At 73.4% G+C, this 56,743-nt stretch carries 48 protein-coding genes (2 of these 48 running past the window's edge); 31 read left to right on the top strand and 17 right to left on the bottom strand.

Features of this window, described 5'->3' with window-relative positions; translation table 11 throughout:
* The 4 genes from rsgA to ACFY3I_RS03595 all read left to right on the top strand — a co-directional run.
* Positions 1–855, top strand: the 3' portion of a protein-coding gene (gene rsgA / locus ACFY3I_RS03610; RefSeq protein WP_365291906.1) for a ribosome small subunit-dependent GTPase A. 243 nt of this gene lie to the left of the window's left edge; 855 of the gene's 1,098 nt are visible here — the last part of the coding sequence; its start codon lies off the left edge, out of view; it ends in the stop codon at positions 853–855.
* 71 nt (positions 856–926) lie between these two features.
* Positions 927–2,315: a bifunctional transcriptional activator/DNA repair enzyme AdaA gene (locus tag ACFY3I_RS03605; RefSeq protein ID WP_390859425.1), complete on the top strand. Its 1,389-nt coding sequence runs from the start codon at positions 927–929 to the stop codon at positions 2,313–2,315.
* Positions 2,315–2,809, top strand: coding sequence for a methylated-DNA--[protein]-cysteine S-methyltransferase (locus ACFY3I_RS03600; RefSeq protein ID WP_390859155.1), 495 nt, complete (start codon positions 2,315–2,317; stop codon positions 2,807–2,809). Before ACFY3I_RS03605 ends, ACFY3I_RS03600 begins: the two co-directional genes overlap by 1 nt.
* Before the next feature lie 383 nt (positions 2,810–3,192).
* Positions 3,193–4,374 (top strand): SGNH/GDSL hydrolase family protein, encoded by a 1,182-nt coding sequence (locus ACFY3I_RS03595; protein ID WP_390859154.1) that lies wholly within the window; start codon positions 3,193–3,195, stop codon positions 4,372–4,374.
* Between the two features lie 4 nt (positions 4,375–4,378).
* Here ACFY3I_RS03595 and ACFY3I_RS03590 read toward each other — a convergent pair whose 3' ends face one another.
* On the bottom strand, positions 4,379–4,864 hold the full coding sequence (locus ACFY3I_RS03590; RefSeq protein ID WP_390859153.1) for a DUF456 domain-containing protein: 486 nt from the start codon (positions 4,862–4,864) through the stop codon (positions 4,379–4,381).
* A 21-nt stretch (positions 4,865–4,885) separates the two neighbouring features.
* The gene (locus ACFY3I_RS03585; protein ID WP_390859152.1) at positions 4,886–5,866 is read right to left on the bottom strand and encodes a helix-turn-helix domain-containing protein; all 981 of its coding nucleotides are present in this window, start codon (positions 5,864–5,866) and stop codon (positions 4,886–4,888) included.
* A gap of 1,462 nt (positions 5,867–7,328) precedes the next feature.
* On the opposite strand from ACFY3I_RS03585, the gene ACFY3I_RS03580 reads away from it, so the two are divergent.
* The gene (locus ACFY3I_RS03580; protein ID WP_390859151.1) at positions 7,329–8,540 is read left to right on the top strand and encodes a protein phosphatase 2C domain-containing protein; all 1,212 of its coding nucleotides are present in this window, start codon (positions 7,329–7,331) and stop codon (positions 8,538–8,540) included.
* Positions 8,541–8,614: 74 nt separating this feature from the next.
* The gene (locus ACFY3I_RS03575; RefSeq protein WP_390859150.1) at positions 8,615–10,357 is read left to right on the top strand and encodes a pyruvate dehydrogenase; all 1,743 of its coding nucleotides are present in this window, start codon (positions 8,615–8,617) and stop codon (positions 10,355–10,357) included.
* A 15-nt stretch (positions 10,358–10,372) separates the two neighbouring features.
* Here ACFY3I_RS03575 and ACFY3I_RS03570 read toward each other — a convergent pair whose 3' ends face one another.
* Positions 10,373–11,821 carry a helix-turn-helix domain-containing protein gene (locus ACFY3I_RS03570; RefSeq protein WP_390859149.1) on the bottom strand — a complete coding sequence of 483 codons (1,449 nt, stop codon included), beginning with the start codon at positions 11,819–11,821 and terminating at the stop codon, positions 10,373–10,375.
* Between the two features lie 178 nt (positions 11,822–11,999).
* Between ACFY3I_RS03570 and ACFY3I_RS03565 the strand changes: the two genes are divergently transcribed.
* The 3 genes from ACFY3I_RS03565 to ACFY3I_RS03555 all read left to right on the top strand — a co-directional run bounded on the left by ACFY3I_RS03565 (position 12,000) and on the right by ACFY3I_RS03555 (position 13,947).
* Positions 12,000–12,620: a hypothetical protein gene (locus ACFY3I_RS03565; protein ID WP_390859148.1), complete on the top strand. Its 621-nt coding sequence runs from the start codon at positions 12,000–12,002 to the stop codon at positions 12,618–12,620.
* 105 nt (positions 12,621–12,725) lie between these two features.
* On the top strand, positions 12,726–13,190 hold the full coding sequence (locus tag ACFY3I_RS03560) for a hypothetical protein (RefSeq protein WP_390859147.1): 465 nt from the start codon (positions 12,726–12,728) through the stop codon (positions 13,188–13,190).
* 307 nt (positions 13,191–13,497) lie between these two features.
* A complete protein-coding gene (locus ACFY3I_RS03555) occupies positions 13,498–13,947 on the top strand; it encodes an ATP-binding protein (protein ID WP_390859146.1) in 450 nt (149 codons plus the stop codon).
* A gap of 81 nt (positions 13,948–14,028) precedes the next feature.
* On the opposite strand, the gene ACFY3I_RS03550 is transcribed toward ACFY3I_RS03555, so the two are convergent.
* Both ACFY3I_RS03550 and ACFY3I_RS03545 read right to left on the bottom strand, forming a co-directional pair.
* Positions 14,029–15,066 (bottom strand): DUF2637 domain-containing protein, encoded by a 1,038-nt coding sequence (locus ACFY3I_RS03550; RefSeq protein WP_365291885.1) that lies wholly within the window; start codon positions 15,064–15,066, stop codon positions 14,029–14,031.
* A gap of 335 nt (positions 15,067–15,401) precedes the next feature.
* Complete coding sequence (locus tag ACFY3I_RS03545; protein ID WP_390859145.1) at positions 15,402–16,226, bottom strand: (2Fe-2S)-binding protein; 825 nt, start codon at positions 16,224–16,226, stop codon at positions 15,402–15,404.
* Positions 16,227–16,389: 163 nt separating this feature from the next.
* Between ACFY3I_RS03545 and ACFY3I_RS03540 the strand changes: the two genes are divergently transcribed.
* On the top strand, positions 16,390–17,157 hold the full coding sequence (locus ACFY3I_RS03540) for a GntR family transcriptional regulator (protein WP_390859144.1): 768 nt from the start codon (positions 16,390–16,392) through the stop codon (positions 17,155–17,157).
* 217 nt (positions 17,158–17,374) lie between these two features.
* Here ACFY3I_RS03540 and ACFY3I_RS03535 read toward each other — a convergent pair whose 3' ends face one another.
* Entirely contained in the window at positions 17,375–18,157 is a 783-nt protein-coding gene (locus ACFY3I_RS03535; protein ID WP_390859143.1) for a hypothetical protein, read from the bottom strand.
* A gap of 337 nt (positions 18,158–18,494) precedes the next feature.
* Complete coding sequence (locus tag ACFY3I_RS03530; RefSeq protein WP_390859424.1) at positions 18,495–20,195, bottom strand: PucR family transcriptional regulator; 1,701 nt, start codon at positions 20,193–20,195, stop codon at positions 18,495–18,497.
* A 352-nt stretch (positions 20,196–20,547) separates the two neighbouring features.
* Here ACFY3I_RS03530 and ACFY3I_RS03525 point away from each other — a divergent pair, with 352 nt between their 5' ends.
* From ACFY3I_RS03525 to ACFY3I_RS03505, 5 genes are all read left to right on the top strand, one after another.
* Positions 20,548–21,438 carry an FAD binding domain-containing protein gene (locus ACFY3I_RS03525; protein WP_390859142.1) on the top strand — a complete coding sequence of 297 codons (891 nt, stop codon included), beginning with the start codon at positions 20,548–20,550 and terminating at the stop codon, positions 21,436–21,438.
* Entirely contained in the window at positions 21,438–21,998 is a 561-nt protein-coding gene (locus ACFY3I_RS03520; protein WP_390859141.1) for a (2Fe-2S)-binding protein, read from the top strand. Before ACFY3I_RS03525 ends, ACFY3I_RS03520 begins: the two co-directional genes overlap by 1 nt.
* Positions 21,999–22,003: 5 nt before the next feature.
* Complete coding sequence (locus ACFY3I_RS03515) at positions 22,004–24,403, top strand: xanthine dehydrogenase family protein molybdopterin-binding subunit (RefSeq protein WP_390859140.1); 2,400 nt, start codon at positions 22,004–22,006, stop codon at positions 24,401–24,403.
* A 149-nt stretch (positions 24,404–24,552) separates the two neighbouring features.
* Positions 24,553–26,010: an NCS2 family permease gene (locus ACFY3I_RS03510; RefSeq protein WP_390859139.1), complete on the top strand. Its 1,458-nt coding sequence runs from the start codon at positions 24,553–24,555 to the stop codon at positions 26,008–26,010.
* Positions 26,011–26,160: 150 nt separating this feature from the next.
* Positions 26,161–27,312 carry an XdhC family protein gene (locus ACFY3I_RS03505; protein ID WP_390859138.1) on the top strand — a complete coding sequence of 384 codons (1,152 nt, stop codon included), beginning with the start codon at positions 26,161–26,163 and terminating at the stop codon, positions 27,310–27,312.
* A 108-nt stretch (positions 27,313–27,420) separates the two neighbouring features.
* Here the strand turns inward: ACFY3I_RS03505 and ACFY3I_RS03500 are convergent, their stop codons facing one another.
* Positions 27,421–28,332, bottom strand: coding sequence for a LysR family transcriptional regulator (locus tag ACFY3I_RS03500; protein ID WP_390859137.1), 912 nt, complete (start codon positions 28,330–28,332; stop codon positions 27,421–27,423).
* A gap of 137 nt (positions 28,333–28,469) precedes the next feature.
* On the opposite strand from ACFY3I_RS03500, the gene ACFY3I_RS03495 reads away from it, so the two are divergent.
* The 3 genes from ACFY3I_RS03495 to ACFY3I_RS03485 all read left to right on the top strand — a co-directional run bounded on the left by ACFY3I_RS03495 (position 28,470) and on the right by ACFY3I_RS03485 (position 30,562).
* Complete coding sequence (locus ACFY3I_RS03495; RefSeq protein WP_390859136.1) at positions 28,470–29,303, top strand: inositol monophosphatase family protein; 834 nt, start codon at positions 28,470–28,472, stop codon at positions 29,301–29,303.
* A gap of 40 nt (positions 29,304–29,343) precedes the next feature.
* Positions 29,344–29,940 (top strand): NADPH-dependent F420 reductase, encoded by a 597-nt coding sequence (locus ACFY3I_RS03490; protein ID WP_390859135.1) that lies wholly within the window; start codon positions 29,344–29,346, stop codon positions 29,938–29,940.
* 202 nt (positions 29,941–30,142) lie between these two features.
* Positions 30,143–30,562, top strand: coding sequence for a hypothetical protein (locus tag ACFY3I_RS03485; RefSeq protein ID WP_390859134.1), 420 nt, complete (start codon positions 30,143–30,145; stop codon positions 30,560–30,562).
* A gap of 29 nt (positions 30,563–30,591) precedes the next feature.
* Here the strand turns inward: ACFY3I_RS03485 and ACFY3I_RS03480 are convergent, their stop codons facing one another.
* Together ACFY3I_RS03480 and ACFY3I_RS03475 are read right to left on the bottom strand one after the other, a co-directional pair.
* A complete protein-coding gene (locus tag ACFY3I_RS03480; RefSeq protein WP_390859133.1) occupies positions 30,592–31,086 on the bottom strand; it encodes a hypothetical protein in 495 nt (164 codons plus the stop codon).
* Between the two features lie 188 nt (positions 31,087–31,274).
* The gene (locus ACFY3I_RS03475) at positions 31,275–31,865 is read right to left on the bottom strand and encodes a TetR/AcrR family transcriptional regulator (RefSeq protein ID WP_390859132.1); all 591 of its coding nucleotides are present in this window, start codon (positions 31,863–31,865) and stop codon (positions 31,275–31,277) included.
* A gap of 568 nt (positions 31,866–32,433) precedes the next feature.
* Here ACFY3I_RS03475 and ACFY3I_RS03470 point away from each other — a divergent pair.
* From ACFY3I_RS03470 to ACFY3I_RS03455, 4 genes are all read left to right on the top strand, one after another.
* Positions 32,434–35,958 carry a phosphodiester glycosidase family protein gene (locus ACFY3I_RS03470; RefSeq protein WP_390859131.1) on the top strand — a complete coding sequence of 1,175 codons (3,525 nt, stop codon included), beginning with the start codon at positions 32,434–32,436 and terminating at the stop codon, positions 35,956–35,958.
* A gap of 680 nt (positions 35,959–36,638) precedes the next feature.
* Positions 36,639–37,733, top strand: coding sequence for a DUF1996 domain-containing protein (locus tag ACFY3I_RS03465; protein ID WP_390859130.1), 1,095 nt, complete (start codon positions 36,639–36,641; stop codon positions 37,731–37,733).
* A 13-nt stretch (positions 37,734–37,746) separates the two neighbouring features.
* Positions 37,747–39,510: a discoidin domain-containing protein gene (locus tag ACFY3I_RS03460; protein ID WP_390859129.1), complete on the top strand. Its 1,764-nt coding sequence runs from the start codon at positions 37,747–37,749 to the stop codon at positions 39,508–39,510.
* A gap of 81 nt (positions 39,511–39,591) precedes the next feature.
* Positions 39,592–40,635 (top strand): LacI family DNA-binding transcriptional regulator, encoded by a 1,044-nt coding sequence (locus ACFY3I_RS03455; RefSeq protein WP_390859128.1) that lies wholly within the window; start codon positions 39,592–39,594, stop codon positions 40,633–40,635.
* A 187-nt stretch (positions 40,636–40,822) separates the two neighbouring features.
* On the opposite strand, the gene ACFY3I_RS03450 is transcribed toward ACFY3I_RS03455, so the two are convergent.
* Positions 40,823–41,263, bottom strand: coding sequence for an SRPBCC family protein (locus tag ACFY3I_RS03450; protein WP_390859127.1), 441 nt, complete (start codon positions 41,261–41,263; stop codon positions 40,823–40,825).
* Positions 41,264–41,421: 158 nt separating this feature from the next.
* Here ACFY3I_RS03450 and ACFY3I_RS03445 point away from each other — a divergent pair, with 158 nt between their 5' ends.
* The 4 genes from ACFY3I_RS03445 (at position 41,422) to ACFY3I_RS03430 (ending at position 44,715) form a co-directional block, all read left to right on the top strand.
* Entirely contained in the window at positions 41,422–42,444 is a 1,023-nt protein-coding gene (locus tag ACFY3I_RS03445) for a DUF2278 family protein (RefSeq protein WP_390859423.1), read from the top strand.
* A gap of 150 nt (positions 42,445–42,594) precedes the next feature.
* Positions 42,595–43,236, top strand: a complete 642-nt coding sequence (locus tag ACFY3I_RS03440; RefSeq protein ID WP_390859126.1) for a phosphoribosyltransferase — start codon at positions 42,595–42,597, stop codon at positions 43,234–43,236.
* Positions 43,237–43,252: 16 nt separating this feature from the next.
* Positions 43,253–43,675, top strand: a complete 423-nt coding sequence (locus tag ACFY3I_RS03435) for a TIGR03668 family PPOX class F420-dependent oxidoreductase (RefSeq protein ID WP_390859125.1) — start codon at positions 43,253–43,255, stop codon at positions 43,673–43,675.
* Positions 43,676–43,764: 89 nt separating this feature from the next.
* Positions 43,765–44,715: a serine/threonine-protein kinase gene (locus tag ACFY3I_RS03430; RefSeq protein ID WP_390859124.1), complete on the top strand. Its 951-nt coding sequence runs from the start codon at positions 43,765–43,767 to the stop codon at positions 44,713–44,715.
* Between the two features lie 71 nt (positions 44,716–44,786).
* Here the strand turns inward: ACFY3I_RS03430 and ACFY3I_RS03425 are convergent, their stop codons facing one another.
* Positions 44,787–47,195 carry a SpoIIE family protein phosphatase gene (locus tag ACFY3I_RS03425; protein WP_390859123.1) on the bottom strand — a complete coding sequence of 803 codons (2,409 nt, stop codon included), beginning with the start codon at positions 47,193–47,195 and terminating at the stop codon, positions 44,787–44,789.
* Positions 47,196–47,434: 239 nt separating this feature from the next.
* On the opposite strand from ACFY3I_RS03425, the gene ACFY3I_RS03420 reads away from it, so the two are divergent.
* Both ACFY3I_RS03420 and ACFY3I_RS03415 read left to right on the top strand, forming a co-directional pair.
* Positions 47,435–47,665: a response regulator transcription factor gene (locus ACFY3I_RS03420; RefSeq protein WP_390859122.1), complete on the top strand. Its 231-nt coding sequence runs from the start codon at positions 47,435–47,437 to the stop codon at positions 47,663–47,665.
* Positions 47,666–47,725: 60 nt separating this feature from the next.
* A complete protein-coding gene (locus ACFY3I_RS03415) occupies positions 47,726–48,862 on the top strand; it encodes an NAD(+)/NADH kinase (RefSeq protein ID WP_390859121.1) in 1,137 nt (378 codons plus the stop codon).
* A gap of 102 nt (positions 48,863–48,964) precedes the next feature.
* On the opposite strand, the gene ACFY3I_RS03410 is transcribed toward ACFY3I_RS03415, so the two are convergent.
* Entirely contained in the window at positions 48,965–50,308 is a 1,344-nt protein-coding gene (locus ACFY3I_RS03410; protein ID WP_390859120.1) for a hypothetical protein, read from the bottom strand.
* Between the two features lie 65 nt (positions 50,309–50,373).
* On the opposite strand from ACFY3I_RS03410, the gene ACFY3I_RS03405 reads away from it, so the two are divergent.
* Complete coding sequence (locus ACFY3I_RS03405; RefSeq protein WP_390859119.1) at positions 50,374–51,660, top strand: molybdopterin-dependent oxidoreductase; 1,287 nt, start codon at positions 50,374–50,376, stop codon at positions 51,658–51,660.
* Positions 51,661–51,973: 313 nt separating this feature from the next.
* On the opposite strand, the gene ACFY3I_RS03400 is transcribed toward ACFY3I_RS03405, so the two are convergent.
* The 3 genes from ACFY3I_RS03400 to ACFY3I_RS03390 all read right to left on the bottom strand — a co-directional run bounded on the left by ACFY3I_RS03400 (position 51,974) and on the right by ACFY3I_RS03390 (position 54,282).
* A complete protein-coding gene (locus tag ACFY3I_RS03400) occupies positions 51,974–52,717 on the bottom strand; it encodes a class I SAM-dependent methyltransferase (RefSeq protein WP_390859118.1) in 744 nt (247 codons plus the stop codon).
* Positions 52,714–53,340, bottom strand: a complete 627-nt coding sequence (locus ACFY3I_RS03395) for a DUF2064 domain-containing protein (protein WP_390859117.1) — start codon at positions 53,338–53,340, stop codon at positions 52,714–52,716. Before ACFY3I_RS03395 ends, ACFY3I_RS03400 begins: the two co-directional genes overlap by 4 nt.
* 213 nt (positions 53,341–53,553) lie before the next feature.
* Entirely contained in the window at positions 53,554–54,282 is a 729-nt protein-coding gene (locus tag ACFY3I_RS03390; protein WP_365291826.1) for a glycosyltransferase family 2 protein, read from the bottom strand.
* 122 nt (positions 54,283–54,404) lie between these two features.
* On the opposite strand from ACFY3I_RS03390, the gene ACFY3I_RS03385 reads away from it, so the two are divergent.
* Both ACFY3I_RS03385 and ACFY3I_RS03380 read left to right on the top strand, forming a co-directional pair.
* Positions 54,405–55,151, top strand: a complete 747-nt coding sequence (locus ACFY3I_RS03385; protein WP_365291824.1) for a response regulator transcription factor — start codon at positions 54,405–54,407, stop codon at positions 55,149–55,151.
* 1 nt (position 55,152) lies between these two features.
* Positions 55,153–56,265 (top strand): sensor histidine kinase, encoded by a 1,113-nt coding sequence (locus tag ACFY3I_RS03380; RefSeq protein ID WP_390859116.1) that lies wholly within the window; start codon positions 55,153–55,155, stop codon positions 56,263–56,265.
* A gap of 56 nt (positions 56,266–56,321) precedes the next feature.
* Here ACFY3I_RS03380 and ACFY3I_RS03375 read toward each other — a convergent pair whose 3' ends face one another.
* Positions 56,322–56,743: the end of an NAD-dependent epimerase/dehydratase family protein gene (locus ACFY3I_RS03375; protein ID WP_390859115.1), read on the bottom strand. Its footprint extends 580 nt past the window's final position; 422 of the gene's 1,002 nt are visible here — the last part of the coding sequence; the start codon falls outside the window, past its right edge — the gene reads right to left on this strand; the stop codon is at positions 56,322–56,324.

Here is a 56,743-nt window from a genome sequence, read left to right as displayed (position 1 = left end):
GGCGGCAACCCCCGTTACGTACGCGCGTATCTGCCGCGCCGTACCGCCTTCGTGCGCTCCACCTCCTCCAAGCGCTCCGAGGGGCAGATCCTCGCGGCCAACGTCGACCACGCGATCGTCGCGGTGTCCCTCGCCGTCGAACTCGACCTCGGCCGGATCGAACGGTTCCTGGCGCTCGCCTGGGAGTCCGGGGCCCAGCCGGTCGTGGTCCTCACCAAGGCGGACCTCGTCCCCGACCCGGTGACCCTCGCGCACCTGGTCCAGGACGTCGAGACCAGCGCCCCCGGCGTCCCGGTCCTCACCGTCAGCGCGATGGCGGGGGACGGCCTGGACCTCCTCGTCGCGCTCGTCGGCTCCGGGACGTCCGTCCTGCTCGGCCAGTCCGGCGCGGGCAAGTCCACCCTCGCCAACGCGCTGGTCGGCGAGGACGTGATGGACGTCCGGGCCGCCCGCGACGTCGACGGCAAGGGCCGGCACACCACGACCACCCGCAACCTGCTGGCGCTGCCCGGCGGGGGAGTCCTGATCGACACACCGGGGCTGCGCGGCGTGGGCCTGTTCGACGCCGGTACCGGGGTCGGCCAGGTGTTCTCCGAGATCGAGGAACTGGCCGAGGGGTGCCGGTTCTCCGACTGCGGGCACGAGAGCGAGCCGGGCTGCGCGGTGCGCCTCGCCGTGGAGACCGGTGAGCTGCCCGTACGCCGGCTGGAGAGCTACCGCAAGCTGATGCGGGAGAACCAGTGGATCGTCGCCAAGACGGACGCCCGGCTCCGGTCCGAGATCAAGAAGGACTGGAAGAAGCGGGGGGCGGAAGGCAAGGCGGCGATGGAGGCGAAGCGGGGACGCCTGCGGTAGCGACGCCCGCGGGCACCGTGTCCGATTTCCGCCGGACCTGACGCGTCCGGTCGTCCACACTTGAGTACGTGATGGACGAAGACACCAGGTACGAGGCGGTGCGCAGCCGGGACGGACGGTTCGACGGCGCGTTCTTCTTCGCCGTACGGACCACCGGTATCTACTGCCGTCCCAGCTGCCCCGCCGTCACCCCCAAGCGGCAGAACGTCCGTTTCTTCCGTACCGCCGCCGCCGCGCAGGGCTCGGGGTTCCGGGCCTGCCGACGGTGCCGGCCGGACGCCGTCCCGGGGTCCGCCGAGTGGAACGCCCGCGCCGACGTCGTCGGCCGGGCCATGCGGCTGATCGGTGACGGCGTCGTGGACCGGGAGGGCGTCGGCGGTCTCGCCGGCCGGCTCGGCTACAGCGCCCGCCAGGTGCAGCGGCAGCTCACCGCCGAACTCGGCGCCGGCCCGGTCGCCCTCGCCAGGGCCCAGCGGGCCCACACCGCACGCGTGCTGCTCCAGACCACCGAGCTGCCGGTCACGGAGATCGCGTTCGCGAGCGGATTCGCCAGCGTCCGGCAGTTCAACGACACCGTACGGGCCGTGTACGCCACGACCCCCAGCCGGCTGCGCGAGGCCGCGCCCGGCGGCCGGGGCGCCCGGCGCGGCTCGGCCACCGCCGGGATCCCGCTGCGGCTCGCCCACCGCGGCCCGTACCAGGCCGGCCCCGTCTTCGACCTGCTCGAACACGAGGCCGTGCCCGGCGTCGAGGAGGTCACCGGCACCCCCGGTGCCCGCACCTACCGCCGTACCCTGCGCCTGCCGTACGGTCACGCCCTCGTCGCCGTGGAGGAGGCCACCGGTGCCGCGGCCGGCGGTGCCCGGCCCGGCGGCTGGCTCGACGCCCGGCTGCGGCTGACCGACCCGCGCGACCTGACCACCGCCGTGCAGCGGCTGCGCCGGCTCTTCGACCTCGACGCCGACCCGTACGCCGTCGACGAGCGGCTCGCCGAGGACCCGCGGCTCGCTCCGCTGGTCGCCGCGCGGCCCGGGCTGCGCTCGCCCGGCACGGCCGACCCGGCCGAGGCCGCGGTACGGGCGCTGGTCGGCACCGGCGGCGCCGAGCGGCTGGTCCAGCGGTACGGCAAGGCGCTGGACGCGCCCGCCGGCGGCCTCACCCACCTCTTCCCGGAGCCCGCCGTGCTGGCCGGGGCCGAGCCGGACGGCGGCCTCGGCGCGCTCGCCGCCGCGCTCGCGGACGGCGCCGTACGGCTGGATCCGGGCGTCGACCGGGACGACGCGGAGGCGGCCCTGCGGGCCCTGCCCGGCATGGGACCGGCGGTGGTCGCGGAGATCCGCGTCCGCGCGCTCGGCGACCCCGACGTGGCCGCACCCGGCCTGGACATACCCGAGGACTGGCGGCCCTGGCGGTCGTACGCCGTCCGGCACCTGCTGGTCGAAGGAGAGCTGAGGAACTGATGGGTGACACGTACTGGACACGGATCGCCTCGCCGGTGGGGGAGTTGCTCCTGACGGCGGACCGGGACGGAGCGCTGACCTCGCTGTCCGTCCCCGGGCAGAAGGGCGGTCGTGCCGTCGAGGCGGACTGGCTCGCCGACGCGGGCCCCTTCCGGGCGGCCGAGGAACAGCTCGCCGCCTACTTCGCCGGTGAACTCAAGGAGTTCCGGCTGGAGTCGAGGACCAGCGGCACCGAGTTCCGGGAGCGGGTGTGGAGTGCCCTGGACGATGTTCCGTACGGCGGGACCACGACGTACGGGGAGATCGCCGCGCGGATCGGGGCGTCCAGGATGGCGGTACGGGCGGTCGGCGGCGCGATCGGGGCCAACCCGTTGCTGATCGTGCGGCCCTGCCACCGGGTGATCGGCGCGGACGGGTCGATGACCGGGTACGCGGGCGGACTCGACCGGAAGGTACGGCTGCTGACCATGGAGGGAGCGGTGGGCCTGGGGTGAGGCGCGCCCGTCGGGGCCCGGCCCCCGCGTGAGCGACCGCGCGCGGCCTCCCGCGTGAGCGTCCACGCGCGGGGGCGGCGTGAGCGTCCACGCGCTGAGGCCGCGTGTGCCACCGCGGGGGAGCGCGTGAGTGACCGCGTACTGCCCGCGGCCCGGACGGTCGCGGGGGAGCGCTTGAGCGACCCGGTACTGCCCGCGGCCCGGACGCGTACCGACCGCGTACTGACCGCGGACCGGACGCGCTCCGCGCTACGCGTTCCGCGGCGCAGCTCCGTCGGGCCCGCGCTGCGCCACCCGGGTGGTCCACCGGTCGGGTCGCCGCCGCCGTTCCCCCCGCGTGTGCCACCTTCCCCTCCAGTGGGCCTCACGAAGGGCGGGTGCGGATGCGCAAGGTCGGGCGGGTCCTCGGCGCGGCGCTGCTGATCGCGGTGGGTACGTCGGGGCGGGCCGGTGCGGACACCGGCCCGTCGCCGTGGACGGGGAGCTGGGAGGCCGCGCCCTCCGGTACGGCCCCCGCGGTGCCGGGCGCCGCCTACCGCAACGTGGTCCACCTCAGCGTCGGCGGCGGCGCGGTACGGGTCCGCGTCAGCAACCGGCTGGGCAGCGCGCCGCTACGGCTCGGCGCGGTCACCGTCGCGCTGCGCCGTGGCACCGGCCCGGACGCCGTGCCCGGGTCCATGCGCGCCGCCACCTTCGACGGCGCCCGCACCGCGGTCGTACCGGCCGGGCAGGACCTGGTGAGCGATCCGGTGCCGCTCGCCGTGCCGGCCGCCGCCGATCTCCTGATCACGGTCGAGACCCCGGGCCGCCCCGGCCCCGCCACCTACCACCGGGTCGCGCTCCAGACCGGCTACCTCGCCGCGCACGGTGCCGGCCGGGCCGCCGACGAGCACGGGGACGCGTACACCGGGACCACCGGGAACTGGTACTACGTCACCGGTGTCGACGTGCGCGGTGTGACCCTCGGCAGCGTGGTCGCCTTCGGCGACTCCCTGACCGACGGCAACGGCTCCAGCTTCGGCACCAACCACCGCTGGCCCGACCGTCTCGCGGAGCGGCTGCGCCCCTACCGGATCGGCGTCCTCAACGCCGGGATCTCCGGCAACCGGCTGCTGCTCGACAGCACGGGCGGACCCGGCGCCCTGAGCCGGCTGGACGCCGACGGGCTGGCCCGGGCGGGGGTCAGGACCCTGGTCCTGCTCGAAGGCATCAACGACATCAAGGGCACCCCGGAGGCCACCGACCCCGCCGAGTTCGTGCGGGCGTACCGGACGGTCGTGTCCCGCGCCCATGCCCGCGGGATCCGGGTGGTGGGCGCGACGCTCACCCCCTACGAGGGGTTCAGCGGCTACACCGGGGCCCGGGAGTCCGTACGGCAGCGGGTCAACGCGCTGATCCGCACCGGGCACGTCTTCGACGCCTACGCCGACTTCGACGCCGTCGTCCGCGACCCGGACCGGCCGACGCGGATCAGGCCCGGCTACGACCCCGGCGACCACCTGCACTTCAACGACGCGGGCATGCACGCCCTGGCCGCGGCCGTGCGCCTCGTCGATCTGCTCTGACCCCTCAGCCGCCCCAGACCACCGCCACCAGCCAGCCGGCCGTGATCAGCAGGCAGGCGAACAGCTCCGCCAGCACGCTGGAGCCGCCCGCGTCCATGGTCGTGCGCAGCGCGGCCAGTGCCTCGGCGCGGCGGCCGAGACGGAGGCGTTCGTGCAGGTAGATCCCGGCCATGAAGCCGGGAATCGCGCCGACCACGGGAAGCAGCACGAAGCCGACGACGGCGCCGGTCCCCGCGTACGCGCCCATGCGAGGGGTGGCACCGCTCGCCCGCAGCCGGCGCGGCGGCAGGGTCCAGCGGACCACCTGGGTGAGGAGCAGTACGACCGAGGCGCCGACCAGGACGGCCCAGGCCAGCGGGCGCGGGTCGTACAGTGCCCACCACAGCACCGCGGCCCAGACCAGCCACGAACCCGGTACGCCGGGCACCAGCACTCCGCACAGGCCGAGCACCAGCACGAGGCCGACCAGCAGGAGTTCCCCTGCTCCCATCTGCCCAGAGTGCCGCGCGCGTCAGTCCCGGGCCACCCAGCCCCGCTCGTGGCAGTGCCAGCCCAGTTGCAGCCGGGTCGTCGCCCCGGCCAGCTCCATCAGCCGTTTCACCCGGCGCTGCACGGTCCGCAGGCCGAGGCCGAGCTGTTTGGCCACGCTCTCGTCGGTCAGCCCGGCCAGCAGCAGCGACAGCACCTCCAGATCGGTGCCGTCGGGGGCGTGAGGCCGCTCCTCGGCCACCCCGGAGCCGCCCAGCCGGAGCGGCAGGGCCGTCCGCCACACCGACTCGAACAACTCGGACAGCAGCTCCAGCAGGCCGCTCTCGTGCACCACCAGCGCGGCCGGCTCCGAGGTGTGCGAGGTGAGCGGGACCATCGCGAGGGAGCGGTCCGCCACGACCAGCTTCGTCGGGACCCGGTCCACCACCCGCACCTGTTCGCCGCGGTGCAGCGCGGCGGTCGACTCCGCGGTCCCGCCCGGCAGATCGAGCACCGCGCGCTCCACCACCACCCGGTAGCGCACGCCACGGCCGGCCGCCTGCTCCTCCGCCTCGTTCTCCGTGCCGGAGACCACCACCGGGTTGCCGGTGACCAGTGCGCACACCTCGTCGGCGGCGCCCAGCTGCAGCTGGAGGAAGCGCTGGGCGACGGCCGGGGCGCCGGTCACCACCTCCACCAGGTCGTGCGCCGCCGGTTCGACGGCCGCCGCCCGGTACTCCTCGGCCAGCAGCGCCGCCGCCAGTTCCGCCTTCTCCAGCTCGTGCCGCTGCTGGGCGAGCAGCGCGCCCAGCGCCACCCCGGGCGGCGCCGCCACCCAGCGGCCCGGCCGGGCCGACGACTGTGCCGCGAGGCCGTGCCGCTCCAGGCGGCGCAGCGCCCGCCCGGTGTCCGGTTCGGACAGCGCGAGGCGCCGTGCCAGATCGGGAGCGTCGGCCGCGCCCACCGAGACCAGCGTCCGGTACGCCGACTCGTCCTTCTCGTCCAGACCGAGCGCCGTCAGCATCGACCCGTGTCCCTCCCTCGAAGCCGGGTGCCGTGGCGGGAACCGGCCATGGCGTGAACCCGCCGCGGCATATCATCGCCGAACCGGCGGTCACTCTGCCAAGATCGCGTCACCGCGGCACCCTTCCACGGCATCCGGATCCGCTATCCACGGCCGTTCGCACGGAAGACCCGCCACGGTCGGCTCGCGGCCGACGCCGCCGCGTCCGGCCGCGGAGCGGTGACCCGGGCCCGTGACGCGCGCGGGCGCAGGGGATCCGGGGCCGGGTCACTCAGCTGTCGCCGGGTGGTTCTCCCGTGGGGGGTGGGACCACCCGGCGACTCACACGTGTCACGAGCACCGCCCCTTCCCCGTACGGGTGTTCGGGTTGTCCCCCGCCAGGCCGTTCGACGGCGGCTCGGGTACGGGATTTTCCCGATGCCCCGTTTTCATCCGGCCCCGGCGGTGGACAATTAGGGGCATGAGCCAGCCAGGGGGTAGGCCCACCCGTCATGAGGACGACTGGTGGGGGCAGTTGTACGACAGCTCCACCGAGGACACCGGCTCCACGGCCGCGCCCGATTCCCTGGACGACCGCTTCGCCTCGGCGAAGAACACGGTGACGGGCCAGGACCGCCGAGGAACCCCGGACGACCCGGCCACCACCACGTCCGCACCGCCACCGAACCCGCGCGACGCCGCACCGCCACCGAACCCGCGCGACGCCGCACCGCCACCGAACCCGCGCGACGCCGCACCGCCACCGAACCCGCGCGACCCCTCACGGCCACCGAACCCGCGCGACCCCTCACGGCCACCCAGCCCGCCCGACGCCTCACGGCCACAGAGCCCGCCCGACGCCTCGGACGCACCGGCCCCGCCGTTCCCTTCGGCCGCCCCGCGCCCACCCGGGTCGCCGGCCCAGCCGGGCCCGTCGGCACCTCTGCCGGGCGCGTCGGCATCTCCGCGGGGTTCGTCGGCACCTCCGGCGGCTGGGAGCCCGGGCGGGCCCCCGCCGATGCCGAGCGCCCCGCCCGCGCCGCCCGCTGCGGGAGCGGCGGCCGCTTCCGGCCCGACCGCCCGTTCGGGTGCACCGGCCGGGCCGATCCCGCCGGCCCCGCCCGCGCCCCCGGCCTCGTCCGCGCCCCCGGCCTCGTCCATGCCCCCCGCCCCGTCCGCGCCCCCGGCGCCGCCGGGCCCACCGGCCGATGGCGGACCGTCCGCACCGCTGGCGCGGCCGGGCCCGCTGGTCGCTCCCGGCTCGTCCGCACCTCCGACCCCGTCCGCACCTCCGACCCCGTCCGCACCTCCGACCCCGTCCGCACCTCCGACCCCGTCCGCACCTCCGGCCTCGTCCGTGCCCCCGGCGCCGTCGGGCTCACCGGTCGCTTCCGGTGCGGCGGTGCCGCCGGGCGCGCTTCCGGCTCCGCCCGACGCCGGCGCCGCCGGGGCACCCGCGGTCGCGGGGCCGCCGACCCTGCCGGTGGCACCGAGGCCGCTCGGGGCGGCGACAGCAGCCGGGTGGGGGCCGGCGGGCGGTTCCGTCGTCCCGCCGGGCGTGGTGGCACCGCCGAGCGTGCCGGTGCAGCGCACACCGGGTGAGGACACCGCCGGCGCCCGCAAACCCTGGCCGTGGGACGTGGCGGATCCGGAGTTCCCGGACACCGGGGACGACGCCTGGGCCGCCAGGCCCCCCGCCACCCGCGGCGACCCGGTCGTCCCGGACTCCGCCGTGGAGTACGTCGGTTCCGGCCCGCCCACCTACGACCCCGAACCGACCGCCCTGCCCGCCGCCGACCCCGACGGGCTGGACGACCTGGTCGCCGACACCGTCCTGGACGGCGCCCGCTACGGCACCTGCACCCTGCGGGCCGTCTCCCAGCGCGGCGACTCCGCCCGCTACCGCGGCGAACCGCGCCGCGACGCCCTCCTCACCGCCCGGTTCGGCTCGGGCGACCAGGCGCTGCTCCTGGTCGCGACGGCCACCGGCGCCCGGGCCACCCCCGGCGCCCACCGGGCCGCCGCCGAGGTCTGCGAGTGGATCGCCCGCGCGGTGGGCCGCAGCCACCAACGGCTCACCGAGGACATCCAGGCCGCCCGGCGCGGCGACCTCAAGTCCGGACTGCACCGGCTCACCGACCGCAGCCTCGGCAGGCTCCGCGCGAGCGCCGCCGAACAGGGCGTCCCCGCCGACGAGCACGCGGCCAGCCTGCGCTGCCTGCTCGTCCCGGCCCACCCCCAGTGCCGTACCCGGGTGTTCTTCGGCGTCGGCGACGGCGGGCTGTTCCGGCTCCGGGACGGCGAGTGGCAGGACATCGAACCGCAGGCCGGCACCGACACGGTCGGCGAGCCCGTGGTCGGCTACGGTTCGCCGCCCGCGGAGACCCCGGAGGGCGACCGGCTCACCATGGACCTCGGCATCCCCACCCCGCCGAGCCCCTACGAACCGGCGCCCGAACCACCCCGCGCGCCCTTCCTCTTCCGGGCCTCGGTAGCCCGCCCGGGTGATGCCCTGGTGATGTGCAGCGGCGGCCTCGCCGACCCGCTGCGCGGCGAACCCGCCCTGTGCGCCTATCTGGCCAGGCGCTGGTCCGGCCCCACCCCGCCGGGGCTCGCCGCGTTCCTCGCGGACACCCAGGTGCGGGTGAAGGGATACGCCGACGACCGTACGGCGGCCGTCGTCTGGGAGGCGTGACACCGGTCCCTGTGCGTGGATGGGAGGTATTCGCCGGGAGGCATCCGCGTACAGGGAAGGGGCACCCGTCCGTCATGGCCAAGCAGAACGTCGCCGAGCAGTTCGTCGACATCCTCGTCCGCGCCGGAGTCCGCCGCCTCTACGGCGTCGTCGGCGACAGCCTCAACCCGGTGGTCGACGCGGTCCGCCGCAACTCCGCCATCGACTGGATCCACGTCCGCCACGAGGAGACCGCCGCCTTCGCGGCCGGAGCGGAGGCCCAGGTCACCGGCAGGCTGGCGGCCTGCGCCGGCTCCTGCGGACCGGGCAACCTGCACCTCATCAACGGCCTGTACGACGCCCACCGTTCGATGGCACCGGTGCTCGCCCTCGCCTCGCAGATCCCCTCCAGCGAGATCGGTCTCGGCTACTTCCAGGAGACCCACCCCGACCGGCTCTTCCAGGAGTGCAGCCACTACAGCGAGCTGATCTCCAGCCCCAAGCAGATGCCCCGGCTGCTCCAGACCGCCATCCAGCACGCGGTCGGCCGCAGCGGGGTGAGTGTGGTGAGCCTGCCGGGCGACATCGCCGACGAGCCCGCGCCGGACCATCCGGTCGAGAACGCGATCGTCACCTCCCGGCCCACCGTCCGCCCCGGTGACGAGGAACTCGACAAGCTGGTCGCGATGATCGACGCGGCGGACAAGGTGACGCTGTTCTGCGGCAGCGGCACGGCCGGCGCGCACGCGGAGGTCATGGAACTCGCCGGGAAGATCAAGTCCCCGGTGGGACACGCCCTGCGCGGCAAGGAGCACATCCAGTACGACAACCCCTACGACGTGGGCATGAGCGGACTGCTCGGCTACGGCGCCGCCTACGAGGCCACCCACGAGTGCGACCTGCTGATCCTGCTCGGCACCGACTTCCCGTACAACGCCTTCCTCCCCGACGACGTGCAGATCGTCCAGGTCGACGTGCGCCCGGAGGTGCTGGGCCGCCGGTCCCGTCTCGACCTCGCCGTCTGGGGCGACGTGCGCGAGACCCTGCGCTGCCTGGTCCCGCGGGTGCGGGCCAAGGAGAACCGGCGGTTCCTCGACCGGATGCTCAAGAAGCACGCGGACGCGCTGGAGGGGGTGGTGAAGGCGTACACCCGCAAGGTGGAGAAGCACACCCCGATCCATCCCGAGTACGTGGCCTCCGTGCTCGACGAACTCGCCGACGAGGACGCGGTGTTCACGGTCGACACCGGTATGTGCAACGTCTGGGCGGCCCGGTACATCTCGCCCAACGGCCGCCGCCGGGTGATCGGTTCCTTCTCGCACGGCTCGATGGCCAACGCGCTGCCGATGGCCATCGGCGCCCAGTTCACCGACCGGCGGCGGCAGGTCGTGTCGATGTCAGGGGACGGCGGCTTCGCCATGCTGATGGGCGACTTCCTCACCCTCGTGCAGTACGACCTTCCGGTGAAGGTCGTCCTGTTCAACAACTCGGCGCTCAGCATGGTCGAGTTGGAGATGCTGGTCGCGGGGCTGCCCTCGTACGGCACCACCAACGTGAACCCCGACTTCGCCGCCGTCGCCCAGGCCTGCGGCGCCTACGGCGTGCGGGTCGAGAAACCCAAGCAGCTGGCCGGCGCGCTCAGGGACGCCTTCAAGCACAAGGGCCCGGCCCTGATCGACGTGGTCACCGACCCCAACGCGCTGTCCATCCCGCCGAAGATCAAGGCCGACATGGTCACCGGCTTCGCGCTCTCCGCGTCCAAGATGGTCCTCGACGGAGGCGTCGGCCGGATGGTCCAGTTGGCCCGCTCCAACCTGCGCAACGTGCCGAGGCCGTAGCGGACGCCGTCCGGCTCAGCCCTCGACCGGCACCCACCGGCGGACACCGTCCACGAAGCCGTACCAGTAGTGCGGCAGGCCCTTGATGGAACTGGTGCGGAACGGCCGGCCGTGGTCGTCGATCCGGAGCGTGCCGGAGCGGCCCTGCGAGGACCAGTCCAGCTCCAGGTACCAGCGGCAGTCGCAGCCCTCGGTGTGCGCCTGGACGCGGAGCACCTCCGGGTCGGTGGACGAGACCCGGTAGGGCAGCCGCATCGTGGAGACGGTCCGCCCGTCCGGGCCCTGGCCGGCCACCGGGCGGGCGAGCGGGCGGTCCTTGTCCAGGTCGACGTCGAAGTAGCGTGGGGTGAGCCCGCCGCCGCAGCCGTCCGCCATGGAGTAGGCGACGCCGGGCGCGGGCGTGGTCCGGCCGGCGACCCGCACCCGCAGGTCCTCCAGGACGACGGCCGTGGACGAGCGTCCCTGCACCGAGATCTGGACGATCGTGTCGTGGCCGTGCACCGCGTCCTGGGTGGCCGCCCAGGTGCCGGCGTCCTGCGGTACGGGCGGCGGCGGGACCTGGGCGGGCTGCTTGCCGATGACGTAGTCGTGGTCGCAGCCCAGTTCCCAGATCTGGGAATCGGCGGTCCAGGCGAGCGGGACGCCGGTGGGGGCGGGGGTGGTGTGCGTGCCCGGGGCGCCCGAGGCGGGGGCCTTGGTGCCGTCCGGCGCGGGGGAGGCCGAACGGCGGCCCGGCGAGGCGGAGACGTTCGGGGAATTGGCGGTGGAGGTGGAGGTGGAGGGAGAGGCGGGTCGGGGGTGGCGCGCGTCCCCGGCGGCGGTGGGGGAGGACGCGGCGGACCGGGCCGGGGCGCCGTTCGACGGCCGGTCGTCCGAGGGCGCGATCAGCGTGCCCAGGGTCACCAGCAGGACGAGGGCCACGGCCGAGCCGACCAGGGTGCGGCGCCGGCGGTACCAGGGGCGGGGCACGACGGCGGACACGGACTGTGGCACCGCGCCCGGTTCGCCGTCCGTACCGGCCTCGGTCTCGATTTCGGTCTCGGTCTCGGCCGAGATGCGATCCGGGGCCGACAGCTCCGCCGATTCAGTCGATTGAGCCGATTCCGCTGGTTCCACCGGTTCCACCGGTTCCGCCGGGCCCGGCTCCTCGGGGCTGGGGATCGCCGCCGCGCGTGGCCGCTGCCGGGCCGCCACCGCCCGTAACCAGCGTTCGTGGAGTTCGAGCCGTTCGTGCGGGCTCGCCCCGCAGAAGGCGGCCAGCCGTTCGACCGGTGCGAAGTCCAGCGGCACCGCCTCGCCCGCGCAGTACCGGTGCAGGGTGGAGGTGTTCATGTTCAGACGGCGGGCCAGCGAGCCGTAGCTCCGGTCCGTACGGTCCTTCAACCGCCGCAGCAGCGCCGCGAACTCCTCGACGTCCTCGCCCACGCGCACCCTCCCCCGTTCGCCCGTATCCCAGGCACTCATATACCTGCACGTCAACAGGGCTGGGATGGTTCCAGGGCGGCGGAACGGGCGGTGGTCGTTGCGATTGCCGCGAAGGACCGCCGATGCTTGTGGTGCCGCACCGACCAGGGCCGGACCGACCAGCCGGCGCCGTCGGCGGCATCCCACATCCACGCACCGATCCGACGGGGGACCACCCATGCCCAAGCGCACCCGAGCAGGCGCGCTCACCGTACTCGCAGGCGCCGCACTGGCCGTGGGCGGCACGCTCGCCGTCCCGGCGGCGGCCGCCCCGAAGCCTCCCGGCTTCCTCGCGGCGGCCGACCTGCCGCCGCACCCGAGTTCGTCCTGGACGGCCGGCAAGGTCACCGCGGGCGTGCCGGAGGCCGTGCAGCGGGACCTCTGCCTGGGCGTCGTCCTCGGCGGCGGTCAGAACACCTGGTACCGGGAGTTCCGGACCGATCTCGACACCCACGCCCGCCAGGTCAGCGTGGAACTGCCCAGTGCCGACGCGGCGAAGAGCCGGGTCAGGAAGCTGGACGAGGACATCGTGTCCTGCGCGGACCGCATCGAGATGGAGGACCCGGAGACCCGGGCCGCCTTCCAGGACCACGGCGACCTGCGTGTCGGGGACGGCGCCCACGTCTACGCCATCCGCACCGAGACCTCCTGGGGCGCCAGTGACATCCGGCTGCTCTCGCTCGGACGGGAGGGAAGCACCATGACGGTCGTGGACTGGGGGCAGTTGGGCGGCTTCCAGGACGCGCCGGTGAAGGCGTTCAAGAGGACGACCGTCACGGCCGTGCACAAGCTCCACTGAGGAACGGGGCCGTCCTCCCGCTCGGGGGAGGGGAGGACGGCCCCGGCACCGCCGCACACCCATCACCGATCATCACCGATCACCGCAGAAAACGGGGAATCAGACATGAGCACCAAGACCCGCACCGTCCTCACCGCCGGCGTCCTCGCCGTGGCCCTCGGGCTGGGCGTCACCGCCCAGGCCTCGGCCGGTGCTTCGCGCAGCGTCACCGGGGACCCGTCGGACAACCTCACCCGGGTCGCCGACTTCTACGGCGCCTACATCGACGCGGAGAGCGACCTGGACGGAAGCGGCGGCCTGCCCACCGCACTGCGCGCCTACTACATCGACCCGACCTACCTGAAGGCACTGAAGGCCTGGGAGAACCGGGAGCACGCCGACGGGGTGCTCCGGGCCCAGAACACCCCGCTCAAGTGGAAGGTCACCGGCAACGGCACGGCGAGGAACCACACCGAGGCCGTCGTCACCCTCACCTGGAGCCGGAACACGACCACGAAGCTGTACGTCGACATGAGCCGCGGCACCCACAAGATCATCCACATCGGCACCAAGGGTCTCGGGAACAAGTAGGCGGAACGGTAGGTTTCGGCCAGGTTCGGCGGTGCCGTGAACCGCGTGAAACAGCTTCGGCGGTCGTCCGAGGGGCTGTTTCACGCCGGGTCCGCGGCACCGTTGGCGCGTACGGGGCGGTCCGGGAGGCGACGTACGGGCCGGGACCGGTTCAGGACATGGCCGAACACCCGGCCGTCGGCGGCGTGACATGACTGGCGCGTGCCCGAACGGGCATGGATCCCCGTGAACGTGTTCGATCAGGAGGGGATCCGGCAACAGCGCGCGGGCGGGGGTCATGAACAGTCAGGCACGAGGGAGCGGTCCCGTGGCCATCGGGGCCTCCTCGGCTGGGACGGCGGGGGAAGACACCGACACGGCGGCACGGGAACACCCGTCACAGCTCAGGCGCCGACTGGGACGGTCGGATCTGCGGGCGGTGCCCGAGGCGCGCCGGGAGCTGCGGGAACTGCTACGGCACTGGGGGAAACCGGGCCGCTCGGAGATCGCGGAACTGCTCACCAGCGAACTGGTCACCAACGCTCTCGTCCACACCGACCACGAGGCCGTGCTGACGGCCGTCGTGGGACCCGGTCAACTGCGTGTGGAGGTCCGGGACTTCGTGGGCCGCCGGCCGCGCGTGTGCGCCCCGGACACCGGGGACGGCACCCACGGGCGGGGCATGGTGCTGGTCGACTCCCTCGCGGACGCCTGGGGAGTCCAGCCGCACGAGGTCGGCAAGTCGGTCTGGTTCGAACTGGACGCGGACGCCGCCTGAACGGCGTCCCCACGCAACGGGACGGGGGCGTGACCCCTGAGGTCACGCCCCCGTCCCGATGTGCCGTCCGGCGGCAGCCGGTCAGCCGAACTGCTGCTCCAGGTCCTTGAGCTTGCGCTCCAGGGAGTCGAGGCGCGGCAGCGCCATGGTGTCGTCCTCCGCGGTCAGGTCGACCGTGATCGGGTCAGACCCTTTGCGGACTGGCTGAAGGGAGGGCCGCTGGCGTACGGGCAGCTGCTCCGGCGCCGATATGGCAGGCTCCGCAGTGGGCTGGGAGGGCCCACGCTCGACCTGATGCACCTCGTCCTGCCGGCCGGGACGTCCGACGAAGCCCCGGTGGCCGCGGCTTATCGCCTTCAGCTGAGCCTTCTCCAGGCGGTTCTGCTCGCGGCGGCGCAGTCGGTTCTCCTCCTTCTGGCGCTTGTCGTCGCGCACCTCCTCGACCGCCTCGTCCAGGCTGCGCACGCCCTCCAGGAGCATCAGCGACCAGGCCCGGTACGTCTCGAGGGGGGCGCGCATCCAGCGCACTATGCGGATCTGCGGCAGCGGGCGCGGCACCAGACCCTGCTCACGCAGGGCGGCCCGGCGGGTCTGCTTCAGGGCGCGGTCGAAGAGGACGGCGGCCGAGAGCGACATGCCGGAGAAGAACTGCGGAGCGCCGTCGTGGCCGCCGCCCCTGGGCGCGTGCACCCAGTTGAACCAGGCGGACGCGCCCGCGAAGGTCCACACCAGTATCCGGGAGCCGAGCGCCGCGTCACCGTGGCTGGCCTCGCGCACCGCGAGGACGGAGCAGAACATCGCCGCGCCGTCCAGACCGAACGGCACCAGGTACTCCCAGCCGCCGGACAGGTTCAGGTTCTGCTGGCCGAAGCCGACCAGCCCGTGGAAGGAGAGCGCGGCGGCGACCGCCGCACAGCAGAACAGGAGTACATAGGAAGCGGTGGCGTATATGGCTTCCTTGCGCCTGCGCCGCTCTTCGCTGCGCTCCCACGAGTCGTCCTTCGCGTGCTCCCCGCCGGACCGCTTGGATCGCGTCAGCACCGCCACCGCGACCAGTATGCCCAGGAGCAGTACGGCGCCCGGAAGCAACCAGTTCAGCGATATGTCGGTCAGTCTCATCTGGGGTCCCTTGCATTGGGATAGGGCGTATCGCCCGCCATAGTGGCCCAATCCCGGCGGCCCTCAGGGGGTTTCGGGGCAAGAGACCGCCAACGAAGTGCAAGGGCTTGCCCCAGGGCGGCATTCTGCTCGAACTGCCGCGTGAGGGGCGGGAGTTGAGTTCGAGTAAGAGTACCCATACGGGTGGTTCCTCGGAAAGTTCCTGCGGCAAGTGAGGAAGTTGTGAATTCCCTGTAGGCGCACGGAGGATCCAGCCCTAGATGATCTTAGTGGACGCCGCGGGGTGCTCCGTACCCCGAGCTCCGCGCCCCGAGCTCCGTGCTCCTGAGGGGACCTCAGGCCGCAGCCTCCGCAACGGCCTTGGTGACCCGGCCGTCGTCGCGGGTGCGCGGGCAGGTGGCGCAGGTGTCCTCGGGGCGCAGCGTGTAGTACATGCAGCAGCTCGCCCGGTCCCTGGTCGGCTGCGACTCGCCCGCCGGCCCGGCCGGCATCCGGAAGGCGGCCGAGCCGACGTACGGCCTGGTGGCGCCCGGCAGCAGGCGTTCGAGCTCGCGTACGGCCCGCTCCTCGTCGCCGAGGAGTCCGGCGACGTACCAGAGCCCCTCGACGACCTCGTCCGTCGCCATGCCCCACAGGGCGCGCCCGCGCCGCCGCATCCGCGGCCCGAAGGCGCCGAGGACCGGTTCCAGGTGCTCGGCGACGGCCGCCCGCACCTCGGCCCGCAGCGCCTCCTCGTCGGCGACGACGGCCGCGCCGGGCAGTGCGGCCGCCGGGTCGTCGGGGAGGCAGGCGAAGGAGGAGACGCGCACCGCCATGCGGCCGGCCACCCGGTCGTAGGAGACGTCCGTCACGGGCAGCCGCGGGACCCGGCGGTCCAGGAACCAGGGGAGGGTGATCAGGAGGCAGGCGGCCCAGCCGTAGCGGTGCAGGCCGAAGCTGGCCACCACGTCGGGGCGCCCGGGCTGCCCGTAGTCCCGCAGGATCTGGTCCTCGTCCCAGGCCAGGAAGGTGTCCAGGCCGGTGCCGCCGTCCGCGAGCGCGGCGGCGCCGACCCAGTCGCCGCCCCGGGGCGCGTGCTCGCCCGGCTCCAGCACCGTGACCACCAGGTCCGGGCAGACCTCCGCGAGGCGGGCGTAGGCGGCGGAGACGGGGGAGGGCATGGGCTACCACCGATCTGGTGCGGGCCGACTGCTGGATAAGTAAGCCTTACCTTACCCATCCGTTCGGAAATTTGAACTATCGCCCCGGGCGCCTAAGGTGCTTGACGGACGAGTAACAACCCGCCGTTAATGACCCAAGCCCCGACGAGTCGGAGGAGGACCCGTGGACCATCGCGAGCACCCGGCTCCGGCCGCCACGGCCAGGGTGCCGGCGCAGACCCGGACCGGGGAGCCGGCCTGGGAGGCGGGCGCACACCCCGCCGGCACGCCGGCGGCACGCGGCGAGCACACGCACGGCGAGGGGCCCCTTCCGCAGCCCAGGGCCGCCGTGCAGCGGTCGTCGGTACGCGGGCAGATCCTGGACGCGTTGCGCACCGCGCTGGCGAGCGGGGAGCTGACGCCCGGCGAGGTGTACTCGGCGCCGGCGCTGGGAGAACGGTTCGGGGTCTCCGCGACTCCCGTGCGCGAGGCCATGCAGCAGCTGGCCCTGGAGGGCGCGGTCGAGGTCGTGCCCAACCGCGGGTTCCGGGTCGTGCGGCGCGGCGCGCGGGAACTGGCCGAACTGGCCGAGGTGCGGGCGCTGATCGAGGTGCCGGTGATGATGCGGCTGGCGCGCACCGTACCGGCCGAGCGGTGGGCCGCGTTGCGGCCGCTGGCCGAGGAGTCGGTGCGGGCGGCGGCACTGGGGTGCCGGGCGACGTACGCGGAGGCCGACCGGGCCTTCCACCGGGCGGTGCTGGCCCTCGCGGGCAACGAGCAACTGGTGCAGATCGCGGAGGACCTGCAGCGACGGGCGGTTCCGCTGCGGGGCGGCCGGGCCGACCTGATGGCGGACGCGGGTGAGCACGCGGCGCTGCTTGACGCGTTGGCGGCGGGCGAGCTGGACGCGGTGCGGAGGTTGGTGGCCGGGCATTTCGCCACCGCGGGTTGAGTGGCGGCGGGGTGCTTTCGCGGCGTCCCGCCGTGCGGGGTGGCGGCGCGTCGCCCGGGTGCGGGTGCGTCGTGGCCGATCGCGCAGTTCCCCGCGCCCCTTAAGGGGCGCTGACGGTCGCGCCTCTGAAGGGGCGGCGGGGAACTGCGCGACGAGCAGGCACCGGGCCGCGGACGCGTATCGCGTCGTCGCGGTCACCCGGATCTCGGATGCCGGGCTACGCGGTGGCCGCGCCCGGGGCCGGTGGGGTCAACTGGGCCGCCAGCCAGGTCGGGACGCCGCCCAGGAGGCGGAAGAGGCGGCCCGCCTCCTCCCGCAGCCGTGACGCCTCCGGCTCGGACTCCGTCTCCGCCAGGGACGCGAGCGCCGGAGCCGTGCCCACCAGATAGCCCAGCTCCTCCCTGATCCGCAGCGACTCCGCGAAGCCGTGCCGGGCCTCGGCCAACTCCCCGTCGCGCAGCGCCAGTCCGGCCAGATGGCGCCAGGTGAACGAGAGCAGCAGCGGGTCGGTGTGGGCCGTGGCGGCCGCGTGGGCCCGGCGGTAGGCCGCCCGCGCCGCCTGCGGGGAGCGGGTCAGGTTCTCCGCCAGCAGGCCCCGGCGGAAGTCCAGCAGGGCTCGTCCCGGCGCCCCCGGAGGGATCAGCGCCGCGGCCCTGCCGAGCGCGGCCCGCGCCTCGTCGGCCCGGTCCCGCACCCCGTGCAGGGTGGCCGCGTAGGCGAGTTGGCCGCGCTCGCACGCGGCGGCGCCCCGTTCCTCGTCGGTGCGGGCCACCGCCTCCGCCGTGCGCAGCGCGTCCTCCGCCTCGCCCCAGCCGCCCTCGGTGTAGAGACACCGCTCGACCATCAGCGCCGCCCGTTGCAGGGCGCACGCCGGCGTGTCCGTCGGCAGGAGTGCCGCCGCGTCGGCCCAGCAGGCCCGCGAGCGCAGCCGCCATACCGCGGTCTGGAGCGGATCGTCACCGGAGTTCGTTCCGTTCCCGGACACGGCGGAGTCCGCCACGTTGCCCTCCCCAGGGTCCTGCCCTTCGGCTCAGCCCGGGGTCGCGGGGCGGGGCGCGCACGGCCGCGGCGGCGCGCCGGTCGCCGACGCCCGGCGTCGACTCCCTCCGCCGCCGCGCGGCCGCACGCACCCCGCCCCGGTCATCGGCGTCGGAAGGCGACATGCCCCGACACCGACCTGATCCGAAGGGCAGGCCCAGCGCGCCGTCGAGCTGTGAAGTGGTGGCCGCATTCCAGCATTGATCGCCACGCCGGGCCAAGAGGGTGGGTGAATAATTTCACAAAGTCGTGGGACGGTGACCGCACTTGGCGGGAGCCGATCACGGACCCGGGTGACCTCAGCTCATCCGCAACGCCAAGAAGAAATCGAGCTTGTCCTCCAGCCGCGACAGGTCCCGGCCCGTCAACTGCTCGATCCTGCCCACGCGATAGCGCAGTGTGTTGACGTGCAGGTGGAGCCGGGTGGCGCAGCGGGTCCAGGAGCCGTCGCAGTCGAGGAACGCCTCCAGGGTCGGGATCAGCTCGGCGCGGTGCCGGCGGTCGTAGTCCCGCAGCGGATCCAGCAGGCGGGCGGTGAAGGCGCGGCGGACGTCGTCGGGGACGAAGGGGAGCAGCAGGACGTGCGAGGCCAGCTCCTGGTGGCCGGCCGCGCAGACCCGGCCGGGGCGGGCGGCGGCCACCCGGCGGGCGTGCCGGGCCTCCTCCAGGGCGCCGCGCAGTCCCTCCGCCGAGTGCACGGCCGCGCTGACGCCGAGGGTGACCCGGCCGTCCTCGTCCAGGCCCGCCGACAGCGGGCCGCGTACCGACTTCAGCAGGGCGTCGGCGTGCACGCCGGACTCCGAGCCGTCGTGCTCGGTGGAGACCGCGGGGAGCGGGACCAGCGCGATCGCCTCGTCGCCGGTGTGGGCGACGGCTATCCGGTCGGACGGCTCCGGTCCGGTGGCGAGCGGGTCGACCAGGATCTCCTCCAGCAGCGACTGCGCCACCGGGCCGCCCTCGACCTCGCCGCCGTCCCACTCGACGCGGGCCACCACCACCTGCCAGTGCGGGGCCGCGCCGAGGCCCGGCAGCAGGACGGGGGCTGCCACCCGCAGGCGCGCGGCGATCTCGGCCGGGGCCGCTCCGGTCTGGACCAGCTCCAGCACCTCCTGCGCGAGCCGGCGCCGTACCGTACGGGCCGCGTCGCGGCGGTCGCGCTCGACGGCGATCAGCTGGGTGACGCCCTGGAGCAGGTCGAGGCGTTCGTCCTGCCAGTCCCCGGCGTCCGCCTCGACGGCCAGCAGCCAGTCCGAGAGCACGCTCTCGCGCACGTCCCGGACGCCCTGCGCGGACCGTCCCGCGCCCGCCGGTGCCGGACGGTGCCCCGAGGAGCGGACCGGGAAGAGCGAGTACGTGGAGCCGTCCAGCAGGACCCGGTGCGGGCCCCTGCGGCCGGTGCGGACCGCGGCCAGGTGCTCGGCGGCCAGCCGGGCGCACGTGTCGGCCGGCAGCGCGGGCCCGGACACCTTGGAACCGGCGATCAGGCGGCCGGTGGGGGAGAGCACCCAGGCCCGCAGGTCGAGGTCCGAGCCGAGCAGGTCCAGGACCACGTCGGGGCCGCCGCCGGCCGGACCCGAGGTCATCATCCGGCGGTGCCGGTCCACGACGGCCGCGAGGTCCCCGGCCCGCTCGCCGCTGACCTGCCGTACGACGTGCTCGGTGATGGTCGCGAACGCCACCGACTCGTGCACCGCGAAGAGCGGGAGGCGGTGCCGGGCGCAGGCCGCCACCAGGTCGTCCGGGACGTCCCCGAGCTCGGCCTCACCGGCCGCCAGCGCGGCCACCCCGGCCTGCGCGAGCAGTCGTACGAACGGCTCGGTGTCCGCGGCGTCCCGGCGCCAGGCCAGGCCGGTCAGCACCAGCTCGCCGCCGGAGAGGTAGCGGCTGGGGTCACGCAGGTCGGTGGTCATCACCCCGCGCACCGCGCGGTCCAGCTCGTCCGCGCCGCCGAGCAGCCGCAGGCCCAGCGCGTCGGTGTCCAGCAGTGCGCGCAGCCGCATCTCGTCGCCGCCGTTCTGTGTCTCGAAATCTACGATGGATCTTGCAGTGTCGTGGAGGTGGCGTCCGGCGTGCGAGGTCACGGACCGCGATCACGAGGTGCCTGGGCGTTTCCATCGTTTCCACTGGAAAGCCAGGAGGTTACTGAGGACCTCCGTTCATACGAATCTACAAGATGCCTCTGTTGGCCAGCCAACTCCTTCATGGTTTCGGTGACTGACCCCACTGGAGTACGGGGCGGTGTACTGGCGTCATTCCGCGTTAACAGGACATGAACGAGCCGGGCCCGCCGCACACGGATTGGCTCAATCCGCACGACTCACGAGACTCACGAGACGGAGAAGAGAGCCGGTCATGGACTTCCTTCGCCCCGCCAGCTGGGAGGAGGCGCTCGCCGCCAAGGCCGAGCACCCCACCGCAGTGCCGATCGCGGGTGGTACCGATGTGATGGTCGAGATCAACTTCGACCACCGCCGGCCCGAGTACCTCCTCGACCTCAACCGCATCAGCGATCTCGGCGAATGGGAGGTCGGCGAGGAGAGCGTACGCCTCGGCGCCTCCGTGCCGTACACCCGGATCATGGAGAACCTGCGCGCCGAACTGCCGGGCCTGGCCCTCGCCTCGCACACCGTCGCCTCCCCGCAGATCCGCAACCGCGGCGGCGTCGGCGGCAACCTCGGCACCGCCTCCCCGGCCGGCGACGCCCACCCGGCGCTGCTCGCGGCCGGCGCCGAGGTGGAGGCCGAGTCGGTGCGCGGCACCCGGCTCATCCCCGTCGACGAGTTCTACACCGGCGTCAAGCGCAACGCCCTGGCGCCGGACGAGCTGATCCGCGCGGTGCACGTGAAGAAGGCCGACGGCCCGCAGCAGTACTCGAAGGTCGGCACGCGCAACGCCATGGTGATCGCGGTGTGCGCCTTCGGGCTCGCCCTGCACCCGGAGACCAGGACGGTCCGTACCGGCATCGGTTCCGCCGCCCCGACACCGGTGCGCGCCAAGACCGCCGAGGACTTCCTGAACGCGGCGCTCGACGAGGGCGGCTTCTGGGACAACGGGAAGATCGTCACCCCGTCGGTCGCCAAGCAGTTCGCGGACCTGTGCGCCGCCGCCTGCAACCCGATCGACGACGTCCGCGGCACCGCGAGCTACCGCCGCCACGCGGTCGGTGTGATGGCCCGCCGGACGCTCACCTGGACCTGGGAGTCGTACCGCGGCGCCCGCCGCCTCACGGAGGGAGCCGCGTAATGCGCGTCAACTTCACTGTCAACGGACGCCCCCAGGAAGCAGACGACGTCTGGGAGGGCGAGTCCCTGCTGTACGTCCTGCGGGAGCGCCTCGGCCTGCCCGGTTCCAAGAACGCCTGCGAGCAGGGCGAGTGCGGCTCCTGCACCGTCCGCCTGGACGGAGTCCCGGTCTGCTCCTGCCTGGTCGCGGCCGGTCAGGCGGAGGGCCGCGAGGTGGTCACCGTCGAGGGCCTCGCGGACTACGCCAAGGACCGCGCCGGCGGTACGACGCTCGACGAGGCGAAGCGCTGGCAAGCCCGGCCGGCCGCCGACTCCCGGACCGGCGAGGGCACCGAACTCTCGCCCATCCAGCAGGCGTTCATCGACGCGGGGGCCGTGCAGTGCGGCTTCTGCACGCCCGGTCTGCTGGTCGCCGCCGACGAGATGCTGGAGCACAACCCGAACCCCACCGACGCGGACATCCGCGAGGCGCTCTCGGGCAACCTGTGCCGCTGCACCGGCTACGAGAAGATCATGGACGCGGTCCGCCTCGCGGCCGCCCGGCAGGGAGAGGCGGTCTGAGCCACATGCCCACCATCGGCACTCCCACCAAGATCACCCAGGGTTCCCGGACCAGGGGCGGCGTCGGCGAGTCCACGCTCCGCCCGGACGGCACCCTCAAGGTCACCGGCGAGTTCGCGTACTCGTCCGACATGTGGCACGAGGACATGCTCTGGGGCCAGATCCTGCGCTCCACGGTCGCCCACGCCGAGATCGTCTCGATCGACACCGCCGAGGCGCTCGCCCAGCCCGGCGTCTACGCCGTAATGACCTACGACGACCTGCCCACCGAGGTGAAGAACTACGGCCTGGAGATCCAGGACACCCCGGTCCTCGCGCACGGCAGGGTCCGCCACCACGGCGAGCCGGTCGCGATCGTGGCCGCCGACCACCCGGAGACCGCCCGCCGCGCGGCCGCCAAGATCAAGGTCGAGTACCGCGAGCTGCCCGTCATCACCGACGAGGCCTCCGCGACCGCCCCGGACGCCGTCCACATCCACGAGAACCGCGACGATCACCACATCGGCCACGTCCCGCACCCGAACATCGTGCACCGGCAGCCGATCGTCCGCGGCGACGCCGACGAGGCCGCGAAGAGGGCCGACGTCATCGTCAAGGGCGAGTACTACTTCGGCATGCAGGACCAGGCCTTCCTCGGCCCCGAGTCCGGCCTCGCGGTGCCCGAGGAGGACGGCGGCGTCCACCTCTACATCGCCACCCAGTGGCTCCACTCCGACCTGCGCCAGATCGCCCCGGTCCTCGGCCTGCCCGAGGAGAAGGTGCGGATGACGCTGTCCGGCGTCGGCGGCGCGTTCGGCGGCCGCGAGGACCTGTCGATGCAGATCCACGCCTGCCTGCTGGCGCTGCGCACCGGTAAGCCGGTCAAGATCGTCTACAACAGGTTCGAGTCCTTCTTCGGGCACGTCCACCGCCATCCGGCCCGCCTCTACTACGAGCACGGCGCCACCCGCGAGGGCCGGCTGACGCACGTCAAGTGCCGGATCGTGCTCGACGGCGGCGCCTACGCCTCCGCCTCCCCGGCCGTCGTCGGCAACGCCTCCTCGCTCGGCATCGGCCCCTACGTCGTCGACGACGTCGAGGTCGAGGCCATCGCCCTGTACACCAACAACCCGCCCTGCGGCGCGATGCGCGGCTTCGGCGCGGTCCAGGCGTGCTTCGCCTACGAGGCGCAGATGGACAAGGTGGCCGGGCAACTCGGCATGGATCCGGTGGAGTTCAGGAAGCTGAACGCCATGGAGCAGGGCAGCCTGCTGCCCACCGGACAGCCGGTCGACTCGCCGGCCCCGGTCGCCGAACTCCTGCGCCGGGTCAAGGCGATGCCGCTGCCGCCCGAGCAGCAGTGGCTCTCGGCCGGCGAGGAGGCGGACGTACGGCAGCTGCCCGGCGGCCTGTCCAACACCACGCACGGCGAAGGCGTGGTCCGCGGGATCGGCTACGCGGTCGGCATCAAGAACGTCGGCTTCTCCGAGGGCTTCGACGACTACTCCACCGCCAAGGTCCGGATGGAGGTCGTCGGCGGGGAACCGGTCGCCACCGTGCACACCGCGATGGCGGAGGTCGGCCAGGGCGGGGTCACCGTCCACGCGCAGATCGCCCGGACCGAACTCGGCGTCGCCCAGGTCACCATCCACCCCGCCGACACCCAGGTGGGCAGCGCCGGTTCGACCTCGGCCTCGCGCCAGACGTACGTCACCGGCGGCGCCGTCAAGAACTCCTGCGAACTCGTCCGCGAGAAGGTGCTGGAGCTGGGGCGCCGCAGGTTCGGCACCTACCACCCGGCCTGGGCCACCGCCGAACTGCTCCTGGAGGGCGGCAAGGTGGTCACCGACGGCGGCGAGGTGCTCGCCGACCTGGCCGACGTGCTCGGCGACGACGTGGTCGAGATCGAGGCGGAGTGGCGGCACCGGCCGACCGTCCCCTTCGACCTGCGCACCGGCCAGGGCAACGGCCATGTCCAGTACAGCTTCGCCGCGCACCGCGCGGTCGTCGAGGTCGACACCGAGCTGGGCCTGGTCAAGGTGGTCGAACTGGCCTGCGCCCAGGACGTCGGCAAGGCGCTCAACCCGCTCTCGGTCGTCGGCCAGATCCAGGGCGGCACGACCCAGGGGCTGGGAGTCGCGGTGATGGAGGAGATCATCGTCGACCCGAAGACCGCGAAGGTCAGGAACCCGTCCTTCACCGACTACCTGATCCCGACCATCCTCGACACGCCGACCATCCCGGTCGACGTCCTCGAACTCGCCGACGACCACGCCCCCTACGGGCTCCGTGGCATCGGCGAAGCCCCGACCCTGTCGTCGACCCCGGCCGTCCTCGCGGCGATCCGGAACGCGACGGGCCTGGAGCTGAACCGCACACCGGTCCGACCGGAACACCTCACCGGCACCGGCCCCTCCGGGGTCTGAACCGCTGAGCCGTCCCGGGGGACTCCGGTCCCCCGGGACCCCTTCGAATGTTCGCCTCGGGCCGTCCCCCGGGTCGGGCACCTCCCCAAATCCCGCCCATCGCCACAGGCATGCGCGGGTGCCCCTTTGAACCTTGGGAGCAGGCCCATATGACCCAGCAGTCACTCGAGCCGGAGACCGTCGCCGACGACGCGGGCGCGGGAACCCGCGTCCCCGCCGGACGGTCCTGGCTCGACCGGTACTTCCACATATCCCGCAGAGGATCCACCGTCGCGCGAGAGGTCCGCGGCGGCGTCACCACCTTCATGGCGATGGCGTACATCCTCCTGCTCAACCCCCTGATCCTGTCCGGCAAGGACGTGGCGGGGGACGCCCTCGGCCAGAAGGCGCTGATCACCGCGACCGCGTTCGCGGCGGCCTTCACCACGCTGCTGATGGGCTTCGTCGGCAAGGTGCCGCTCGCGCTCGCCGCCGGCCTGTCCGTCTCCGGCGTGCTCTCCTCGCAGGTCGCCCCGCAGATGACCTGGCCGCAGGCGATGGGCATGTGCGTGCTGTACGGCGCGGTCATCATGCTCCTGGTCGTCACCGGCCTGCGCGAGATGATCATGAACGCGATACCGCTCGCCCTCAAACACGGCATCACCATGGGCATCGGCCTGTTCATCGCGCTCATCGGTCTCTACAAGTCCGGCTTCGTGCACCAGGGCAAGGCCACCCCGCTCAGCCTCGGCCCGGCGGGCGAACTCACCGGCTGGCCGGTGCTGCTCTTCGCCGGCACCCTGCTGCTGATCTTCATGCTGCAGGCCCGGAACGTCCCCGGTGCCATCCTGATCGGCATCGTCGGCGGCACCGTCGTGGCCGCCGTGCTCAACGGCCTCGGTGTCATCGACCCGAAGCAGTGGGCCAACGGCGCCCCCGAACTGCACGGCTCCGCCGTCTCCATGCCGGACTTCTCGCTCTTCGGGCACGTCGAGTTCGGCGGCTGGGGGCAGGTCGGTGCGATGACGGTCGCGATGATCGTCTTCACGCTGGTGCTCGCCGGGTTCTTCGACGCGATGGCCACCATCATCGGAGTCGGCACGGAAGCCGGGCTCGCCGACGACAAGGGCCGGATGCCGGGCCTGTCCAAGGCGCTGTTCATCGACGGAGCGGGCGGCGCGATCGGCGGCGTTGCCGGGGGCTCCGGGCAGACCGTGTTCATCGAGTCGGCGACCGGCGTCGGAGAGGGCGCCCGCACCGGACTCGCCTCCGTGGTCACCGGCCTGTTCTTCGCGGCCTGCCTGTTCTTCACCCCGCTCACCGCGATCGTCCCGCAGGAGGTCGCCTCGGCCGCCCTGGTGGTCATCGGCGCGATGATGCTGATGAACGCCCGCCACGTGGACTGGGCCGACCGGGCCACCGCCATCCCGGTGTTCCTGACGGTCGTCCTGATGCCGTTCACCTACACCATCACCACGGGTGTGGCCGCCGGTGTCATCTCCTACACCGCCATCAAGGCAGCTCAGGGGAGGGTCCGGGAGATCGGGGCATTCATGTGGGGCCTGACCGGGATCTTCCTGGTCTATTTCGCCCTCAATCCCATAGAGAGCTGGCTCGGCGTCCACTAGGCGCTCCGCTGGTTCAGCCGTGACGGGCCGGTGGTCGGGTGCCGGTCCGTCACGGCCGGTCGCGCAGTTCCTCCCCCAGCCTCCGGTCGGGGGGACCCCCAGCGCCCCTTATGGGACGCCTGTCCTCAACCTCGTCAAGGAGATCCGGACATGTTGGACATCGCCGAGGAGCTGAACCGGTGGGTCGCGGACGGCCGTGACTTCGCCGTGGCCACGGTGGTGGCGGTCGGCGGCAGCGCCCCGCGCCAGCCCGGCGCCGCCCTCGCGGTGGACTCCGACGGCACCGCCGTCGGCTCGGTCTCCGGCGGGTGCGTGGAGGGGGCCGTGTACGAGCTGTGCCGGCAGGCGCTGGAGGACGGCGAAACCGTCCTCGAGCGCTTCGGCTACAGCGACGAGGACGCCTTCGCCGTCGGCCTGACCTGCGGCGGCGTCATCGACATCCTCGTCACCCCGGTACGGGCGGCCGACCCCGCCCGGCCGGTGGTCGAGGCCGCGCTGGCCGCGGCCGTGCGCGGGGAGGCGGCGGCCGTCGCACGGATCGTCACCGGGCCCGCCGAACTCCTCGGCCGCGCCCTGCTGGTGACCGCCGACGGCACCCGGCGGGGCGGCTTCGGAGCCCACCCCGAACTCGACCGCACGGTGGCCGCGGAGGCGGTCGCCCAGCTGGACGCCGGCCGGACCGGCACGCTGGAGATCGGAGAGCAGGGCTCGCGCTGCGGAGCACCGCTCACGGTGCTGGTCGAGTCGTCCGTCCCCCCGCCCCGCATGATCGTCTTCGGCGCGATCGACTTCGCTTCCGCACTGGTCCGCGTCGGCAAGTTCCTCGGTCACCACGTGACGGTGTGCGACGCGCGGCCCGTCTTCGCCACGAAGGCCCGCTTCCCCGACGCGGACGAGATCCTCGTCGAGTGGCCGCACAAGTACCTGGAGCGGACTCGGGTGGACAGCCGTACCGTCCTGTGCGTCCTCACCCACGACGCCAAGTTCGACATCCCGCTGCTCCGGCTGGCCCTGCGCCTGCCGGTGGCGTACGTCGGCGCGATGGGCTCCCGCCGCACCCACCTGGACCGCAACCGGAGGCTGCGCGAGGCCGGCGTCACCGAACCGGAACTGTCCCGCCTCAGGTCCCCGATCGGCCTGGACCTCGGCGCCCGGACACCCGAGGAGACCGCGCTGTCCATCGCCGCCGAGATCGTCGCCGCCCGCCGCGGCGGCAGCGGCCTCTCCCTGACCGGAGCCCACACCCCGATCCACCACGAGCCGGCGGCGACACCGGTGCGACGGATCGGCTCGCCGGCCTGAGCCGTCGTTCGTGAATCACCTGGCCGAGGCCGGGCAGCGCGGTCCCCGCGTTCCCTTAGACTCCGCACGCACGGTGGCCCGTCCCGCTCGACAGCCGTCCAGGGATCGTCAGACGCGTGGGTCGTGCCGGGGAGCCAGCGCGGTCCGCGCCAGATCGCGGAGCCAGACGTGCGCGGGGTCGGTGTCATAACGCTGATGCCACGACAGGTACACCACGGCCGACGGCAGTTCGAGCGGCAGCGGCAGCAGGGCCAGACGGAGGGCCGCGGCCGCCGGACGCACCGTCGACTCGGGGGCCGTCACGACGAGGTCGGAGCCGCGCACGAACTCGAACGCGGCCCCCTCGGTGGGTACGGTCGCCACCACCCGCCGGGTGAGACCGAGCCGCGCGAGGGCGTCGTCCAGGGCGTTGCCGAGCCTTCCGCGCCGCGAGACGGTGACGTGCTCGGCCGCGGCGTACCGCGCGGCGGTGACACCCTTGACCCGGGTGAGCGGGTGCCCTCGCCGCACGACGACGACGTGCGGGGTCTCGGCCACCCGGTCGGCGCGGATGTCGGGTGCGGTCGGGAGGTTCGCGTTCGCCTCCAGGTCCACCTCGCCGCGCCGCAGCCCTGGGGTGTCGACGCTCGATTCCGCGATGAAGCGCAGACGCACGCCCGGCGCCTGCTCGCGGACGGCCGCGAGCAGGCCGGGGCCGGCGAGGGCGACGAGCGAGTCGTGCCAGCGGAGCGTGAAGGTGCGGTCGAGCGTCGTGAGGTCGAGTTCGCGGCTCGGCGCCAGCACGCCCCGCACCTGTTGGAGCAGCTCGTGCACCTGTTCCCGGACGGCGATCGCGTACGGGGTCGGGGTCATCGTGCGCCCGGTGCGCACCAGGATCTGATCCCCCGTCGTACGCCGGATCCGGCCGAGGCTCCGGCTCATCGCCGGGGCGGTGACGTGCAGGCGCTCGGCGGCTCCGGCCACGCTGCCCTCCTCCAGGAGCGCGTCGAGCGCGGCGAGCAGGTTCAAGTCCAATTGCATGGGAGTCATCCTAGGCGTGTTTTACATGCACTTGCAGTTAATGATGGGTCCTCCTACCTTCGAGATGCGGGCGCGAAAGAGACAACGGTTCTCGCCCGGTCCGCCTCATCACCCCCTGCACAGACGGGAGCACTGCCGTGCCCGAGTCGACTCAGCCCACCGGAACCGCCGTGACCGCCGACTTCGCGTCCGACGCCGACCTGCTCGCGCAGACCGCGACCGCCGTGCGCGCGGCCGGCGCGGTGCTCCGGGAGCGGTTCGGTGACGTCGTCCGCTACCAGACGCGTGAAGAGCTGATGCGCGCCCTCGCGGCCAACGACGACGCGGCCCTCGACGTCCTGCGCCCCCGCCTCGCCCGCCTGCGCCCGGGCGCCCGCCTGGTGGAGGACGAACTCGCGGGCGGGGCCCTGCCGTCCGGAGAGTGGTGGGTCCTGGACCCGGCCGAAGGCAACGTCAACCACCTGCACGCCCTGCCGGAGTGGGCCGTGACCGCCACTCTCGTGCGCGACAACCAGCCGGTGCTGACCGCGGTTCACCTGCCGTTGACCGGCGAGACCTACACCGCGCTCGCCGGCGGCGGAGCCCACCTCGACGGCCGCCCGCTGCAGGTGTCCCGGACCGCGGACCTCGGCCTGGGCATCGTGGCCACGAGCCAGGCCAGGCCGGACGAGGACGAGAAGGTCGTGCGCCGCGTCGGCTCCTCGATCACCGCGATGCTCTTCGACGCGCTCGTGGTACGGACGTCCGTGCCCGCCACCCTGCACCTGCTGAACGTGGCCGCCGGCCGGATCGACGCCTTCTGGCAGTTCGCCGGGGCCCGCGCTGACCTGCTTCCCGGGGCGCTGCTCGTCACCGAGGCCGGCGGGCGGATATCCGACGCCGAGGGCCGCCCCTGGACCCCGCAGAGCGAGAGTTTCCTGGCCGCCGGGCCCGGCGTGCACGCGCAGGCCGTCAGCACGCTCTCCCGCTGACCGCCACGAGAACCACGACCACCGGAAGGACCACACCAGCATGACCATGATCGCCGTACTCGGAAACGGCCGTGTCGGCGGCAGCCTCGCCTCTGCCCTCACCCGGGCCGGGCACGAGGTGACCGTGGCGGACCGCTCACCGGGCTCCGCCGTCGAAGCCGCCAGGACAGCGCGGATCGTCATCAACGCCACTCCCGGCGCGGGCTCGTTGGAGCGGCTCGGCGCGCTGCGCGAGGAACTGCGGGGCAAGATCCTCGTGGACGTCTCCAACGCCACCGTCGACGGACCGGACGGACTGCCGGCCGGGCTGCTGCACCCCGGCTCGAGCCTCGCGGAGAAGCTTCAGGAAGCTCTCCCCGGCACGCGCGTCGTCAAGACCCTCAACACGATGCTGTACACGGTGATGACCGCGCCCGCCACGCTGGCCAGGACACCGACCGTGTTCCTCTCCGGCGAGGACCCGGAGGCCAAGCAGGTCGTACGCGGGCTGCTCGCCGACCTCGGCTGGCAGCAGGAATGGATCACGGACCTCGGCGGGATCGAGAGCGCACGGGCCACCGAGGCCGCGGTCCTGTTCGTACCGCACGTGATCCGCTCCAGCGGATTCGCGCCCTTCGCGATCTCGGTCGCCCGCTGAAGGCCCGCCGCGACTCCTCCCGAGGCTGACCGAGACTGACCCAAGGACGCGGTGGCGGGCCGGAGTCGGTGGTGAGGGGGGCTCCCCGCCGGACGCGCCCGGGCCTCGGAGCCCCGGCCCCGGGAGGCTAGGCTGTGGCGGCCGCGTACGGCGGCTCCGGACACACGATGGTGTCGGCCCGACGGGAACGAGGCTCTCGAAGATGGGGATTTGGCCGGCGCGGCTGTTCACGAGGAGACGGCCCCCGCCGCCGGTGCGGGTCGAGTACTCGCCGGAGGAACGTGTGGTGCTGCTCGTCGGAATCCTCGACGATCCCGCGGCGCGCGAGGACGAGAAGTACGACGCGGCGATGGACCTCGAGGAATTCTCCGGCCCGCTCGTCGAATCGTGCCTGATCCGGATCGTTCGCGCGGAGGACTTCACCAGCGTGCTGGCGCAGCTGTGCGCCGAGTCCCTCGCCGGTATCTGGGCCAGGACCGGCCGTGTCGACCCCGCCTTCATGGCGGAGTTGCGGGGTCCGGCGAAGAACGAGGTCTTCAGCATCCTCCGCGACCGCGCTCCGCACCTGCTGCCCCCGGACGCCCGCGAGAGTATCTCCGGCGACCGAGGCCCCGACGGGTAGGGGCGGCGCCCCCGGATCGCCGGCCCCCGTCACCCCCCGAGCGCTGCCGTGGAGAGCGCGACGAGGGCGCCCGCCAGGCTGAGGCCGGGGCCCAGCCACTCCGGGAGCCCGATCGTGGTGTGTTTCTCGAAGCCGTGTCCGGCCCTCGGCGCGGCGGCGGCGCGGCGCCGCAGCAACTCCCGTGCGACGGCGTCCCGTTTGCGCCTGCCGGTCAGCGGGGCGGCGCCGATCGCGGCCACCGGCAGACGGCCGTACCCGGACACGACAAGGGAGAGGGCGCTCCTGCCCTCCGCTTCGGTGATCAGGTGGTACGGGACGAGGTAGCGCGTGAACATGTTGTTCACCCGAAGGCGGTCCGGCCCGAACGAGACGTAGGGGTTCAGGTAGACCCGCCAGATCACGTACACGATGGACGGCACGGGAGCCGCCGGGATCAGCCGCGTCGTCCATGAACCGGTCACGGGCTCGTCCTGCAGCGCCACTTGCAGGGCCAGCAGCCCGGCGATCGACACGAGGGCCCACATCACTCTCGGGGTTCTTCTGATCCTTACCACCGAGCGGGCCCTTTCGCGATCTTCAGGATGTTTCCGTCCCGCCCCGTGACCGGGGCGGGACGATCAACCTACCGGGCGGTGTCCGGCGGCCCGTCCCGGCCCCGTGCCCGACGGCGTGCGGCGGTCGTCCGCGGCGTTGGGCCGCGGACGCCGGCGGGTCAGGAGGAGGCCGCGGGGGCCGGTGCCGCGTGCCGCTTGAGCTGGTCGGCGACGTTGGCGAGCAGTTCGTCCGAGAGGGCGGGGTCGGCGACGGCCCGGGACATGAGTGTCGCGCCGACCAGCGCGCTGAGGGTGAGCATGGCCTCGGACCGGGCCTCCTCGGACCCCTCGCCGAGACCGGCGATCAGCTCCAGGTAGGAGCGGACCTGCCTCTCGTAGGCCTCCTTGAAGCCCGCGTCCGCGCGTCCGGCCGCGGCACCGAGCGTGACCAGGGCGCAGCCCGTGGCCGGTGCGTCCCGGTGCCGCTTGCCCAGGTAGGCGTCGATGAGACCGGTGCGCGGCTCCGTCTCGTTCTTGCGTGCGGCCCGCTCCATCTTCGCGGTGCCCTCGGCAAGCGCCTCCGTCACGGCCTGGCCGATCAGGTCCTCGCGCGAGGCGAAGTGCTTGTAGAAGCCGCCGTGCGTGAGCCCGGCCTCCTTCATCAGTTCGGCGATGCCGGGGCGGGTGACGCCCTCCGCGCGGACCTTGCGAGCCGCGATCCGCAGTACCCGCTCACGGGACGCCGCCTTCTCAGCCTGTGAGTGTCCCATGCCGGGCCTCCCTCCGAGTGGGCGGCCGTCACCGCCCAGAAAGTAGATGAAGCCCATCATACAACCCGGCTGCAAATTAGCTCTGAGCTGCGAATTCTCTACAGATGGGATGATGGAGAGCTTCCTGATTCCGCTGGTTCCCGCGGCCACCGGCCCCGGGCGTGGAGCAGTGCGGCGCAGGGTCGGCGGCGAGCTGTCGACGCACCTCGGGACTCGGCCGGGCGCGACCCGGCGAGCCGGGCGTGGCCGGGTGCGGGGGGATGCCCGGCGGCCGGGACCCGGTGCGGGCGCCCCTCGCACGCCGTGCGTCCGGGATCCGCCGGCTTCGCGGGGGTCAGTTCACGCGGGCCGGCGGCCTGTTGGCCGTTGCGGGCTCGTCCAGCGGTCGGTGCCCGGCGAGTTGCGGGACCTGGCGGCGGTGCCGAGGCGCCCACGGGGACATGGCCCGACGTTCATCCGGCGGATGATCATTCCTCAACTCGATGAATCACCGTATTCAGTGCCTGAGAGTTCGCTGTGGATCATGTTTGGTTTGATAACACAACGCACTCATTCACGGGGTCATGCCGTGAGACGTCGCGCGGCGTCGGCCACCGGCGTCGCCGCACTCGCACTCGTCCTGACGAGCATGTCCACACCGGCCGCGCCGTTCGCCTCCGGCGACACCCCGTGGCTCCCCCGGCAGCTCGACTCCTGGTCGACCATCACCCGGCAGACGATGTCCGAGCCGGCCCAGGTGACGGAGGGGGTCACCTACTCCGGCGGCGCGATCGACGCGATCGACGGCCGGGTGCCGGTCGGCGTCGTGTCCGCGGACACCCGGAACTCGAACGTGCGCCTCGGCGTTGCGGTCTCGCACGATGCCGTGGTCGACCCGCAGGACGAGACGACGACGTCGATGGCCGTCCGCACCGGGGCGGTCGCCGGGATCAACGGCGGCTATTTCCAGATCAACGCGTCCGGTCAGGCGAACGACGGCGAGATCGTCGGCGGTGAGATCTGGAAGAGCCCGACAGCGAACCACGAGGGCACCGTCGCGGTGCTGCGCGACGGCTCCGTCGCCTACGGGGACCAGGTCTTCAGCGGTTCCGTCGCCGTCGACGGCGGCGCGAGCCGTCCGCTCACCTCGGTGAACCGGCTGGCCGACGCGAGCGGTGACGGCATCACCGAGATCACGCCGCGACTGGGCGACGTCTCGAAGACCTGGTTCGGCGGCACCAAGGTCGTCGCGGTGGGCACCTCGGACGACAAGGGCGCGACGATCCGGATCACCGGTGTGACCACCGCCGACTCGGTCTCGGGACAGCAGTACGGCCTGGTCGGCGGCGACGCGGCCGACGCGAGCGGCCGGTGGATCCAGGAGAACGTCAAGGTCGGTTCGGTCGTGACCACCACGCACCGGATCAGCCCGGACAACGACATCCAGGAGATGATCCAGGGCCCGGGCCGCATCCTCAAGGACGGGGCGGTCTTCCGGGACCCGGTCAACCAGATGCCCAGCGGCCTGCACCCGGAGTCGGCGATCGGCAGCACCGCCGACGGGCACCTGGTCATGGCGACGTTCGACGGCCAGAAGGCGGCGGACGTCGCGCTCGGCGTGGGCTGGCAGCAGGTGGCCTCCTACCTGCAGTCCATCGGCGTGCGGGACGCGGTCCTGCTCGACGGCGGCGGCTCGACCGCCATGGCGGTGCGTCAGCCGGGCGACACCCGGGCCACGCTGGCCAACACGCCCTCCGACCTCTCCGAGCGGCCGGTCGCCAACGGCCTGTTCGTGTACTCGACCTCGACCACGGCAGGCAAGGCGAGGAACGCCTACGTCAACGACGACGACGACCTGTCGACGGCCGAGGGCGTCGTCTCGAAGGTGAAGGCCTTCGCGACGGACCGCGCCGGCAACCCCTCCAGCGACCCGGTCTCCGTCACGGCCGAGCCCAGCAGCCTGGGCACCTGGTCCGGCGGAGTCTTCAAGGCCGGCACCGCCGGTTCCGGCAAGCTGATCGTGCACGCGGGCAGCAGGACCGGCCACGTGAAGATCACGGTGGCGCCGACCTTCGACAAGCTGGGCGTCACCCCCGCCCAGCAGGGTCTGGCCAACAACGCCTCGCAGAAGTTCACGGTGCGGGGCACGAACGAGAAGTCCGCGGCGGTCGACGTCGCGCCCGAGTCCGTGACCTGGACGCTCGACCGTAGCGACCTGGGCAGGATCGACCCGGCCACGGGGGTGTTCACCGCGGCCGCCACGGGCAGCGGCGAGGTCCACGTCACGGCCGCCGCCGGCGGCCGCACGGCGACCGCGACGCTGAGCATCGGCTCGGTCATCAAGCCGCTGCTCACGGCCGACAACGCCGCGGAGTGGCAGATGCGCGCGGACGGCGGCGCCGTCACGGTGCCCGCCGACCGCTTCGCCGAGACCAGCGACGTGCCGCCGGGCTCCGGCCAGGCGCGTGCGCTGCAGGTGCAGTACTCGTTCCCGAACGACACCAAGCAGCACCGGGTGCGGGTGATCCCGAACAACGGCGCCGGCGCCAAGGCCGACAAGAACGAACTGGGCCAGGTGCCGCAGAGCCTGCGCTTCCAGTTCAAGGTCGAGAGCGCGGCCCCGCAGAAGTCGTGGATGGTCCTCAACGTCTCCGACGCCGAGGGGCACCTGATGGGGCTCTGGCTGGAGCTCGCCCCGAGCGACTACAACCGGTGGAACGAGCGCAGCGCGAAGCTGGTCTGGGGCGTGTTCACGTCCTACCCGCTGACCATCCAGGACATCAGCCTGGTGGGCCAGAACGCGACCGGCGCCAACGTCGGCAAGTTCACCTTCGCGGGGATGAAGCTCCAGTACTCCGTCGGCACGCCCGCGCAGGAGACGCCGTACCAGGCGATCAACCCGAACAACCCGTCCTGGCTGCAGTACACCGAGGACCCGGCCGACTTCCGGCCCGGCGGCCAGACGTTCATCATCGGCGACGACGGCCACCTGGTCGCGGCCAACCCCGACTCGACGAGCGTCAAGAACATCGCCGGCATGGTGAACCGCACCACCGGCCAGCCGTTCCGGACCGTGTCCGGCCAGACCGTCGCGCCACTGCCGGCGCAGGCCCGTCCGGACGTCGCGCTGAGCCTCGGTGACATCGCCGACACCGGCAACAAGGACGACCTCTCCTACGCCAAGGCGCAGTGGGAGCAGTTCGGCCTGCCGGTGTACGACGTGGTCGGCAACCACGAGGTGAGCCAGGGCGCCATCCCGGAGAACACCAACTTCTACGACGTGTTCAAGCAGAACACGCACTTCTCGTTCCGGCAGGGCCAGGCGACCTTCATCGGGCTGGACAACTCCAGCGGCTCGATCTCGGCCTCCGACAGGTTCCAGCAGCCCGCGGAGCCGCAGTACCCGTGGCTGGCGCAGCAGTTGGAGAAGGCCACGACCCCGGTGGTGTTCGTCGGTGTGCACATGCCCGCCTACGACCACGCCCCGAACAAGTCGAACCAGTTCTCCAGCCGCTGGGAGGCGCAGCAGTACCTCCAGCTGGTCCAGGACTACCGGCTGTCGCACCCGAACCAGCGTGTGGTGCTGATGTACGGCCACTCGCGCGGCTTCGCCGACCAGCTCATCGACCCGCTGGGCAACGAGGCGGACGCGAAGCTCGGCATCCCGCAGTTCACGATCGCCGACATCGGCACGCGGCCGTACGTCGCCGCCGACAAGGGAGGCCTCTTCCACTTCGCGCTGTTCCACGTCAACCAGGACGGGACGGTCCAGTACTCGGTCCAGGCCATGCTCAAGTCGATGACCATCGACCAGGGCACCGCGGGCTCCGACGCGGACGCTCCGCGCACCGGCACCATGGTCGCCGGTGAGGCGAAGCAGTTCACGGCGACCGCCGTGAACGCCAACGGCAACGACATCAGCGACCCGCCGACGATGCCGGTGGCCGACCCGATGTCCCATGTCTGGGAGAGCTCGAACAGCAAGGTCGCCAAGGTCGACCCGGTGACCGGCGCGGTGACGGCGCTCAAGCCCGGCACCACCACGATCTCGGTCACCACGGGCGGCATCACCAGCAGGCTCGACCTGACGGTGTCCAAGGCGGCCGTGAGCTGACCCCCACCACCCCCTGAACCGGGGCGGCCGGCCCTCCGCCCGGAGCCGCCGGCCGCCCCTCGGCCGAGTCCCCGACATCCCACGGGGCGCCACCGCTTCGCATCTCCTGCGGCGACCCGGCCGCGTCGGCTCCGGTGGCCCCTGGCCCGGCAGCCCGTTCGCGGCCCTGACCGAGCGGCTGCGCGACGAACCGGGCCGGCGGGTTCACGAGATCCCCGTCGGTCACAACATGGCCCGCCGCGACCCGCAGGCCCTCGCCGCCGTTCTCGGCGCGCTGCCGTCCGGTCCCGGCTGACGCGCGGTCACCCGCCGTCGGCGCCCTCGCGTCTCCGCCCGCGGTGCGTGTCATGGAGGTCTCCGGGAGGGGTGTCGGAGCGCGAGCGGGCAGGCGCCGCGGCACGTGGCAGTGCATGCCGAAGGCAGCTCCCCGACGCTTAGTTCACGTCTTGATTTAACTGGTGAGGTTCAGTGGGAGGCAAGCCCTCCGCAGCCGGAATCTTTCCCGGGCCGCCTCGGACGGAGCCCTTGACACCTTGATGACATGGCCTCAACACTCCATCACGGGAGAGCGCTCTCCCATCCGTCTCCCGGTGCCCCCTCGCGTCGGTTCGACCGACATCACGTCATGCGGGCGTCTGGCGACGACCTCTGACACCCCCACCGTTCAGGAGGAGGTCTCCATGCCACGGAGATCGAAAGGACTGTCAGCCACGCTGATCACCGGCGCGCTCCTGCTGACCTCGCTCGGCCTCGGCGGTATCGCCGTCAGCGCCGGGCCGCCCGCACCGAACAGCGCCGCCGCCAGGTCGTTCGCGGCCACCCACTCCGGTCACGCGATGGCCGCGTCCACGGCCAACTCCCCGGAGGACCCGGACGGAGACGGCTACATCCTCGCCAACCCGCAGGTCACCGGCGTCACCCCGTCCACCCAGGACCCGCCGCACCGCTACTTCCACGAGTTCCAGGCCAACTGCTCGGTCACCCACACCAGGCCGGACGACCCCATCGTCTACCCGCAGCAGCCGGGCAAGTCCCACGACCACACCTTCATGGGCAACACGACCACCGACGCCAACAGCACGACCGCCTCGCTGACGGCCGGCGGCACCACGTGCAAGGCCCCCGGCGACCTGTCCGGCTACTGGATGCCCACCCTCTACAACGGCGACCAGCAGATCCTGCCCGTCGGCCCGCAGGTCATCTACTACAAGGCCGGTGTCACCGACTACACCAGCGTCCGGCCCTTCCCCAAGGGCCTGCGTTTCGTCGTCGGCAGCCCCATGCAGAGCGCCGACGAGTTCCGGCACCACCCCGGGTTCGTCGAGGGCTGGGAGTGCGGTGACAGCTACTTCAACACCGAGTTCCCCGCGACCTGCCCCAACCGGGCGGACGTCCAGCTCAACATCCGCTTCCAGGCCCCCAGTTGCTGGGACGGCAAGTACCTCGACACCCCCGACCACAAGAGCCACATGGCCTACCCCGTGGTCAAGCCCGGCACCAACGACAACATGTGCCCGGCCGACCACCCGGTGGCACTGCCGATGATCGAGTTCAAGATGGCCTTCCCCGTCAACGGCGACATGTCGAAGGTGCGGCTGTCCAGCGGCACCGGACACAGCTTCCACTACGACTTCTTCAACGCCTGGGACGCGCCCACGCTCAAGGCCCTGGTCGACCACTGCGTCGTCGGCGGTCTCCAGTGCGACGCGCGCGGCTACGACGAGACCCACCCGGAGGCGGGCGCCGCGCTCGACGAGCACTACCGACTGCCCTGAGGAGCCTGCCGAGATGACCTCACGCACCCGCATCCGTAACCGAACCCCCCGCCGCATCGCGGCGCCCCTCACCGCCGGCGTGCTGGCCGCCGGGTTCCTCGCCGCCCTGCCCGCCGCCCAGGCCCACGCCGCGGGCAGCGTCGTCAAGGTCACCGGCGGCCAGGGCGCCTGGCAGCTGACCGTGGACGGGCAGCCGTACCAGATAAAGGGCCTGACCTGGGGCCCGAGCGTCTCGGACGCCGAGAAGTACCTGCCCGACCTCAAGTCCATGGGCGTCAACACCATCCGCACCTGGGGCACCGACGCCACCAGCAAGCCGCTGTTCGACTCCGCCGCCGCCCACGGCGTCAAGGTGATCGCCGGCTTCTGGCTCCAGCCGGGCGGCGGCCCCGGCAGCGGCGGCTGCGTCAACTACCTGACCGACACCGCCTACCGGAACCAGGTGCTCGACGAGTTCCCCAAGTGGGTCCAGACGTACAAGGACAACCCCGGCGTGCTCATGTGGGACGTCGGCAACGAGTCGGTCCTCGGACTCCAGAACTGCTACAGCGGCGACGAGTTGGAGAGGCAGCGCGACGCCTACACCACGCTCGTCAACGACATCACCAGGAAGATCCACGCGATCGACCCCAACCACCCGGTCACGTCCACGGACGCGTGGGTCGGCGCCTGGCCCTACTTCAAGAAGAACGCCCCGGACCTCGACCTGTACGCCGTCAACTCCTACAACGCGGTCTGCGACGTCAAGGCCGCCTGGCAGCAGGGGGGTTACACCAAGCCCTACATCGTCACCGAGACCGGTCCGGCCGGCGAGTGGGAGGTCCCCGACGACGCCAACGGCGTTCCGCTGGAGCCCTCCGACCAGGCCAAGGCCGACGGCTACACCCGGGCCTGGGGCTGTGTCACCGGGCACAAGGGGGTCGCGCTCGGCGCCACGATGTTCCACTACGGCACCGAGTACGACTTCGGCGGCATCTGGTTCAACCTGCTGCCCGCCGGCCAGAAGCGCCTGTCGTACTACGCCGTGAAGCGGGCCTACGGCGGCGACACCAGCCACGACAACACCCCGCCCGTCATCTCCGACCTGACCGTGGAGGGCGGCGCGGGACAGGTGCAGGCCGGCCGTGACCTCGTGCTGTCCGTGAAGGCCACGGACCCCGACGGCGACCGGATCTCCTACGAGGTCCTCGACAACAGCAACTACATCGACCAGAGCAAGAACCTCGCCTCACTGCCCTTCACCGACCTCGGCGGCGGCCGGCTGAGGTTCACCGCGCCGGACCGGCCGGGCGTCTGGAAGGTCTACGTCAAGGCGACCGACGGCAAGGGCAACGTCGGCGTCGAGACCCGCTCGATCCGGGTCGTCCCGCCGGTCCCCTCCGGCACGAACGTGGCCCGCGGCAAGCCGGCCACCGCCTCGTCGTACCAGGCGAGTTACGGTGACTGCCCGTGCACCGCGGCCAACGCGGTCGACGGCAACCAGACCACGCGCTGGGCCAGCGACTGGAGCGACCCCCAGTGGCTCCAGGTCGACCTCGGCACCCGCACCACGTTCCGGCACGTACAACTGTCGTGGGAGGCCTCGTACGCCAAGGCGTACACGATCCAGACCTCCGACGACGGCCAGAACTGGCAGACCGTGCGCACCGTGACCGACGGCAACGGCGGCATCGACGACTTCGACGTCACCGGCACCGGCCGCTACGTCCGCGTCAACGGCACCGCACGGGGCACCGGCTGGGGCTACTCGCTGTACGAGTTCGGCGTCTACGCCTGACGGACGGACCTCTCCCGGAGCGCGCACCCGCTCCGGGAGAGCGCTCTATTGCCGCAATCGCAGGTCCGTTAGGGTGCTCCCATGAACAGACGGGCCCCGACGCTGGAGGACGTCGCCCGGGAGGCGGGTGTCTCCCGGGCGACCGTGTCCCGGGTCGTCAACGGCATCCGCAACGTCGATCCGGAGATACAGGAACTGGTCCGCGGGGCCATCGAACGGACGGGCTACGCGCCCAACCGGGCCGCCCGTTCGCTCGTGACCCGGCGGGCCGAGACCGTCGCCCTGGTGGTCTCCGGAGCCGGCGGCGCCCCCGCGGACGGCGGCAGCGACGGCTTCACCACCCCGGTGTTCGCGGACCCCTTCTTCGGTCGGGTCGTCAGCGGGATCGTGGGCTTCCTGCGGCCCCGCTCGATGCATCCCGTCCTGATGTTCGCCGACTCCGCCGAGGCCCGCCAGGAGGTGCTGACCTACCTGCGGCAGGGGCGCGCCGACGGCGCCCTCGTGGTCTCCACCGCCGCGGACGACCCGCTGCCCGCCCTGCTCGCCGACGCGCGGCTGCCCGCGGTCCTCTTCGCCCGCCCCTCCCGCCCGGTCCCGCTCAGCTACGTGGACCTGGCGCACCGGGACGGCGGGCGGCTGGCCGCGGAACACCTCCTGGCGCGCGGCTGCCGCCGGCCCGCCACGGTCTGCGGCCCCCTCGACGTGGCCGCGAGCCAGGAGCGGCTCGCCGGGTTCCGTGACACCCTCGCCCGCCACGGCCACCCGTACGTGCCGGTCGCCGAGGGCGGGTTCACCCTGGACAGCGGTCTCGCCGCCATGTCCGACCTGCTGGACCGCCACCCGGACACGGACGGCGTGTTCGCCGCCAACGACCTCATGGCGCAGGGCGCCTGCCAGATCCTGCTGGAGCGCGGACGCCGGGTCCCCGAGGACGTCGCGGTCGTCGGCTTCGACGACTCCAGCATCGCCCTGACCTGCCGGCCCCGGCTCACCACGATCCGCCAGCCGGTCGAGGAGATGGCCGCGGAGATGGCCCGCCTGCTCGACGAGCACATCCACGGCGCGCGCACCGACCCGACGTCCGTCGTCTTCGACCCCCACCTGGTGCTGCGCGACTCGGCCTAAGGGCTGTCCCGTAGTCCCCGGCGGGCGCACGACGACAGCTACGGCACCTCGCGGCGTTGTCGGGGTCGCCCGAATACGCCCAGTATGAGGGCGACCCTCCGCCTTGCGATGCACCGCATCCGACGCCGTGCGCCGACCCACCGGGGATTACGGGACAGCCCATAGGCGTGTCGCCCTCCCGTGCCGCCTAGGCCTTCCTGAGCAGTGTGTTGACGGCCCGGCCGAACACCGCCCTGGAGGTTCCGTGCACCAGCGGGTCGAGAGCCGACGGCAGGCCCCGGACCGCCAGTTCCTCGTGCCAGCTCACCCGGGTGCGGCCGCCGGGTCCCGGGTGCACCGCCAGTTCGGCCCAGCCGCGCACCACCCGGCCGCGTTTGACCAGGCGGCAGCGGCCGGGACCGCCGTCCTCGGGGGGCTCCCAGACGGTCACCTCCATGGGGTCCTCGAAGGCCAGCGGCCCGAGCCCGGAACGGGCCACGAAGACCGTGCCCACGCGGGTCGGTGGATCGGTGAGCACGGTGACGCGGGTCAGGGGGACCGCGTCGGCGTGCGCGGACCACTCCGTGAGCCGGCGCCACGCCTCGTCGATCGGCAGCGGAACCGTGCGTTGGAGAAGGAAGGTGACCACGGAACGATCGTAGAGAACCGGACAGGCTCCGCGGGTCGCACACCGTCTGTTCACAGGACCGTCAGAAACGTCCAACCTGGGACCGGCGGCGGGTCCGGGCCCGTACGATTCGCGCCATGGGCGGGCAAACCGCCTGCCCGCACGGGGAGTTGGTCGACATGCCGTTGAAGACCTATGGCGTACTGATCGGCCGGGCCGTCGACGTCCGGCGCGAGGGCGCCGGCGACAGCCCGCACTACCAGATCCACCTCACGGATGACACCGGCGTCCACTACCGGGCCGCGGTCAACGTCCTCTCGCAGCAGAAGCCCGCCGAACTGCTCTACCTCGTCGACGACGACTTCCGGCACCCCCTCACCGCCCGCCTCCAGGGCCTGGCGGGCGGCTGGAACACCCTGCCGCCCGGGCCCGGCGGCCCCAACCTCGACTTCGTGCGCGGCAACCTCTTCGACCCGGCGAAGATGCGCGTCCTGCCGGCCGACCGCACCGGCCCCGACAACGACCTCGCGGACCTGCTCGACCACTACGTGCGCCGGGCCGTCGACGACCCGAGCGCCCGCCTCCACCTCTTCGGCGAGCGCTGGGGGCCCGAGACCGGCGTCAAGGACAAGATCTTCGGCTTCCTGCCCGGCAACGGCGTCCACGACATCCACATGAACCAGGGCAACAGCGGCCGCTTCAGCAGCGACGACGGTGTGTGGCAGGACGGCGGGCTGCTGATCCGGCTCCCCGGAGACGGCGGGGGCCCGGAGCGCTGGGTCGGGATCTTCCTGGCCTTCCAGAACCAGGCCTGGCACACCGACGACGTCACGGGCCACGCCCTCGACGGGGTCGACACCTCCCGTCCGGCACCCGGTGACCAGCCGGTCCGGATCTTCGCGGCGCTGGTGGACCCGGCCGGCCCGGCGCCCGAGGCGGAGGCCGTCACCCTCTTCAACGCCTCGCCCGCGCCGGTCGACCTCACCGGCTGGCGGCTGCTCGACCGCATCGGCCAGGCCTCCCCGGTCCCGCCCGGTGCCCTGGCCGCCGGCGCCGTGCTCGCCGTGCCGCTCTCCGGCGGCGCCCGGCTCGGCAACCACGGCGGCGAGATCACCCTCCTCGACGCCGGCGGCCTCAAGGTGCACGGGGTGTCCTACACGGCCGGACAGGCGGCCCGCGAGGGGTGGTGGGTGGTCTTCTGACCCCGGCGGCTCGTGGGCCGGTGGGGTCGGTGGCGGGTGCCGGGGTCCGTGCGCCTCGCCGTGCGCATCCCACGGCCGGACCCGGCCCCCGGCGCCTCGGGGTGTGACCATGGGAGAAGGGGACCGATCCCCGGCCGGAGAGGGCGAGCCGTGCGCTACCGCGACCGAGCCCAGGCCGGCCGCGAACTCGCGGCCGTCCTGCGCGAACTGAGCGACGAGGGCGGCCTGCCGGACCCCGTGGTGCTGGCGCTGCCGCGGGGCGGCGTGGCCGTCGCCGTCCCGGTCGCGCGCGAGCTGTCGGCCGCGCTGGACGTGCTCGTCGTACGCAAGATCGGCGCCCCGCACCACGAGGAGTTCGGCGTCGGCGCGATCGCCGGCGACGACCCCCCGCTGCTCGACCGGGAGGCCCTGGCCGGTCTGGGCCTGGCCGGGGGCGCCCTGGCCGCCGTGGTGGAGCGCGAGCGGCGGGAACTGCGCCGCCGCGAGCGCTGTTACCGGCACGGGCGGCCGGCGCCCGACCTGCGCGGCCGGACCGTGATCGTCGTCGACGACGGCCTGGCCACCGGCTCGACCGCCCGTGCCGCGCTGTGCCACGTACGGGTCCGGGGTCCGGCCCGGACCGTGCTCGCCGTCCCGGTCGGCGCGCCGGACTCCCTGGACGCGCTCGCCGCCGAGGCGGACCTGGTCGTCTGCCCGTACCGGCCCGTGGTGTTCAGCGCGGTCGGCCAGTGGTACGACGACTTCGCACAACTGACGGACGCCGACGTGCTGGACGCGCTCGGCGGTATCTGACCGGGAAGGGGACGCCGTGCCGGAACTGGCCGGGGACGAGGCGCGGCGGCGGTTCGCCGGGGCACGCGTGGCACGGCTCGCGACCGTCGACGGAAGCGGCCGCCCGCACCTGGTGCCGGTGGTCTTCGCGTGCCACGGGACCGACGGGATCGTCACCGCCGTGGACCACAAGCCCAAGACCACCCCGCGCCTCAAGCGGCTGCGCAACATCGCGGCGAACCCGTCCGTCACCCTGCTCGTGGACGAGTACGACGAGGACTGGGACCACCTGTGGTGGGTCCGGGCGGACGGCGACGCCCGGGTGGTTCCCGACGGCGCGCCGGCGGTCGCGGGGCCGCTGCGGGAGAAGTACCCGCAGTACCGGGAGCGGCCGCCGAACGGCCCGGTGATCATCGTGACCGTGGCGCGCTGGACCGGCTGGCAGGCGGTCGCGGGATAGGCGCCGGCGGCGTGCCCCACCCCGGGCGGGAGCTCCGCCCGGCTGGTTACGATGTGGACAGACCGGACACGCTACGGGCTGGACACGCCATGGCGACGCGCATCGCGGGTTACGAGGTCGGGGGCGAGATCGGACGGGGCGGAATGGCCGTCGTCTACCGTGCGACGGACCTGCGCCTGGACCGCACCGTCGCCCTGAAGCTGCTCGCCCCCGAGATGGCCCGCAACGACACCTTCCGCCGCCGCTTCACCCACGAGTCGCGCGTGGCGGCGGCCCTCGACCACCCCCACATCGTGCCGATCTTCGAGGCCGGCGAGACGGACGGCGTGCTGTACATCGCGATGCGCTACGTGCCGGGCCCGGACCTGCGCGCGCTGCTCGACCGGGAGGGCGTGCTGCCGGTGGCCGCGGCCCTGCGGATCGCCGCGCAGATCGCCTCGGCGCTGGACGCGGCCCACGAGCACGATCTGGTGCACCGGGACGTGAAGCCCGGCAACGTGCTCGTGGCGCGGGGCACCGACGGCGACCACCCGGAGCACGTGTATCTCACGGACTTCGGGCTCACCAAGAAGTCGCTGTCGCTGACGGGGTTCACGACGGTCGGCGAGTTCGTCGGCACGCTGGACTACGTGGCGCCGGAGCAGATCTCGGGCCGGCCGGTCGACGGCCGGTGCGATCTCTACAGCCTCGCCTGCGTGGTCTTCGAGATGCTGGCGGGCGGCCCGCCGTTCGTCCGGGACGAGGACATCGCCCTGCTGTGGGCGCACCAGTACGACCGGCCGCCCGTGCTCAGCGAGGTGCGGTCCGGACTGGCGCCGGGGCTGGACGAGGTGTTCGCCAGGGCGCTGGCCAAGGTTCCCGAGGACCGTTACGGCTCCTGCCTGGAGTTCGTGGGCGCGCTGCGGCTCGCCGCGTTCGGCGTCGTACCGGGGGAGTCCGTCCCGCCGGAGCCGGCGGCGCGGCGGACCCCCACGGTCCGCCGGGACGCCACGCCCGCCCCCGGCCCGCCCGCCTGGGCCCAGCCGGTGTTCGGCCCCTAGGCGGTGTTGTGCCCCTGCCCCCCATTGCCCCCGCCCCGCCGCGCGCCCGCCCCGCCGCGGCCCTCGGCGCCTCAGCCCTCGGCGAGGAACTGTTCGGCCCAGACGGTCTTCCCGGTGGTGGCGTGGCGGGTGCCCCAGCGCTGGGTGAGCTGGCCGACCAGGAGCAGACCGCGGCCGCCCTCGTCGTAGGTGTGGGCCCGCCGCATGTGCGGTGCCGTGTTGCTGGAGTCGAAGACCTCGCAGGTGAGCGTGTGGTCGTCGTGGATGAGACGGAGCCGGACGGGCGGCCGCCCGTACCGGAACGCGTTGGTGACCATCTCGCTGACGACCAGCTCGGTGGTGAACGCGGCCTCCTCCAGGTGCCAGGCGAGCAGTTTGTCGGTGGCCTGTTTGCGGGCGTCGGCGACGGCGGACAGGTCGAAGGGCAGTTCCCAGGTGGCGACCCGGTCGGCGTGCAGGGCCCGGGTGCGGGCGACGAGCAGGGCGATGTCGTCGTCGGGGCGGTGCGTGAGCATGGTCGTCAGGACCCGGTCGCAGATGGTGTCCAGGCTCTCCGCGGGGCACGCGAGCGCGCCGAACATCTTGTCCAGGGACTCGTCGATGTCGTGGTCGCGGGGCTCGAGCAGTCCGTTGGTGTAGAGGGCGATCAGGCTGCCCTCGGGCAGCTCGGTCTCGAAGGACTCGAAGGGCAGCCCGCCCAGGCCCAGCGGGGGCCCGGCGGGGACGTCGAGGAAGCGGACGGTGCCCGAGGTGACCACGGCGGGCGGCGGGTGTCCGGCCCGTGCGACGGTGAACCGGCGGGTGACCGGGTCGTACACGCCGTACAGGCAGGTCGTGCCGACCCCGCCCGCGGACTCCTCCGCGTTGTCGGCGCCGGACTCCTCGGCGGACAGGTGGGCGACCAGGTCGTCGAGGTGGCTGAGGAGTTCGTCGGGGGGCAGGTCGACGTCGGCCAGGGTGCGTACGGCCGTGCGGACCCGGCCCATGGTGGCCGCGGCCCGCATGCCGTGACCGACCACGTCGCCCACGACGAGCGCGACCCGCGTCCCGGACAGCGGGATCACGTCGAACCAGTCGCCGCCCACCCCGGCCTGGCTGACCGAGGGCAGGTAGCGGGTGGCGATGTCCAGCGCCGCCTGGTCGGGCAGCGTCTGCGGGAGCAGGCTGCGCTGGAGGGTCATCGTGGTGGTGTGCTGGCGCCTCGCGCGTTCGGAGCCCCGGATGCTGGTGGCGGTGCGGGCGGCCAGCTGCTCGGCCAGCCACAGGTCCTCCGGGGCGAACGGCTCGCTGCGCAGATGCCGTACGAACAGGGCCACCCCGAAGGTGGTGCCGGCCGCGCGGAGCGGCACCGCCATCAGCGAGTGCGCCCCGCTCTCCCGGACCCACGCGGCCGCCAGCGGATCCTCCCGGGCCCAGCGGGCCACGATCTCGTCGTTGCACGCGTACACCGTGCCCCGCCCCTCGGTCAGACACCGGCCCGAGGGCGACCAGGGCGGGCAGAGCAGGATGTCGCCGGAGGGGTGGGGGAGCGGCGGCCCCTGGGGCGCCGCCCGTACCGCCGCCCGGCGCAGCGCCCGCCTGCCGTCGGCGGGCGCCCCCGGTCCGGCCGCGTCCAGCAGGTCGACGGCGCAGGCGTCGGCGAAGGCGGGGACCACCACGTCGGCCAGTTCCCGCGCGGTGCGCTGCACGTCGGAGGTGGTGCCGATCCGCACGCCCGCGTCGCTCAGCAGCAGCATCCGCCGCCACACCAGCTGCTCGGCAGGATCGGAGTGGACCGTCAGCGTCACGGCCCGCACCCGCCCGTCCGTGTCCGTGAGCGGGGCGAGCTGTCCGTGCCAGTCGTGGTCCGGGGTGGCCGGGTCCAGACGCAGGCGGACGTCCTCGGGTCCGCCGCCGGCCAGGATCCGCCGCATGCCGGACTCGGCCTCGGCGCAGCCCCCGAACGGTGCCAGGTCGGTCAGCCGCAGCCCGCGCATCGTGCCCTCGGCCAGGGACAGGCTGCGCTGCATGCCGACGCTGGCCAGTACCAGCCGCAGTCCCTCGTCGAAGACGGCGGCGACGCACGGGGACTGGTCGAAGGCCCATTCCCCGAGGGTGCGGTCGGCGGCGGCCACCCGCGACGCGGTGAGGGCGCACACCACCCGCCATTCCGTGCCGCCCGGCCGGTCGCCGGAGGCGCGGCGGTGCACGAGCACGTCCCGGTCCAGCCGGTGCCCGTCCCGGTGGCGCAGGGCGGCGGTCCCGCTCCACCGCGGGCACGCGGCCGCCTCGCGCCAGGTGTCCCCGCCCGGGTCGGCGAGCAGCCGGCAGGCTTCCTGCCCCAGGATCTCGGCGGGCGGGTAGCCGAGCAGCAGTGCCGCCCCGTCGCTCCAGCCGGCCACGGCACCCCGCTCGTCGACCGTCACCACGGCGGTGTAGGCGCTCTGCGGTACGGCGTGGGCCTGCGCCCGGCTGCTGGGAGGGGTGGGACGTCGTTCCATGCCGCTCATCCTTCGCGGAACCTGCACGGCCGGCTCTTCTCCCAGGATGATCCCGGCGGACACGGAGCACCAATCCGCCGCCGGTACCACCCGGCCGTCGACGGCACACGCACCCGGGGTCGCTGTGACAGGCCTGTGACGGACGGCGGACGCCGTCATGACGTGGGCTTGTGAGGGTTCTGTAAACGGACAAATCGTAGGTAATCGTAGTTATCGGTCAATCCGGCAAGGGAATCCACATGAGCTCCGCCGTTGTCACCCAGCGCACCGAGAACGCCGCCGTCGCGCTGGCCCCGCGGGAGCGCGAGACGCTGAAACACATCGCGGCGGGCTGCACCTACCTGCAGGCCGCGCGCCTGATGGGGCTCTCCCGGCACACCGTCGACGCCTACCTCCGCCGGATCCGCGCCAAGCTCGACATCAACACCACGGCCGAGCTGACCCGGCTGGCCGTCTCACTTGGCCTGTGAGATCCGCCCGGCCGTGACAGCGTGGGAGCAACGGCTGCGCACGGGGTCCAGGAGGCGGAGATGACAGTGAACGGGCTCGGACTGGTGGTCCACGGGGGCCGGGCGGAGGCGGTGGACGCCGCCCGGACCGTACGCGCGTGGGCGGCGGAGCACGCCGTGCCGTGCGCGGACATCGACGTGTGGAACGACGGCGGACGGCACAGCTCCGACGAGGAGGTCGCGGCCGCGGGCGACCCCGACCTGATCGTCACGCTGGGCGGCGACGGCACCTTCCTGCGCGGCGCCCGGCTCGCCGCCCACAGCGACGCCCTGGTCCTCGGCGTCGACCTGGGCCGGGTCGGCTTCCTGACCGAGGTGGCGGCCTGTTCGGTACGGGAGGCGCTGGACGCGATCCGCGAGGACCGGTACAGCGTCGACAGCCGGATGCTGCTCACCATGCGCGCCTCCCGCCGGCTGGAGATGCCCTCCGACGTGGAGGACCTGATGCGCTACGGCCGCGGGCCGCTGCTGCCGCCGCCGCAGGTGCGCACCGACTGCCAGGAGGACATCGACTGGGGGGTGCCCCTGCACGTCGTCGCGGTCAACGACATCGTGCTGGAGAAGCTGTCCCGGGACCGTCAGGTGTCGGTCGGCGTGTACATCTCCGGGCGGCTGCTCGCCTCCTACTCCGCCGACGCGCTGCTGGTGGCGACCCCGACCGGCTCGACCGCCTACAGCTTCGCGGCCGGCGGTCCCGTCGTCTCGCCCTGCGCGGACGCGCTCGTCTTCACCCCGGTCGCCCCGCACATGACGTTCAACCGCTCGGTGGTCACCGCCCCGGACGAGGCCGTCGGCCTGCGGGTCCTGGAGCGCTCCGGGCGGGCCGCGGTCAGCGTCGACGGACAGGTCCGCGGCATCCTGGAGCCGGGGGACTGGATCGGCGTGTACGCAGCCCCGGCCCGGCTGCGGGTGGTCCGGCTGTCGCCGACGGACTTCTACGGCCGGCTGCGCGAGCGCATGAACCTCACCGACGCCCCGGCCGCGGTCGCCGACGGCACCCCTCCGCCCCTGTGGTCGTCGCGGACGCCTCCCCCCGACGACATGGCGCACCTCTCGCTGCTGCCCGTCGGCCTGCTGCCCGCCGAGGAGGAACCCTGCTTCGAGGTGCCGAGGGAGACGGCGAAGGACGACGCCGCCGCGGCGCCCGGACGGAGCTGACCTACCCGCAGGGCATGGGCGTGCGGACCGGGGATGAGTGACGGGGCGTGCGGGACCGGCGCCGCCGCCTCCCCGCGCCGGCCACCCCTCCGCGGTGAGCCGTCACCACCCGGTGAACAGCAGATGGTTCAGCAGCAGCGCGAGCAGCGCCTGTCCCGTCAGCCAGGCGCGCGGCCGGGGCAGGAACGCGCACGCCGGCAGCAGCCACATCGCGAACGGCAGCCAGATCCGCTCCGTCTCCGCCTTGCTCATCCCCGACAGATCGGCGGCCAGCAGCGCGAGCAGCGCGACCGCCACCAGGAAGGCGAGGCGGACCGGCGCGGAAGCCGTCGTACGGCGGTGGACCAGCGCGGCGCCGGCCCGCCGCAGCCCCGCCACCGTCGCCGGACCGACGACGAGCACCGTGCAGGCCAGGTTGGCCCACACCCAGTAGCCGTACGGCCGGGTGCCGCCGACACCCTGGTAGTAGCGGGTCACCAGCAGCCGGTACCCCTGCCACCAGTCGAACCCGGCGAGGGTGAACACGACCGGGACGACCGCCGCCCCCGCCACCAGCAGCGCGAGGACCACCGGCCGCGCCCGGACCCGGCGCCGGCCGAGCACCAGCACAGCCGCCCCGATCAGCGCGAAGAGTGTCAGGCCGTACGACAGGTAGCAGGTCAGCCCGTACAGCAGTCCCGCGCCTGCCGCCCACCCCACGGACCGTCCGGTGACCGCCAGCGCGAGCAGCGCCACCGTCCAGGCGGCGACGGCCGCGAAGTACCCGTCCGCCGAGGCGCCCACCCACACCGCCGCCGGCGCCATGACCAGGAACGGCGCGGCCTGCCGGGCGAGCCGCTCGGCGGCCAGCGCCCGTACCGCGACCAGTACGGCGACACAGGCGGTGGAGCCGACGGTGATGCACCAGGCGCCCGCCCAGCCGCCGCCGCCCAGCCCGGCGCGGTCGAGGAGGACGAAGGTCAGGGTGGCCGCCGGCGGGTGCCCGGCGATGTGGGCGGGCCAGGGCGCGGGGGTGCCGCTCACGATGTGGTGGGTGAAGTCGCGCAGGGCCGCCGGGATGTCGTGGAAGCGGCCGATGACGGTGAGGTACTCGTTCGGGCTGGTGAGCCGCCCGGCCACGCCCCGCTGCCAGCCGTCCACCAGCGCCAGCGACCAGGTCCAGGCCAGACAGGCGCCCCAGGACGCGGCCAGCAGCCCGCGCCAGGGCAGACGCACCGCCAGGGCCGGCCCGTACGCCACCACGGCGGCGGCGACCAGCAGGGCGGCCGGGGTGCCCGGGCCCACGTGCGGGTCCCAGTTGGCGAACACCGGAGGCCAGTTCACGAACAGGTTGTGGAAGTCGTCCTGGAGGTGCCGGCCGACCAGGACGGCGGCGAGCACCAGCAGTGCGGCGGTGAGGACGGCGTACAGGTCGCCGAGGCGGTCGCGATGGGGAGCACGGGTCACACCGGAACGTTAGGTCGGCGACCGGGCGCAAGACCGGATCAAGCGGCTGACGTCAGACTTTCGTCATGGGTCGCGCACCCGTTCCGGGGGTTCTCCCGGCCTACGGTCTGACCATGCGACACGACGACCCACGGCTTCCCACCTCACCCGGTTTCTGGCGCAGCCCGCTGCGAGGCACCTGGTTCACCGCGGTGCTCGGCCTCGTACTGCTCGGCGGGATCACCGTGCTGTTCGTCACCGGTCTGGTGTCGTACGCCGCGTACAACCCCGACCTGGCCCCGGTGAACGACCAGACCCCGGACAAGGGAATCCTCGGCTTCTACCTCTTCTCGTGGCCGACCGACCCGTCCTGGCTCTACCGCTTCACCCAGGGCCTGCACGTCACCCTCGGCGTCACCCTGATCCCGGTGCTGCTCGCCAAGCTGTGGTCGGTGGTGCCGAAGCTGTTCACGCTGCCCCCGGCCCGCTCGCTCGTCCACGCGCTGGAGCGGATCTCGCTGCTGCTGCTGGTCGGCGGCGGCCTGTTCGAGTTCACCACCGGCGTCCTCAACGTCCAGCTCGACTACGTCTTCCCCGGCTCCTTCTACCCCCTGCACTTCTACGGCGCCTGGGTGTTCTTCGCCGCGTTCCTGGCGCACGCGGCCCTGAAGACCCCGGCCGCGCTCAGGGCGGTCCGGCAACGGCGGCGGGACGAGGCCGAGCTGGCGGCCGTACGTCCCGACGCGCCGACCGTGTCCCGGCGCGGGGCACTGTGGTTCGTCGGGGGCGCCTCCCTGCTCCTCCTCGTCACCACCGCCGGGCAGAGCATCGGAGGCGCGCTGCGGCGCACCGCCCTGCTGGCACCGCACGGCGGAGCCGACCCCGGCAGCGGCCCGAACGGCTTCCAGATCAACAAGACGGCCGCCTACGCCGGCATCGACGCCAGGGTGACCGGCGGCGAGGCCTGGCGTCTGACCGTCGTGGGACGGGACGGCCGGACGGTCCGTCTCAGCCGCGCCGAACTCCTCCGACTGCCCCTGCACAGTGCCGCGCTGCCCATCGCCTGCGTCGAGGGCTGGTCCACCGCCGACCAGTGGTGGCGAGGCGTGCGGCTGCGGGATCTCGCGGCTCTCGTGGGCCACGACGGCGACCCGCCGGACGTCATGGTCGAGTCGCTCCAACTGCACGGCGCCTTCCGCCGGGCGGCCCTGCGCGCCAACCAGGTCGCCGACCCGCGCTCCCTGCTCGCCCTGACGGTGAACGGCGAGGACCTGTCCCCCGACCACGGCTATCCGGCGCGCGTGATCGTGCCCGCCGCGCCCGGTGTGCTCAACACCAAGTGGGTGGCCCGGCTCACCTTCGGAGACCTGTGATGCGACGACGTCCCGTCCTCGGCAGCCCCCTGCAACTCCTTCTGCTGGCCTGCTCGTTCGCGCTCGCCGTATACGCCGGTCTACGGCTGCTGTCCGGCGACTGGCTCGGCGTGGCCCTGTGGGTGGTGGGCGCCGCCCTGCTGCACGACCTCGTGCTGCTGCCGCTGTACTCGCTCGCCGACCGGGTGACCCTGGGCGGGCTCGGCGCCGTGGGCCGCCGGGAGTGGGCGATGTACGTCCGCGTCCCGGCCGCGCTCTCCGCACTGCTCCTGCTGGTGTGGTTCCCGCTGATCAGCGGGATGGTGGCCGAGCACTACCGGTCGGCCACCGGCCGCTCCGCGGACGGTTTCCTGACCCGCTGGCTGCTGATCACCGCCGTGCTCTTCGGCGGTTCGGCGCTGCTGCTCGCGGGCCGGCGGCGCAGGGCGGCGAAGCGCCTCCCGCCGTCCGCCCACTGACCGGCCGGTTCCCAGCCCCGCGCGTACCGCAGCAGGGCGGCGGTGCCGAGCCGCGCCCACAGGAAGGGGGCACCGACCGCCTCCTGGGCGTCGGTCAGGCGTACCCGGGCGCGTTCGTCGACGTCCACGGGGGCGGTCTCGACGATGAGCAGGCCACCGGGGGCGAGGAGTTCAGCCGACCGGTCGAGCAGGCCGCGCGGGTCGCCGCCGATCCCGACGTTGCCGTCCATCAGCAGGACGGTGCCCCAGCGGCCCTCGCCGGGCAGCGGCTCGAAGACCGAGCGGCGCAGCGCCTGACCGCCGAGACGGACGGTGTGGTCGACGGCGGCCGCGCTGACGTCGATGCCGAGGGCGGTACGGCCCCGGGCGGCGAGTTCGGCGACCAGCCGCCCGGGACCGCAGCCGACGTCGAGGACGGCTCCCTCGCAGCGGTCCAGGACCCGCCGGTCGACCGGGTCGGCCCGCGCGCACCAGCGTTCGACCTCCAGGGGCAGCAGCCACCCGTCGGTGCGGCGCAGGAACAGCGGGCCCCGGCCGGTGCGCAGGGCGGTGGCGTAGGGGTCGGCGCCGGTCCAGGCGAGAGGCGGCGAGGTGGTCATCGGCGGGCCGTCCCGCCCTGCGCGGTGTACCGGTCCAGCCGGGCGGCGAAGCGGCCGTGCGGGGCGAGGGCGGCGACGGCGGCCGCGTCCGCGGCGGTGTCCACGTCCCGCAGCCGCGGCAGGTCGCCGACCCGCAGCCCGGCGGCGACCAGCCGCCGCCGCTGGACCGCGCCGGTCTCCGGGCTCGACATCGGCACCCCGAGCAGCAGCGCGGGGTCCGGGTCGGCGAGCCCCAGCGCCCAGAAGCCGCCGTCGTCGGCGGGACCGAAGTACGCGTCGTGGTCCGCGAAGTCCACGGTGAGCAGGGCCGGGGTGACCTGCGGAGTGTCCATCCCGATGAGCAGGGCCGGGCCCTCGCAGTGGCCGAAGGCGTCGGCGAGACGCGCGTCGAGACCGCCCGCGCACTGCGGTACGACGTCGAAGCCGGGCGGCAGCCAGGGGCCGGGGCTTCCGTCGAGCACCAGCACGCGGCGGGTGGCGGGGGACTCGGCCACGGCGCGCAGGGTGTCGGCGAGCAGCGCCTCGGCGAGCGCGGCGGCCTGCTCGGGCGAGAACGGCGGGGTGAGCCGGGTCTTGACCCGGCCGGGCCGGGGTTCCTTGGCGATGACGAGGAGGGTGGTCATGGGACGTCCTTGAGTGGTGGTGGGGCTGGGTCCCCGGGACTTCCGGGCTCCGGGACTTCCGTGCGCCGGGACTTGCGGGCTCCGTGCTCCGGATTCCGGGACTTCCGTGCTCCGTGCCTCCCGCGCTCCGTGCCGTCCGCGCTCCGGGTTCCGGGCGGGACGCGACCGCGAGCCCGTGGCCGGACTGGAGGGAACGGCGGGCGGAGCACCCGGTCAGGGGCGCGGGGAACCGCGCGACCAGTCCCCGCCGGCCGGCACCCGGGGCGGCTCCTTCAGCACCCGGCTCATGTCCCGCACCGCCTGCCAGGTGCCGCGCCAGGTACCGGTCACCTTGGACGTACCGGTGCGCGGCAGGTACGGCACGCCGTGCTCGGCGATCCGCCAGCCCGCGTCCGCCGCCCGCACCACCATCTGGAGCGGATAACCGCTGCGCCGGTCGTCGAGCGACAGCCCGAGCAGTGCCTCCCGGCGGGCCGCCCGCAACGGGCCGAGGTCGTGCAGCCGCAGCCCGGTCCGCTGCCGCAGCATCCGGGCCAGCGCCAGGTTCCCGGCCCGGGCGTGCGCCGGCCACGCCCCCCGGCCCTGCGGCCGTCGTCGGCCGAGCACCAGGTCCGCCTCGCCGTCGAGGACTTCCCGCACGAACGGCACCAGCAGTCCGGGATCCAGCGAGGCGTCGCAGTCGCAGAAGCAGACGATGTCGGCGGTCGCCGCGGTCAGTCCCGCGTGGCACGCCGCGCCGAAGCCGCGCCGCGCCTCGTGGACGACGGTCGCACCGAGCGCCCGGGCGATGTCCGCCGAGCCGTCCGTGGAACCGTTGTCCACCACGAGGGCCCGCCAGCCCGCCGGGATCCGGTCGAGCACCCAGGGCAGGGCGGCGGCCTCGTTCAGGCACGGGAGGACGACGTCCACGTCCGGCGTCGGGGAGGTTGGTGAGGTGGTCACGCTGTCACCCTACGAATGCGAACCGGGCATAACGGGCGTCGGCACCTTACGAAACGCGGACGTCGCAGCCCAGGCGACCCTCGGGTGCGACATGCGCGACGGCCCGGTGCGAGGGTGGAGCCATGCATCAGCCGTACGAGCTCACCGAGGACCGGGCCGGGGCCGCCGCCGTGGCCGTCCGGGTCCTGGTCGTCGACGACGACCCGACCGTCGCCGAGGTCGTCACCGGGTACCTCGACCGTGCCGGGTACCTGGTCGACCACGCCGGCGACGGTCCCGCCGCCCTGGCCCGGGCCGCGGCCAACTGGCCGGACCTGGTGGTCCTGGACCTGATGCTGCCCGGTATGGACGGCCTGGAGGTCTGCCGGCGGCTGCGCGGCCGCGCCCCCGTCCCGGTCATCATGCTCACCGCGCGCGGTGACGAGGACGACCGGATCCTGGGCCTGGAGGTCGGCGCCGACGACTACGTCACCAAGCCCTTCAGCCCCCGCGAACTGGTCCTGCGCGTCGAGTCGGTGCTGCGCCGCGCCCGCCCCGCGCCCGCCGCGCACTCCCTGACCACGGCCGGCCTCACCCTCGATCCGAACGCCCGCCGGGCCACCCGGAACGGCGCCGAACTCGCCCTCACCCTGCGTGAGTTCGACCTCCTCGCCTTCTTCCTGCGGAACCCCGGCCGGGCCTTCGGCAGGGAGGACCTGATGCGCGAGGTCTGGGGCTGGGACTTCGGTGATCTGTCCACCGTGACGGTCCACGTCCGCAGACTGCGCGCCAAGGTCGAGGACGATCCGGCCCGGCCCTGCCTGATCCAGACGGTGTGGGGCGTCGGCTACCGGTTCGACCCCGAGGGCGACGGACGGGAGGCCGGCTGACATGCGCGACACCCTCCTGATCGCCCTGTACGCGCTGGGCGGCGCCGCCCTCACCGGCCTGGCCGGGGCGGCAGCCCTGCGCCTGCTCCGGCGCCGCTCGCTCACCGCGTCCATCGCCGTGGTCGCCGCCGTGGGCGTGGTCGCGATGCTGGCCGGCACGCTGGCCGTCGCCTGGGCGATGTTCCTCTCCTCGCACGACCTGTCGGTGGTGACGACGGTGGTCGCGATGGCGGCCGTGGTCTCGCTCGGCAGCGCGCTGATACTGGGCCGCTGGGTGGGCGCCCGCAGCCGTGAACTCGCCCTGGCGGCACGATCGTTCGGCGAGGAGGGCGACTTCGCGGCGCCGCCCGCCCCGGCCACCGCCGAACTGGCCCAGGTGAGCCGCGAGCTGGCGGCCACCAGCGCGAAGCTCGCCGAATCCCGTCGGCGGGAACGGGCGTTGGAGACCTCACGCCGGGAGCTGGTGGCCTGGATCTCGCACGACCTGCGCACCCCGCTGGCCGGTCTGCGTGCCATGTCGGAGGCGCTGGAGGACGGGGTCGCCACCGACCCGGACCGCTACCTCAAGCAGATCCGCACCGAGGTCGAGCGCCTCAACGACATGGTCGGCGACCTCTTCGAGCTCTCCCGCATCCACGCCGGGGCGCTGGCGCTGAGCCCGAGCCGGATGTCCCTGTACGACCTGGTCGGTGACGCTCTCGCGGGAGCCGACCCGCTCGCCCGCGCCCAGGGCGTACGGCTGGTCGGCGACCTGGTGGAGCCGGTGCCCGTGGAAGTGGACGGCAAGGAGATGAGCCGGGTGCTGGGCAATCTGCTGGTGAACGCGATCCGCCGGACACCGCCCGACGGCACGGTCGCGGTCGCCGCCGGACGCGGACCCGAGGGGGTCGTGCTGTCCGTCACGGACGGCTGCGGCGGCATCCCCGAGGAGGACCTGCCGCGTGTCTTCGACACGGGCTGGCGCGGCAGCCACGCCCGGACGCCCCCGGCCGGAGCGGGACTCGGCCTCGCCATCGTGCGCGGGATCGTGGAGGCCCACCAGGGGCGTGCCACCGTGCACAACATTCCCGGTGGCTGCCGGTTCGAGGTGGTGCTGCCCGCCGCCGCTTCCTGATCGCGGGCAGCACCACCGGTCCGTCCGGGCGAACGCCGGACCCGTCGCGACGGGCCCTACGCGCCCCGCATCCCCGCCCGCGCGAACTCCCGCATCCCGTCCGCGAACCCGACCTCGGGCTTCCAGCCCAGGTCGGCCCGCAGCCGTGCGGAGTCGGCGGTGATGTGCCGTACGTCCCCCAGCCGGAACTCCCCGGTGACCTCCGGTTCGGGCCCGCCATGGGCGTCGGCCAGCGCGCGGGCCATCTCGCCGACGGTGTGCGGCTCGCCGCTGCCGGTGTTGTAGGCGGTCAGCGCGCCCGGCTCGGGCCGGGCCTCCAGGGCCACCGCGTTCGCGGCGGCCACGTCCCGGACGTGCACGAAGTCCCGGCGCTGCCGGCCGTCCTCGAACACCCGGGGTGCCTCACCCCTGGCCAGCGCCGAGCGGAAGAACGCCGCCACGCCCGCATAGGGGGTGTCACGCGGCATCCCGGGCCCGT

This window comes from Streptomyces sp. NPDC001068, assembly GCF_042897315.1.
Lineage (GTDB): Bacteria > Actinomycetota > Actinomycetes > Streptomycetales > Streptomycetaceae > Streptomyces.
This window is presented reverse-complemented; position numbering and strand designations above follow the sequence as displayed.

Coding starts and splice junctions, on each gene's coding strand:
- ACFY3I_RS03460 (WP_390859129.1), top strand. CDS start 37,747: ATGACCTCACGCACCCGCATCCGTAACCGAACCCCCCGCCGCATCGCG.
- ACFY3I_RS03585 (WP_390859152.1), bottom strand. CDS start 5,866: ATGCTGACGGCGCTCGGTCTGGACGAGAAGGACGAGTCGGCGTACCGG.
- ACFY3I_RS03605 (WP_390859425.1), top strand. CDS start 927: ATGGACGAAGACACCAGGTACGAGGCGGTGCGCAGCCGGGACGGACGG.
- ACFY3I_RS03525 (WP_390859142.1), top strand. CDS start 20,548: ATGGACTTCCTTCGCCCCGCCAGCTGGGAGGAGGCGCTCGCCGCCAAG.
- ACFY3I_RS03425 (WP_390859123.1), bottom strand. CDS start 47,195: ATGGAACGACGTCCCACCCCTCCCAGCAGCCGGGCGCAGGCCCACGCC.
- ACFY3I_RS03420 (WP_390859122.1), top strand. CDS start 47,435: ATGAGCTCCGCCGTTGTCACCCAGCGCACCGAGAACGCCGCCGTCGCG.
- ACFY3I_RS03405 (WP_390859119.1), top strand. CDS start 50,374: ATGGGTCGCGCACCCGTTCCGGGGGTTCTCCCGGCCTACGGTCTGACC.
- ACFY3I_RS03510 (WP_390859139.1), top strand. CDS start 24,553: ATGACCCAGCAGTCACTCGAGCCGGAGACCGTCGCCGACGACGCGGGC.
- ACFY3I_RS03550 (WP_365291885.1), bottom strand. CDS start 15,066: ATGAGACTGACCGACATATCGCTGAACTGGTTGCTTCCGGGCGCCGTA.
- ACFY3I_RS03385 (WP_365291824.1), top strand. CDS start 54,405: ATGCATCAGCCGTACGAGCTCACCGAGGACCGGGCCGGGGCCGCCGCC.
- ACFY3I_RS03445 (WP_390859423.1), top strand. CDS start 41,422: ATGCCGTTGAAGACCTATGGCGTACTGATCGGCCGGGCCGTCGACGTC.
- ACFY3I_RS03570 (WP_390859149.1), bottom strand. CDS start 11,821: ATGAGTGCCTGGGATACGGGCGAACGGGGGAGGGTGCGCGTGGGCGAG.
- ACFY3I_RS03485 (WP_390859134.1), top strand. CDS start 30,143: ATGGGGATTTGGCCGGCGCGGCTGTTCACGAGGAGACGGCCCCCGCCG.
- ACFY3I_RS03505 (WP_390859138.1), top strand. CDS start 26,161: ATGTTGGACATCGCCGAGGAGCTGAACCGGTGGGTCGCGGACGGCCGT.
- ACFY3I_RS03590 (WP_390859153.1), bottom strand. CDS start 4,864: ATGGGAGCAGGGGAACTCCTGCTGGTCGGCCTCGTGCTGGTGCTCGGC.
- ACFY3I_RS03575 (WP_390859150.1), top strand. CDS start 8,615: ATGGCCAAGCAGAACGTCGCCGAGCAGTTCGTCGACATCCTCGTCCGC.
- ACFY3I_RS03465 (WP_390859130.1), top strand. CDS start 36,639: ATGCCACGGAGATCGAAAGGACTGTCAGCCACGCTGATCACCGGCGCG.
- ACFY3I_RS03515 (WP_390859140.1), top strand. CDS start 22,004: ATGCCCACCATCGGCACTCCCACCAAGATCACCCAGGGTTCCCGGACC.
- ACFY3I_RS03490 (WP_390859135.1), top strand. CDS start 29,344: ATGACCATGATCGCCGTACTCGGAAACGGCCGTGTCGGCGGCAGCCTC.
- ACFY3I_RS03395 (WP_390859117.1), bottom strand. CDS start 53,340: ATGACCACCCTCCTCGTCATCGCCAAGGAACCCCGGCCCGGCCGGGTC.
- ACFY3I_RS03400 (WP_390859118.1), bottom strand. CDS start 52,717: ATGACCACCTCGCCGCCTCTCGCCTGGACCGGCGCCGACCCCTACGCC.
- ACFY3I_RS03520 (WP_390859141.1), top strand. CDS start 21,438: ATGCGCGTCAACTTCACTGTCAACGGACGCCCCCAGGAAGCAGACGAC.
- ACFY3I_RS03560 (WP_390859147.1), top strand. CDS start 12,726: ATGAGCACCAAGACCCGCACCGTCCTCACCGCCGGCGTCCTCGCCGTG.
- ACFY3I_RS03500 (WP_390859137.1), bottom strand. CDS start 28,332: ATGCAATTGGACTTGAACCTGCTCGCCGCGCTCGACGCGCTCCTGGAG.
- ACFY3I_RS03380 (WP_390859116.1), top strand. CDS start 55,153: ATGCGCGACACCCTCCTGATCGCCCTGTACGCGCTGGGCGGCGCCGCC.
- ACFY3I_RS03415 (WP_390859121.1), top strand. CDS start 47,726: ATGACAGTGAACGGGCTCGGACTGGTGGTCCACGGGGGCCGGGCGGAG.
- ACFY3I_RS03475 (WP_390859132.1), bottom strand. CDS start 31,865: ATGGGACACTCACAGGCTGAGAAGGCGGCGTCCCGTGAGCGGGTACTG.
- ACFY3I_RS03430 (WP_390859124.1), top strand. CDS start 43,765: ATGGCGACGCGCATCGCGGGTTACGAGGTCGGGGGCGAGATCGGACGG.
- ACFY3I_RS03530 (WP_390859424.1), bottom strand. CDS start 20,195: ATGCGGCTGCGCGCACTGCTGGACACCGACGCGCTGGGCCTGCGGCTG.
- ACFY3I_RS03480 (WP_390859133.1), bottom strand. CDS start 31,086: ATGTGGGCCCTCGTGTCGATCGCCGGGCTGCTGGCCCTGCAAGTGGCG.
- ACFY3I_RS03545 (WP_390859145.1), bottom strand. CDS start 16,226: ATGCCCTCCCCCGTCTCCGCCGCCTACGCCCGCCTCGCGGAGGTCTGC.
- ACFY3I_RS03455 (WP_390859128.1), top strand. CDS start 39,592: ATGAACAGACGGGCCCCGACGCTGGAGGACGTCGCCCGGGAGGCGGGT.
- ACFY3I_RS03595 (WP_390859154.1), top strand. CDS start 3,193: ATGCGCAAGGTCGGGCGGGTCCTCGGCGCGGCGCTGCTGATCGCGGTG.
- ACFY3I_RS03565 (WP_390859148.1), top strand. CDS start 12,000: ATGCCCAAGCGCACCCGAGCAGGCGCGCTCACCGTACTCGCAGGCGCC.
- ACFY3I_RS03600 (WP_390859155.1), top strand. CDS start 2,315: ATGGGTGACACGTACTGGACACGGATCGCCTCGCCGGTGGGGGAGTTG.